Source organism: Actinoallomurus sp. NPDC050550, from assembly GCF_040655075.1.
GTDB lineage: Bacteria > Actinomycetota > Actinomycetes > Streptosporangiales > Streptosporangiaceae > Actinoallomurus.
In genome coordinates this window covers 56,119-111,752 of record NZ_JBFAJC010000031.1, presented here as the reverse complement: position 1 = coordinate 111,752, position 55,634 = coordinate 56,119, and the positions used below count along the sequence as shown (strand labels likewise).

58 protein-coding genes (2 of these 58 only partly in view) are annotated in these 55,634 nt (G+C 71.1%); 27 read left to right on the top strand and 31 right to left on the bottom strand.

Features of this window, described 5'->3' with window-relative positions; translation table 11 throughout:
• Positions 1-483, bottom strand: the start of a protein-coding gene (locus AB0I04_RS34460; protein WP_360894181.1) for a winged helix-turn-helix domain-containing protein. Its footprint begins 513 nt before the window's first position; only the first 483 of its 996 coding nucleotides appear in the window; the start codon lies at positions 481-483; the stop codon falls past the left edge of the window.
• Between the two features lie 56 nt (positions 484-539).
• On the opposite strand from AB0I04_RS34460, the gene AB0I04_RS34455 reads away from it, so the two are divergent.
• From AB0I04_RS34455 to AB0I04_RS34440, 4 genes are all read left to right on the top strand, one after another.
• The gene (locus AB0I04_RS34455) at positions 540-1,850 is read left to right on the top strand and encodes an MFS transporter (RefSeq protein WP_360894178.1); all 1,311 of its coding nucleotides are present in this window, start codon (positions 540-542) and stop codon (positions 1,848-1,850) included.
• Positions 1,851-2,410: 560 nt separating this feature from the next.
• Positions 2,411-3,070, top strand: a complete 660-nt coding sequence (locus AB0I04_RS34450; RefSeq protein ID WP_360894175.1) for a M15 family metallopeptidase — start codon at positions 2,411-2,413, stop codon at positions 3,068-3,070.
• Positions 3,071-3,215: 145 nt separating this feature from the next.
• Positions 3,216-4,268, top strand: a complete 1,053-nt coding sequence (locus AB0I04_RS34445; protein ID WP_360894172.1) for a tyrosine-type recombinase/integrase — start codon at positions 3,216-3,218, stop codon at positions 4,266-4,268.
• Between the two features lie 545 nt (positions 4,269-4,813).
• Complete coding sequence (locus tag AB0I04_RS34440) at positions 4,814-5,068, top strand: hypothetical protein (protein ID WP_360894169.1); 255 nt, start codon at positions 4,814-4,816, stop codon at positions 5,066-5,068.
• Positions 5,069-5,169: 101 nt separating this feature from the next.
• Here AB0I04_RS34440 and AB0I04_RS34435 read toward each other — a convergent pair whose 3' ends face one another.
• The gene (locus AB0I04_RS34435) at positions 5,170-5,919 is read right to left on the bottom strand and encodes an ABC transporter permease (protein ID WP_360894166.1); all 750 of its coding nucleotides are present in this window, start codon (positions 5,917-5,919) and stop codon (positions 5,170-5,172) included.
• Positions 5,909-6,790 carry an ABC transporter ATP-binding protein gene (locus tag AB0I04_RS34430; protein WP_360894163.1) on the bottom strand — a complete coding sequence of 294 codons (882 nt, stop codon included), beginning with the start codon at positions 6,788-6,790 and terminating at the stop codon, positions 5,909-5,911. The genes AB0I04_RS34435 and AB0I04_RS34430 overlap by 11 nt, the downstream gene beginning before the upstream one ends.
• A 62-nt stretch (positions 6,791-6,852) precedes the next feature.
• Between AB0I04_RS34430 and AB0I04_RS34425 the strand changes: the two genes are divergently transcribed.
• A complete protein-coding gene (locus tag AB0I04_RS34425) occupies positions 6,853-7,383 on the top strand; it encodes a TetR/AcrR family transcriptional regulator (protein ID WP_360894160.1) in 531 nt (176 codons plus the stop codon).
• 191 nt (positions 7,384-7,574) lie between these two features.
• Here AB0I04_RS34425 and AB0I04_RS34420 read toward each other — a convergent pair whose 3' ends face one another.
• The 7 genes from AB0I04_RS34420 to AB0I04_RS34390 form a co-directional block, all read right to left on the bottom strand.
• Positions 7,575-9,020 carry a PLP-dependent aminotransferase family protein gene (locus AB0I04_RS34420; RefSeq protein ID WP_360894157.1) on the bottom strand — a complete coding sequence of 482 codons (1,446 nt, stop codon included), beginning with the start codon at positions 9,018-9,020 and terminating at the stop codon, positions 7,575-7,577.
• A gap of 228 nt (positions 9,021-9,248) precedes the next feature.
• Positions 9,249-9,536 (bottom strand): hypothetical protein, encoded by a 288-nt coding sequence (locus AB0I04_RS34415; RefSeq protein WP_360894154.1) that lies wholly within the window; start codon positions 9,534-9,536, stop codon positions 9,249-9,251.
• A 329-nt stretch (positions 9,537-9,865) separates the two neighbouring features.
• The gene (ugpC, locus tag AB0I04_RS34410; RefSeq protein WP_360894151.1) at positions 9,866-10,987 is read right to left on the bottom strand and encodes a sn-glycerol-3-phosphate ABC transporter ATP-binding protein UgpC; all 1,122 of its coding nucleotides are present in this window, start codon (positions 10,985-10,987) and stop codon (positions 9,866-9,868) included.
• Positions 10,988-11,048: 61 nt separating this feature from the next.
• Positions 11,049-12,077 carry an NAD(P)-dependent alcohol dehydrogenase gene (locus AB0I04_RS34405; RefSeq protein ID WP_360894148.1) on the bottom strand — a complete coding sequence of 343 codons (1,029 nt, stop codon included), beginning with the start codon at positions 12,075-12,077 and terminating at the stop codon, positions 11,049-11,051.
• 12 nt (positions 12,078-12,089) lie between these two features.
• The gene (locus tag AB0I04_RS34400; protein WP_360894145.1) at positions 12,090-13,034 is read right to left on the bottom strand and encodes a carbohydrate ABC transporter permease; all 945 of its coding nucleotides are present in this window, start codon (positions 13,032-13,034) and stop codon (positions 12,090-12,092) included.
• Positions 13,031-13,963 carry a sugar ABC transporter permease gene (locus AB0I04_RS34395; protein WP_360894142.1) on the bottom strand — a complete coding sequence of 311 codons (933 nt, stop codon included), beginning with the start codon at positions 13,961-13,963 and terminating at the stop codon, positions 13,031-13,033. The genes AB0I04_RS34400 and AB0I04_RS34395 overlap by 4 nt, the downstream gene beginning before the upstream one ends.
• Positions 13,964-15,427, bottom strand: coding sequence for an extracellular solute-binding protein (locus tag AB0I04_RS34390; protein WP_360894139.1), 1,464 nt, complete (start codon positions 15,425-15,427; stop codon positions 13,964-13,966).
• Between the two features lie 176 nt (positions 15,428-15,603).
• Between AB0I04_RS34390 and AB0I04_RS34385 the strand changes: the two genes are divergently transcribed.
• Complete coding sequence (locus AB0I04_RS34385; protein ID WP_360894137.1) at positions 15,604-16,605, top strand: zinc-dependent alcohol dehydrogenase family protein; 1,002 nt, start codon at positions 15,604-15,606, stop codon at positions 16,603-16,605.
• Positions 16,606-16,630: 25 nt separating this feature from the next.
• On the opposite strand, the gene AB0I04_RS34380 is transcribed toward AB0I04_RS34385, so the two are convergent.
• The 3 genes from AB0I04_RS34380 to AB0I04_RS34370 form a co-directional block, all read right to left on the bottom strand.
• On the bottom strand, positions 16,631-16,966 hold the full coding sequence (locus AB0I04_RS34380) for a hypothetical protein (RefSeq protein ID WP_360894134.1): 336 nt from the start codon (positions 16,964-16,966) through the stop codon (positions 16,631-16,633).
• A 127-nt stretch (positions 16,967-17,093) separates the two neighbouring features.
• Positions 17,094-17,840 carry a GAF and ANTAR domain-containing protein gene (locus tag AB0I04_RS34375; RefSeq protein ID WP_360894131.1) on the bottom strand — a complete coding sequence of 249 codons (747 nt, stop codon included), beginning with the start codon at positions 17,838-17,840 and terminating at the stop codon, positions 17,094-17,096.
• Positions 17,837-18,634 carry a GAF and ANTAR domain-containing protein gene (locus AB0I04_RS34370; protein ID WP_360894128.1) on the bottom strand — a complete coding sequence of 266 codons (798 nt, stop codon included), beginning with the start codon at positions 18,632-18,634 and terminating at the stop codon, positions 17,837-17,839. The genes AB0I04_RS34375 and AB0I04_RS34370 overlap by 4 nt, the downstream gene beginning before the upstream one ends.
• A gap of 534 nt (positions 18,635-19,168) precedes the next feature.
• On the opposite strand from AB0I04_RS34370, the gene hemE reads away from it, so the two are divergent.
• Positions 19,169-20,299 (top strand): uroporphyrinogen decarboxylase, encoded by a 1,131-nt coding sequence (gene hemE / locus AB0I04_RS34365; protein ID WP_360894125.1) that lies wholly within the window; start codon positions 19,169-19,171, stop codon positions 20,297-20,299.
• A gap of 134 nt (positions 20,300-20,433) precedes the next feature.
• Here hemE and AB0I04_RS34360 read toward each other — a convergent pair whose 3' ends face one another.
• Positions 20,434-21,060, bottom strand: coding sequence for a LysE family translocator (locus tag AB0I04_RS34360; RefSeq protein WP_360894123.1), 627 nt, complete (start codon positions 21,058-21,060; stop codon positions 20,434-20,436).
• Between the two features lie 66 nt (positions 21,061-21,126).
• Positions 21,127-21,918, bottom strand: coding sequence for a hypothetical protein (locus AB0I04_RS34355; RefSeq protein WP_360894120.1), 792 nt, complete (start codon positions 21,916-21,918; stop codon positions 21,127-21,129).
• Between the two features lie 127 nt (positions 21,919-22,045).
• Here AB0I04_RS34355 and AB0I04_RS34350 point away from each other — a divergent pair, with 127 nt between their 5' ends.
• The 4 genes from AB0I04_RS34350 (at position 22,046) to AB0I04_RS34335 (ending at position 26,662) form a co-directional block, all read left to right on the top strand.
• Positions 22,046-23,050, top strand: a complete 1,005-nt coding sequence (locus tag AB0I04_RS34350; protein ID WP_360894118.1) for a MoxR family ATPase — start codon at positions 22,046-22,048, stop codon at positions 23,048-23,050.
• The gene (locus AB0I04_RS34345; RefSeq protein ID WP_360894115.1) at positions 23,047-24,003 is read left to right on the top strand and encodes a DUF58 domain-containing protein; all 957 of its coding nucleotides are present in this window, start codon (positions 23,047-23,049) and stop codon (positions 24,001-24,003) included. The genes AB0I04_RS34350 and AB0I04_RS34345 overlap by 4 nt, the downstream gene beginning before the upstream one ends.
• Positions 24,000-24,947, top strand: coding sequence for a VWA domain-containing protein (locus tag AB0I04_RS34340; protein WP_360894112.1), 948 nt, complete (start codon positions 24,000-24,002; stop codon positions 24,945-24,947). Before AB0I04_RS34345 ends, AB0I04_RS34340 begins: the two co-directional genes overlap by 4 nt.
• Positions 24,948-25,243: 296 nt before the next feature.
• Positions 25,244-26,662, top strand: coding sequence for an amidase (locus AB0I04_RS34335; RefSeq protein WP_360894109.1), 1,419 nt, complete (start codon positions 25,244-25,246; stop codon positions 26,660-26,662).
• A 38-nt stretch (positions 26,663-26,700) separates the two neighbouring features.
• On the opposite strand, the gene AB0I04_RS34330 is transcribed toward AB0I04_RS34335, so the two are convergent.
• Positions 26,701-27,153 carry a hypothetical protein gene (locus AB0I04_RS34330; protein WP_360894106.1) on the bottom strand — a complete coding sequence of 151 codons (453 nt, stop codon included), beginning with the start codon at positions 27,151-27,153 and terminating at the stop codon, positions 26,701-26,703.
• Between the two features lie 100 nt (positions 27,154-27,253).
• Here AB0I04_RS34330 and AB0I04_RS34325 point away from each other — a divergent pair, with 100 nt between their 5' ends.
• Entirely contained in the window at positions 27,254-27,859 is a 606-nt protein-coding gene (locus AB0I04_RS34325) for a methyltransferase (protein ID WP_360894103.1), read from the top strand.
• Complete coding sequence (locus AB0I04_RS34320) at positions 27,856-28,395, top strand: TrmH family RNA methyltransferase (protein WP_360894100.1); 540 nt, start codon at positions 27,856-27,858, stop codon at positions 28,393-28,395. The genes AB0I04_RS34325 and AB0I04_RS34320 overlap by 4 nt, the downstream gene beginning before the upstream one ends.
• A gap of 16 nt (positions 28,396-28,411) precedes the next feature.
• Here AB0I04_RS34320 and AB0I04_RS34315 read toward each other — a convergent pair whose 3' ends face one another.
• Positions 28,412-29,341 carry a DMT family transporter gene (locus AB0I04_RS34315; protein ID WP_360894097.1) on the bottom strand — a complete coding sequence of 310 codons (930 nt, stop codon included), beginning with the start codon at positions 29,339-29,341 and terminating at the stop codon, positions 28,412-28,414.
• Positions 29,342-29,413: 72 nt separating this feature from the next.
• Here AB0I04_RS34315 and AB0I04_RS34310 point away from each other — a divergent pair, with 72 nt between their 5' ends.
• Positions 29,414-29,986: a helix-turn-helix domain-containing protein gene (locus tag AB0I04_RS34310; protein ID WP_360894094.1), complete on the top strand. Its 573-nt coding sequence runs from the start codon at positions 29,414-29,416 to the stop codon at positions 29,984-29,986.
• A gap of 90 nt (positions 29,987-30,076) precedes the next feature.
• On the opposite strand, the gene AB0I04_RS34305 is transcribed toward AB0I04_RS34310, so the two are convergent.
• Positions 30,077-30,346 carry an EF-hand domain-containing protein gene (locus AB0I04_RS34305; RefSeq protein ID WP_360894091.1) on the bottom strand — a complete coding sequence of 90 codons (270 nt, stop codon included), beginning with the start codon at positions 30,344-30,346 and terminating at the stop codon, positions 30,077-30,079.
• 177 nt (positions 30,347-30,523) lie between these two features.
• Between AB0I04_RS34305 and AB0I04_RS34300 the strand changes: the two genes are divergently transcribed.
• Together AB0I04_RS34300 and AB0I04_RS34295 are read left to right on the top strand one after the other, a co-directional pair.
• Positions 30,524-31,315, top strand: a complete 792-nt coding sequence (locus AB0I04_RS34300; protein ID WP_360894088.1) for a glycerophosphodiester phosphodiesterase — start codon at positions 30,524-30,526, stop codon at positions 31,313-31,315.
• A 32-nt stretch (positions 31,316-31,347) separates the two neighbouring features.
• Positions 31,348-32,709 carry an MFS transporter gene (locus tag AB0I04_RS34295; protein ID WP_360894085.1) on the top strand — a complete coding sequence of 454 codons (1,362 nt, stop codon included), beginning with the start codon at positions 31,348-31,350 and terminating at the stop codon, positions 32,707-32,709.
• A gap of 66 nt (positions 32,710-32,775) precedes the next feature.
• Here AB0I04_RS34295 and AB0I04_RS34290 read toward each other — a convergent pair whose 3' ends face one another.
• From AB0I04_RS34290 to AB0I04_RS34260, 7 genes are read right to left on the bottom strand one after another with little or no spacing between them, the layout of a single operon-like run.
• Complete coding sequence (locus tag AB0I04_RS34290; RefSeq protein ID WP_360894082.1) at positions 32,776-33,906, bottom strand: Gfo/Idh/MocA family oxidoreductase; 1,131 nt, start codon at positions 33,904-33,906, stop codon at positions 32,776-32,778.
• Positions 33,903-34,805 (bottom strand): sugar phosphate isomerase/epimerase, encoded by a 903-nt coding sequence (locus tag AB0I04_RS34285; protein WP_360894079.1) that lies wholly within the window; start codon positions 34,803-34,805, stop codon positions 33,903-33,905. The genes AB0I04_RS34290 and AB0I04_RS34285 overlap by 4 nt, the downstream gene beginning before the upstream one ends.
• Entirely contained in the window at positions 34,802-37,702 is a 2,901-nt protein-coding gene (locus tag AB0I04_RS34280) for a glycoside hydrolase family 2 TIM barrel-domain containing protein (RefSeq protein WP_360894076.1), read from the bottom strand. The genes AB0I04_RS34285 and AB0I04_RS34280 overlap by 4 nt, the downstream gene beginning before the upstream one ends.
• Positions 37,695-38,600 (bottom strand): carbohydrate ABC transporter permease, encoded by a 906-nt coding sequence (locus AB0I04_RS34275; protein ID WP_360894073.1) that lies wholly within the window; start codon positions 38,598-38,600, stop codon positions 37,695-37,697. The genes AB0I04_RS34280 and AB0I04_RS34275 overlap by 8 nt, the downstream gene beginning before the upstream one ends.
• Positions 38,597-39,532 carry a sugar ABC transporter permease gene (locus tag AB0I04_RS34270; protein WP_360894070.1) on the bottom strand — a complete coding sequence of 312 codons (936 nt, stop codon included), beginning with the start codon at positions 39,530-39,532 and terminating at the stop codon, positions 38,597-38,599. The genes AB0I04_RS34275 and AB0I04_RS34270 overlap by 4 nt, the downstream gene beginning before the upstream one ends.
• Positions 39,533-40,822, bottom strand: coding sequence for an extracellular solute-binding protein (locus AB0I04_RS34265; RefSeq protein WP_360894067.1), 1,290 nt, complete (start codon positions 40,820-40,822; stop codon positions 39,533-39,535).
• Between the two features lie 2 nt (positions 40,823-40,824).
• Positions 40,825-41,847 (bottom strand): PfkB family carbohydrate kinase, encoded by a 1,023-nt coding sequence (locus AB0I04_RS34260; protein WP_360894064.1) that lies wholly within the window; start codon positions 41,845-41,847, stop codon positions 40,825-40,827.
• 125 nt (positions 41,848-41,972) lie between these two features.
• Between AB0I04_RS34260 and AB0I04_RS34255 the strand changes: the two genes are divergently transcribed.
• Genes AB0I04_RS34255 through AB0I04_RS34240 form a run of 4 tightly spaced genes read left to right on the top strand, consistent with a single transcriptional unit; the run spans position 41,973 to position 48,351 of the window.
• Entirely contained in the window at positions 41,973-42,725 is a 753-nt protein-coding gene (locus AB0I04_RS34255; RefSeq protein ID WP_360894060.1) for a DeoR/GlpR family DNA-binding transcription regulator, read from the top strand.
• Entirely contained in the window at positions 42,722-44,077 is a 1,356-nt protein-coding gene (locus AB0I04_RS34250; protein WP_360894058.1) for a 6-phospho-beta-glucosidase, read from the top strand. Before AB0I04_RS34255 ends, AB0I04_RS34250 begins: the two co-directional genes overlap by 4 nt.
• Positions 44,077-47,226 carry an alpha-mannosidase gene (locus tag AB0I04_RS34245; RefSeq protein ID WP_360894055.1) on the top strand — a complete coding sequence of 1,050 codons (3,150 nt, stop codon included), beginning with the start codon at positions 44,077-44,079 and terminating at the stop codon, positions 47,224-47,226. The genes AB0I04_RS34250 and AB0I04_RS34245 overlap by 1 nt, the downstream gene beginning before the upstream one ends.
• Positions 47,227-47,229: 3 nt before the next feature.
• Positions 47,230-48,351: a glycoside hydrolase family 76 protein gene (locus tag AB0I04_RS34240; protein ID WP_360894052.1), complete on the top strand. Its 1,122-nt coding sequence runs from the start codon at positions 47,230-47,232 to the stop codon at positions 48,349-48,351.
• A gap of 64 nt (positions 48,352-48,415) precedes the next feature.
• Here the strand turns inward: AB0I04_RS34240 and AB0I04_RS34235 are convergent, their stop codons facing one another.
• Positions 48,416-48,709: a hypothetical protein gene (locus AB0I04_RS34235; protein ID WP_360894049.1), complete on the bottom strand. Its 294-nt coding sequence runs from the start codon at positions 48,707-48,709 to the stop codon at positions 48,416-48,418.
• On the opposite strand from AB0I04_RS34235, the gene AB0I04_RS34230 reads away from it, so the two are divergent.
• Positions 48,684-48,830, top strand: a complete 147-nt coding sequence (locus AB0I04_RS34230) for a hypothetical protein (RefSeq protein WP_360894046.1) — start codon at positions 48,684-48,686, stop codon at positions 48,828-48,830. The two genes, AB0I04_RS34235 and AB0I04_RS34230, sit on opposite strands and share 26 nt — an antisense overlap.
• 104 nt (positions 48,831-48,934) lie before the next feature.
• On the opposite strand, the gene AB0I04_RS34225 is transcribed toward AB0I04_RS34230, so the two are convergent.
• Together AB0I04_RS34225 and AB0I04_RS34220 are read right to left on the bottom strand one after the other, a co-directional pair.
• Complete coding sequence (locus AB0I04_RS34225; RefSeq protein WP_360894043.1) at positions 48,935-49,273, bottom strand: nuclear transport factor 2 family protein; 339 nt, start codon at positions 49,271-49,273, stop codon at positions 48,935-48,937.
• On the bottom strand, positions 49,270-49,704 hold the full coding sequence (locus AB0I04_RS34220; protein ID WP_360894040.1) for a MarR family winged helix-turn-helix transcriptional regulator: 435 nt from the start codon (positions 49,702-49,704) through the stop codon (positions 49,270-49,272). The genes AB0I04_RS34225 and AB0I04_RS34220 overlap by 4 nt, the downstream gene beginning before the upstream one ends.
• A gap of 203 nt (positions 49,705-49,907) precedes the next feature.
• Here AB0I04_RS34220 and AB0I04_RS34215 point away from each other — a divergent pair, with 203 nt between their 5' ends.
• The 3 genes from AB0I04_RS34215 to AB0I04_RS34205 all read left to right on the top strand — a co-directional run bounded on the left by AB0I04_RS34215 (position 49,908) and on the right by AB0I04_RS34205 (position 51,589).
• Positions 49,908-50,300, top strand: a complete 393-nt coding sequence (locus tag AB0I04_RS34215; protein WP_360894037.1) for a hypothetical protein — start codon at positions 49,908-49,910, stop codon at positions 50,298-50,300.
• A gap of 328 nt (positions 50,301-50,628) precedes the next feature.
• Entirely contained in the window at positions 50,629-50,889 is a 261-nt protein-coding gene (locus AB0I04_RS34210) for a hypothetical protein (protein ID WP_360894035.1), read from the top strand.
• Positions 50,890-51,211: 322 nt separating this feature from the next.
• Positions 51,212-51,589 (top strand): DUF6220 domain-containing protein, encoded by a 378-nt coding sequence (locus tag AB0I04_RS34205; protein WP_360894032.1) that lies wholly within the window; start codon positions 51,212-51,214, stop codon positions 51,587-51,589.
• Between the two features lie 140 nt (positions 51,590-51,729).
• Here the strand turns inward: AB0I04_RS34205 and AB0I04_RS34200 are convergent, their stop codons facing one another.
• From AB0I04_RS34200 to AB0I04_RS34190, 3 genes are all read right to left on the bottom strand, one after another.
• Positions 51,730-51,921, bottom strand: coding sequence for a hypothetical protein (locus tag AB0I04_RS34200; protein WP_360894030.1), 192 nt, complete (start codon positions 51,919-51,921; stop codon positions 51,730-51,732).
• Positions 51,922-52,429: 508 nt separating this feature from the next.
• A complete protein-coding gene (locus AB0I04_RS34195) occupies positions 52,430-52,690 on the bottom strand; it encodes a hypothetical protein (RefSeq protein WP_360894027.1) in 261 nt (86 codons plus the stop codon).
• 90 nt (positions 52,691-52,780) lie between these two features.
• The gene (locus AB0I04_RS34190) at positions 52,781-53,419 is read right to left on the bottom strand and encodes a hypothetical protein (RefSeq protein ID WP_360894024.1); all 639 of its coding nucleotides are present in this window, start codon (positions 53,417-53,419) and stop codon (positions 52,781-52,783) included.
• Positions 53,420-53,570: 151 nt separating this feature from the next.
• On the opposite strand from AB0I04_RS34190, the gene AB0I04_RS34185 reads away from it, so the two are divergent.
• The 3 genes in view from AB0I04_RS34185 to AB0I04_RS34175 are tightly spaced (at most 37 nt apart) and all read left to right on the top strand, a layout consistent with a single transcriptional unit that may run on beyond the window.
• Positions 53,571-54,218 (top strand): hemerythrin domain-containing protein, encoded by a 648-nt coding sequence (locus AB0I04_RS34185; RefSeq protein WP_360894021.1) that lies wholly within the window; start codon positions 53,571-53,573, stop codon positions 54,216-54,218.
• Between the two features lie 36 nt (positions 54,219-54,254).
• Complete coding sequence (locus AB0I04_RS34180; RefSeq protein ID WP_360894018.1) at positions 54,255-55,109, top strand: NAD(P)H-binding protein; 855 nt, start codon at positions 54,255-54,257, stop codon at positions 55,107-55,109.
• 37 nt (positions 55,110-55,146) lie between these two features.
• On the top strand, positions 55,147-55,634 hold the 5' end (the start) of the coding sequence (locus tag AB0I04_RS34175; protein ID WP_360894015.1) for a haloalkane dehalogenase. Its footprint extends 502 nt past the window's final position; the window shows 488 of its 990 coding nt (coding positions 1-488); it begins with the start codon at positions 55,147-55,149; the stop codon falls past the right edge of the window.

Genomic DNA, 55,634 nt, shown 5'->3' with positions numbered 1-55,634 from the left:
CATGTCGGCCTCCAGCAGCAGGCGCATCCGCGGCCACGCCGGTTCGATCGCCAGACCCCAGTACCGCCGCAACAGATCACAGATCGCATCCCGCAGCCGGACGACGGCCTCATCATCGCCGGCGGTCGCATCCCGCAGGACGCGGGGGAGCGGGCCGGGAACGTGCGCCGCCAGCAGATCACGGCGCACCACGCCCGGGGCGGTCCGGCGGACGACGGCCAGTTCCTCCTCGAAGGCCCCGGCGAAGCCCGCGGGCCGCGGGGTCAGGAAGTCCGGAAGAGTGAGCCGGTCCCCGACCAGGGACATCAGCAGACCGGCGTCCAGCGCGCCGAGCCCGCCGAGGACGGACCTGCGCCACGGCAGGTGCAACACCGACAGGCCCGGATCGCGCAGCACCCGCAGGCTCAACACCGTCTCGGTCACGGGGGAGAGGGCGAAACGCGTGTCGGCGAGGTCCTCGACGCCGAGCACGAAACCGATCATTAAGCCCCACGCTACATCCATCGACGTCCGGGCACCGCTGCCGTGGACTCGGATCCATGACACCCGCAGCCCACCGGAGGCCCGCACCCCGCACGGAGCCGGCCCCGGAACCGTCATCGGCCGGCCTGGGGAGCGCGATCGGCCCCCGGATGGTCCTGATCCTGGCCGTCACCTGCGGCGTCGCCGTCGGCACCGTCTACTTCCCACAGTCGATCAGCCCGCTGATCGCCAGCGGACTGCACGTGCCACCCGACGCGGCCGCCCTTTCGGTGACCGCCGTCCAGGCCGGCTACACGGCCGGGATCTTCCTGCTCGTCCCGCTCGGCGACCGGCTCCCGCCCCGGCCCTTCCTCGCCACCCTGCTCGCCCTCACCGCCCTGAGCCTGCTCGCCGCCGGCTGCGCACCCACCCTGCCGACCCTGATCGCCGCCAGCGCCCTCACCGGCGTCACCACCGTCGCCGCACCGATCATCGCCCCGCTCGCCGCCGGGCTCGTGCCCGCCGACCGCCGCGGAGCGGTGACCGGCACCCTGCTCAGCGGATCGATCGGCGGAATGCTGCTGGCCCGCACCTTCAGCGGAACGCTCGGCGAACGGCTGGGCTGGCGCGCCCCCTACCTGGTGGCCGCGGTCCTGACAATGCTCCTCGCGACCGTCCTGGCCCTCACCCTGCCGGCCACCGCCTCGCCCACGCGCCGCCCGTACCCGGCGCTCCTCGCCGAATCGCTCCGCCTGCTGCGCACCGAACCCGACCTGCGCCGCTCCTGCCTCTACCAGGCGTGCGTCTTCGCCGGATTCTCCGCCGTCTGGACCTGCCTGGCGCTCCTGCTCACCGGCCCGTCCTACAGCCTGGACGCCCAGACGGCGGGCATGCTCGCCCTGGCCGGGGGAGCGACCATGCTCTGCACCCCGCTCGCCGGCCGCCTGGTGGACCGCCGGGGCCCCGACCCGGTGAACCTCGTCTGCCTGCTCGGCGTCCTCGCCGCGGCCGCCGTCCTGACCGCCGGCGCCTGCGGGGGCGCAGCGGGCCTGACCGCCCTGACCGCCGGCACGCTGCTCCTGGACGTCGCCATGCAGTCCGGCATGGTCGCCAACCAGGCCCGCATCTTCGCGCTGCGCCCCGACGCCCGCAGCAGACTCAACACCGCCTACATGACCTGCGCCTACCTGGGCGGCAGCGCGGGCTCATGGCTCGGGACCCGCGCCTACAGGCACGCCGGCTGGCCGGGAGTGTGCGCGCTCGTCGCCGCGCTCACCGCACTCGCCCTGGCCCACCACCTCCGGTCACCGTCGAACCGAAGATTTCCCTCGTTCACGTTCGGCCGCCGCCGAAAGGAGCCGGCCGGGCGAGCGAGGGACAGGGCCTGATGCGTCACCAGACCCTCTACTTGACATAATGTCCATTATCGAGCATCGAGGAGAGGCTCCCGGAGAGGGGTCAGGAGCGGCTCGAGCATCGCCGCCGCGACGTCAACGCTGTTCGTGAACGACCCGCTCGATGGGTTCCGCCGACGGCGGCGGGAAAGGTCTGCTCGCCCGGCGGCGAGCCGCCGGGCCGTCGCCGGCGGAACCAGCCCGGCGAAGCCTCGGGATCGTACTGACGCCAGAACGGTTCGAAGACGGCCGGCCCGGCGGCAGCTTGTCCGGCGGCCTAGGCGGCGTGAGATTGGCCCGCGGCCTCCGCGCGCGCCCGGGCCGTCGAACACCCCGGGCCACCAGCGCCGCCTGCCCGGCTCAGCGTGACCGGCGTTTCCTCGCGCCCTTCCCCGTACCGACTCGGACCCACAAGAAGATGATCTACACCAGACAGAATCCAGCTTCTGTCTGGTTTATCCTGTTTGTCCCACTTTGTGGCTATCGAGGTCGATGGCCTTGGCGCTGGACGTCCTGCGGAACACCGCCGTCCCGCCCGCTGAAATGATCGGTTCATGAGCGAGATCATCTTGATGTCGGATGCGAGGGTCGCCGCCGTGCCGGTACGCGAGTGCGGTGAGAGCCTCGTGGACGTCCGCCGTGCCCCCTCGCTGCTGACCGCCGTGCGCCCGGAGGACGAGCCGGCGGCCTATTTCGTACGGGAGGGAGTCCTCGAGCGGCTGGTCAAGGCCCAGGCTTCGCTGCCCGGGGGCGTCCGGCTGCTGCTCGTCGAGGGATACCGGCCGTTGTCGCTGCAACGGCGCTATTTCGAGGGGTACGCCGATCAGCTGCGGACCGAGAATCCCGGCTGGCCCGATGAACGGGTCGTCACCGCCGCGAGCCGTTTCGTCTCGCCGCCGGAGATCGCGCCGCACAGCGCCGGGGCGGCCGTCGACCTCACGCTCGCCGACGCGGACGGCCGTGAGCTCGACCTGGGCACTCCGATCGACGCGAGCCCCGAGGAGAGCGTGGGCGCCTGCTATACCGCCGCGGGCAACATCGGTGATGAGGCGCGCGGCAACCGGGAGATCCTGGCGGAGGTCCTGACGGCCGCGGGGCTGGTGAACTATCCGACGGAATGGTGGCACTGGTCCTATGGCGACCGGTACTGGGCGCTGGCCGGCGGAACGGCCGCCGCCCTCTACGGGCCCTGCGCGTTGCCGGCGGCCACGTGACCGTATCCTGAACCGTCGCCGGGACGGTCGGAAGCCTCTGGAACCGGGCACGGCGGCGGGCCCCGCCGGACATCGCTCGGCGCGCGGATCCCGGGGATCTGGGCGGGCCCGGGTTCTGTCGGAGGGGGCCGGTAGGGTCCGGCGGGTGCGTCCTGCCGAGGTTCAACGGATCACCGTGGAAGAAGCCGCCGACCGGTACGCGGAGATGGTCCGGGCCAAGACGGTCACCGGCGCGCTCGCGCCCAGCACGGCGGAGATCTACACGCGTGACGTGCACACGTTCGCCGTCCTGGCCGGCGCGGAGCGTCTGCTGGACGATCTGACCGGTGAAGACGTCGACGAGGTGCTGCTGCGGTTCGCCCGTAAGCCGGACGGGCGGCGCAGGGCACCGGCGCCCGCGGGTGAGGCCGCTCCCCTGCAGAGCGGCCACTCCCAGGCCCGGTTCCGCCGGTCGGTGTCGGCGTTCTTCCGGCACGCCGCGGTGGCCGGATGGGTGCAGCTGAACCCGATGCGGGCGGTGACGGTCACCGCGCGGCAGCGGGGCGGTCTGCGCCCGGAGCGGCGTGCCCTGACCCGCGAGCAGGCGGAGGGGCTGCTGGGCACCGCGCGGGTGCTGGCATCGGCCGAGCCGGACGAGCGTAAACGCGCCGATCAGCGCACCGAGCTGCGCGACGCGCTGATCGTGCTGCTGCTGGCGACGGTGGGCCCCCGAGTGTCGGAGCTGACCCGCGCGGACGTGGACCATTTCTTCACCAATGACGGGGTGCGTTACTGGCGGATCTTCGGCAAGGGGGGTCGTACCCGTGACGTGCCTCTCCCCCGTGGTGTCGCGCAGGTGCTCGACGCGTATCTGGCGCAGCGGCGTGCCCGTGCGGTGGAGACCCCGGCGCTGCTGTTGTCGTGGCGGGGGCGGCGGCTGGCGCGTGGCGACGTCCAGGGGGTGATCGACCGGGTGCTGGCGCGGGTCGATCCGGATCGGCGGCGTTCGGTGACTCCGCACGGGCTGCGGCATACGACCGCGACGCATCTGCTGGCCGCGGCGACCGACATGGACGCGGTGCGGCGGGTGCTGGGTCATTCGGACCTGTCGACGCTGGGCCGGTACCGCGACGAGCTGCCCGGGGAGTTGGAGGCGGCCATGCGCGTGCATCCGCTGCTGGGGCCGGAGGAGTCCGGTCCCGGGGATCGCGTCCGCTAGGCGCGCGACGGCCTCGCCGCGGGAGGCGCTCCCCCGCTTCACCGAGGCCGTGTCACCGGCCGGCCTCGGTGAAGCGGGTCGCGTTGGCGGGTGAATTGGCCGTCCGTTGAAGTTGCGTCAGACTGCGAGTGTCATTGTGGCTCTGTATACGGGTCTCGTGTCGCGTTCGATTCAGTCGGGTTCCTTACGCGGGTCCTGGACGACCCGGCGTTCCGCGATGGAGTGGACACCATGTCGCTGGTCTTCTGGCTCCTGGCGAGCTGACCGCCGTAGGTCGTTGGGTGGTAGTGGTTGTGATGCTCGTTAAACGAGCATCACAACCCGGGGTCTTTACACAGTAAGTTTCGACCCGGCGAATCGAGATGCATAAGGTGGCCGCGCCAGTGGGCGCAGCCCCCTCCCGTACGGCGGGTCAGGCTGGCAGATGAAGACGCGGAGTCCTCGCCTGGCCAGTCGCCGGGTCACGAGGCCGATCCCGCTGGTGGCGCCGGTGATCAGCGCCACCAGCGGGCCGTCTGTGCTACTCATCGGCCTCTCCCCCGTCGGTGCTTCCGCATGCGCAGGGCGCCCGCAAGGCCGTCCAGGAGCTCGCCGAACAGGGAATCCAGCGCCGGCGCTGGCTGGGCGTTCCGGCGGTGGCCGAACGCGGCGACGGCGCCGTCGCCGCCCGCGCCTACGCGCTGATCGTGAGCACGCCGCGCGGTGGTCAGGCGGCCGTTCACCTCAGCAGTACCTGCGAGGACGGCCGGCTCGTGGTCCGCCACCGCGAGGTCAGCCGCGACGATCTTCCGCCGCGGTGAGCAGGGCCCGCTTCCGGTGGTGAGGGGATGCCGAGGCCGTCGGCTCAGGCGCTCTGTCGCCGGCCTTCGACCGGGCTCGCGCCGGCCCGGCGCGCCGGTGGCTATGCGGTGCGGTGAGTACGGCGCAGGGCCCCCAGGGCCGCCAGGGCGCCGGCGATGACCGTGATGGCGGTGATGGCCAGCACGGCGCGGGTGTAGGTGCCGGCGGGACGCCCGCCGAGGGCGGCCTGGAAACCGCGGACCGCCCAGTAGGCGGGCAGGGCGGGTGCCAGGTCGCCGATCCAGCGGGGCAGGCCGGTGAGGGGGACGAGGGCGCCGCTGAGCCCGGTCGTGATCATCGCGGTGATGTCGGCGATCGCGCCGAGCCGTCCGCGGCTGTTCAGCCAGGCGCCGAGGGCCAGGCCGAGGGCGGTGGCGCAGGACGCCCAGGCCAGCCACAGCAGGGGCAGCCGCCAGGTGCCGGCGGTCAGGTCGAGTCCGTACCACCAGCCGGCCTCGGCGAACAGCAGGGCTTGCAGGGCGAGGAAGACGGTGATGAGCGGCAGGGCCTTGCCGGTCAGGACGGAGACGGGGCGGGCGGGGGTGGCGCGGAGCCGGTCCCAGGTGTGCCAGTCGCGTTCGGCGAGGATCTGTTCGCCGGCGACGTCGAGGGCCAGGAGGGTGAACATGACGGCGGTGCCGGCGGCGGCGCTGGTGGCGCCGGAGACGCCGGGGCCGGCCATCCGCTGGTAGACGGGGTGCAGGACGGCCATGAGGGTGGAGGACATGACCGCGTAGGCGATGAGGGTGCCCGGGTCGCGTGCCAGCAGGACGCAGGTGTGGCGGGCGATGACGGCGATGTCACGCGGCATGGGGGGCCTCCGGTGCGGCGAGGTGGCGGTACAGGTCGTCGAGGGTGGGCGGGGTGATGTCGATGCCCCGCAGCCGTACGGCGTCGGGGCCCAGGTCGGTGAGGGCGCGGGCGGCGGCCTCGGCGGGCCGGGGTGAGGTGATGACGAGGGTGTCCTGGTCGGGGTGGTCGGGTGCGGGCCCGTCGAAGCGCAGGCGGGCGGTGCCGGGCAGGCCGTCGAGGAGGGACTGGCGGGGGCCGCGGGCGATGACGCGGCCGCGGGCGGCGACGGCGAGAGTGGCGTCCAGGTCGACGAGTTCGGGCAGGTAGTGGGTGGTGTAGCAGATGGCTGCGCCGTCGTCGGCGCGGGCGCGTACGGCGGTCAGGAGCGCCTGGCGGGTGGCGGGGTCGGCGCCGACGGTGGGTTCGTCGAGCAGCAGGACCTTGGGGCGGTGCAGGAGCGCGGTGGCGGTCTGGACGCGGCGCTGCTGGCCGCCGGAGAGCCGGCCGATGGGCTGGTCGAGCAGGTCGTGCAGTGCCATGGCGGTGGTGACCTGGTCGATCTCGGTGCGCAGGCGGCGGCGGTGGAGTCCGGCCAGGCCGCCGTAGAGGCGCAGGTTGTCGCGGACGGTGGCGGTCGGGTACAGGGCGGGTTCCTGCGGCGCCCAGCCGGTGAGGCGGCGGGCGGTGCGGTGGGCCGGGTCGGCGCCGGCGATGCGGACGTGGCCGGAGTCGGGCCGGTCCAGGCCGCAGGCGATGCGGGCGAAGGTGGTCTTGCCGGCGCCGTTGTGGCCGATGAGTCCGCAGATCTCCCCCGCCGCGACGGTGAGGTCGAAGCCGTCGAGGGCGGTGGCCGGGCCGAATCGTCTGCGCAGCCGTGTGGCGTGAAGCATGGGCACTCCCAACGAAGTATACGGCGTATATATACACTGTATACCGAGGAGGTGGGTGGTCGATGGCCCGAAGAGGACTGACGCGCGGCGAGATCATCGACGCGACGTGGGACCTGGCGGCGCAACGGGGGCTCGCGGCGGTGACGATGCGCGCGGTCGCCGAGCAACTGGGGGTGACGCCGATGGCGCTGTACCGGCATGTCGGCGACAAGCAGGGCCTGCTCGACGGCCTGGTGGAACGCCTGCTCGGGGAGATCCCCGAGCCGGACCCGGAGCTGCCGTGGCGGGAGCGGCTGCGCGAGCTGGCCGCCGGGATCCGGGCGGTGGCCCGGGCGCACCCGGATCTGTTCCCGCTGCTGTTCCACCGCCCGGCGGTGACCGCGGCGGCGCGCCGCCCCCGGGACGCGGCCTACGCCGCGTTGCGCGAGGCCGGTCTGGCCGGGGACGACGTCGTACGGGCGGAGCGGCTGCTGTCGACGTTCATCCTGGGATTCGCGGCCTCGGAGGCGGGCGGCCGGTTCGCTCACCTGAACGCCGAGGCGGAGTTCGGTTTCGCCGCCGACGCCATCGTGCGCATGCTCGAGAAGGACTGACGGGCGGCGCGGCAGCGGGCGGACCTTCCCCTGTCCGGCGGGGACTCCCCCGCTCCACGGCGATCGCGGTACGGCCTGACCGCGCCGGGCTGGGAAGGCGGGGCGGCCGACCGGGGCGATCGCGGACCGGCCTCTGGAGCACGCCCGGCGGAGCCCGCGAGGAGCGGGCCGCGGCCCGTCAGCCGAGAGCGTCAGGGCCCTTCGGCGGCAAGCGGGTCGCCGAACGCACGATGCAGGTGCCGCAGGCCGTCGCCGATCCGCTCGGCCGGGATGCGGCCGTAGCCGAGCACCAGGCCCGCCTGCGGCCGCCCGGCGCAGTAGCCGTCGAGGGTCTCGACCGCGACGCCGAACCGGCGGGCCCGGTCGCGTACCGCCCCGAGGTCGGCCTCGACGCCCGGGCGCAGCCGCGCGCACAGGTGCAGGCCCGCGGTGGAGGGCACGATCGTGAGCCGGTCGGCGAAGTCCTCCGCCAGCGCCGTGGCGAGGCGTTCGCGGCGCGCCGCGTAGATTCGGGCGGCCTTGCGGACGTGACGGGCCAGCTCCCCGGAGTCGATGAGGCGGGCGAGGGCGGCTTGGGCGGCGGGGTCGCCGTGGGAGTCGGCGAGCTGCCTGGCGGCGCGCAGCGCCGGCCGCAGCGCGGCGGAGGCGATCAGGAACCCGGCGCGCAGCATCGGTGACAGGGTCTTGGAGAAGGTGCCGACGTAGACGACCCGCCCGGTGCGGTCGAGGCTCTGCAGGGGCTGCAGCGGGCGGGCGGAGAACCGGAACTCGCTGTCGTAGTCGTCTTCGACGATCACGGCGCCGTGGCGGGCCGCCCAGGCGAGCAGTGCCGTGCGCCGGCCGGCCGACATCGGCGTGCCGAGCGGGAACTGGTGGGAGGGCGTGACGTACACCAGGCGGGCGTCGGCCGGGAGCGCGGTGACGTCGATGCCCTCCTCGTCGACGGGCACGCCGGTGACCCGGGCGCCGGCGGCGGTGAAAAGCCGCCGCGCGGGAGGGTAGCCGGGTTCTTCGACGGCGACGCGGTCGCCGGGCACCAGCAGGACGCGGCCGATGAGGTCGAGGGCCTGCTGGGCGCCCTGGGTGACCAGGACGTCGTCGGCGTCGGCACGTACCGAGCGGGACACCCCGATGTAGCGGGCGATGGCCGCGCGCAGGCCGGCGTGCCCGGCGGGGTCGCCGTAGCCGGCGGCGCGGACGGCCGAGGCACTCAGTTCGCCGGCGAGGAGACGGCGCCATGCGGCGAGGGGGAACAGGTCGCCGTCGGGCAGGCCGACCCCGAAGTCGTAGGCGGCCGGGGGTCCGGTGGCGTGCGGCGCGGGGGTGAGGGCGTCCCAGGGCGGGCGGGGCCGTACCGCGCCGCCGGAGGGAGCGGACCGGGGGCGCGTGCCGGGGGCCTGCCCGGCCGCGACGAAGGTGCCGGCGCCGACGCGGGCGGCCACGAAGCCCTCCGCGGTCAGGCGTTCGTAGGCGACGCACACGGTGTTGCGGGAGACCTGGAGGCGGCGGGCGAGGTCGCGGGTGGGCGGCAGGCGTTCCCCCGGGCGCAGCCGGCCGTCCAGGATCGTCTCCAGCAGCCCGCGGTAGATGCGGGAGGCCAGGTCGCCGGGGCCGTCCAGGCTGATGTGCGGGTCCACGGCCCGAACCTATATTGGCCCATTCGAAGCGGCGGATACCGGACCTTCTTCGCGCCGATGAGGCGCGGTGGTGCTCCCTGGGTGCCGCCGGGGGGCGGCCGACCGCCCCCCGGCGGACGGGGCCCGGAGGGACCGCGTCGTACGGCCGGCGTCGGTGGACCGCATCGGGGCGCGGAGTGGTCCGCGCCCCGATGCGATCAGTTGCTGGAACCGCCGCGATCGTCCGCCTCAGTCCCAGCCCTCGCCTCCGGTGTCGACATTGGTGTCCCGGACGTTGCCGCTGTTGGATACACGGCTGTTCCGGACACCGCCGACGTTCCTCTCGCCGCCGGTGACGTTGCCGACGCCACCAACACTGGTGGTGTCGTCATCGCCGTCCTGCCTCGGGATGAACAGGCGCCCGGACAGGGGGCCACTGAGGTTTCCACTGTGCCTGATATCGCTGCCGGAGACACCGCGCGCGGCTGCGGCGTTCTGGGCGAACGCGGGCGAAGTGATCATCAGTGCGCTCGCCACTGCCGCAGCGACCAGGCCGGAAGCGGCACAAGCCTTCCTCATCACGTTGAGTCCCCCTTTACGAAAATGGCATTGGCTCCTTAATGCGACGCCCTCTATTGAATGTTCCGAGAGTCATCACAATCGCCATTATTGCTGGGTCGTCTGGAAAAAACACAATAGGTAGGCAAGGCGCGGACAAATTGGTTATGTTATAGGAATTCCCTATCATGCTTCCGTGGTGTGCGGGACGCCGAGGGCTCAGCTCACCGCCGCCGGCCGGAGGGGGTGAGGTCGTCACGGCGGCCAGGGCCTCTCGGCGGGGGGCCGCCGGTTCGTCGAGCCGGCGGTCAGGCGGGCAGGCGGTCGCCGGTGACGGCGGAGAACACCCGTTCCTTGCCCTGCGCGATCCGCAGCCGGACCCGCTCGCCCTTGGCCGGTGGCGCGTTCGGGTCGACCCGGGCGATGACGGTGCTCTCGGCCAGTGCAGGGTCGGTCGTGTCGGCGTACCGGCCGTACAGGAAGGCGTCCGAGCCGAGCTCCTCGACGACGGAGACGGTGACGGGGAACGTCATGGAGTCCGCGCCGCCCTCGCCTTCGCCGACCACGTCGACGGCCTCGGGCCGGAAGCCCACGACGACCCGGTCGTCGCCCTCGTCGGTGAGCGCCTTGAGGGTCGCCTGGGACAGCCGGATCCGCAGCCCGGCCAGGACCGCGTCCTCCCCCTCGACGCGGTACTCCGCCAGGTTCATCGACGGGGAGCCGATGAACCCGGCGACGAAGACGTTCGCCGGATGCTGGTACAGGGTCAGCGGCGTGGCGACCTGCTGCAGGAGCCCGTCCTTGAGGACGGCGACCCGGTCGCCCATCGTCATCGCCTCGACCTGGTCGTGGGTCACGTACACGGTCGTGACGCCCAGCCGGCGCTGCAGGCCGGCGATCTGGGCGCGGGTCTGCACGCGCAGCTTGGCGTCCAGGTTCGACAGCGGCTCGTCCAGCAGGTACACCTTCGGCTCGCGCACGATCGCCCGGCCCATGGCCACGCGCTGCCGCTGCCCGCCGGACAGCGCCTTGGGCTTGCGGTCCAGGAACTCCTCCAGGTCCAGCAGGCGGGCCGCCTCAAGGACCCGGCGGTCGCGTTCGTCCTTGGGGACCTTCATGACGCGCAGCGCGAATCCCATGTTGTCGGCCACGGACATGTGCGGGTAGAGCGCGTAGTTCTGGAACACCATCGCGATGTCCCGGTCGCGCGGCGGCAGGTGGGTGACGTCGCGGTCCCCGATCGAGATCCGCCCCTGGTCGACCCGTTCCAGGCCGGCGAGCATCCGCAGGGAGGTGGACTTGCCGCAGCCGGAGGGCCCGACGAGGACGAGGAACTCCCCGTCGGAGATGTCGAGGTCGAGGGCGTCCACCGCGGGCCGGTCGGACCCGGGGTAGACGCGGGTCGCGTCTTGGTAAACGACCTGGGCCATTGTTTCCTCCTTGCGACTTGCGACTTGCGACTTGCGACGGGCTTACGGCGTTGGCCGCCGGTCAGTCCTGCGGCCGCACCACCGCCTTGACGAGCGTGGGGTCGCGGGCCCCGGCGGTGAGCGCCTGCTCGACGTCGGCCAGGCCGTAGTGGCCGCTGACCAGGGCGTCCAGCTGGACGCGTCCCGAGGCGGCCAGCGCGATGGCCGCCGGCCAGGTGCCGGCGTAGCGGAAGGTGCCGGTCACCTGGATCTCGCGGGTCTGCACGTGGGACAGCGGCAGCGGGATCTGCTCCCCGCCCATGCCGACCAGGACGACCCGCCCGGCGCGCCCGACGGCGCGGACGGCCTCGGCGATGGCGGGGGGATGACCGGAGCATTCGAGGAGCACGTCGGGTTCGAACGCGGCCTCTGGGAGGGGGGTGTGGCGGACGTCGAGGGCGGTGGTCGCGCCGAGGTCGCGGGCGAGCGCGAGCCGGGCCGGATTGATGTCGGTGACCATGACGTCGGTGGCGCCGAAGGCCCGTGCGGCCTGCAGGCACAGCAGCCCGACCGGGCCCGCGCCGGTGACCAGGACGCGTGCGCCCGGTGCGACCCGCGCCTTGCGGCAGGCCCACACTCCCACCGACAGCGGCTCGATCAGGGCGGCCGCGTCGTCGGACAGGCCGTCGGGGACGGGATGGGCGAACTCCTCGTGCAGGGTGACGTACTCGCAGAAGGCGCCGTCGATGGGGGGCGTGCCGAAGAACCGCATCTTCGGGCAGAGGTTGTAGCGGCCGGCGCGGCACTGCGGGCAGGTGAAGTCGGGCACGCCCGGTTCGAGCGAGACGCGCTGCCCGGGGCGGTGCCGGCGGGCGTCGGGCCCGGCGGCGGTCACGGTCCCGGCGGGTTCGTGGCCGAGAATCAGCGGGGATTCCACGACGAAGTCGCCGATCCTGCCGTGTTCGTAGTAGTGCACGTCGGAGCCGCACGTGCCGACCGAGGCGACCCGGACGAGGACATCACGGGGGCCGGGTTCGGGCCGGGGCCGCTCCTCGATCGTGATCTTGCCGATGTCGTGGAGGACGGCGGCGCGCATGGTGTGCTCGGCCATGGCCCCACTCCCCTATTCTCCGGTGACGGCGCCGAGGGTCAGCCCGGTGACCAGCCAGCGGCGCACGGCCAGCCCGGCGAGCATCATCGGCACGACGACGATCGTTCCGATGGCGGTCAGCTGACCCCAGTCGATGCCGGTCTGGGTGACCAGCTGGGAGGCCGCGATCGGCAGCGTCTGGGAGTTCGGCCCGGAGAAGACGACCGCGAAGGCGTAGTCGTTCCAGGCGAAGACCAGGCACAGCACGAACGTGGTGACCAGCCCCGACTTGGTCAGCGGCAGGACGACCGTGCGGAAGGCCTGCCAGCGGGTGCAGCCGGACACCAGCGCGGACTCCTCCAGGGACGGGGGCACGTCGGCGAAGAACGCGCTCATCAGCCAGATCGCGAACGGCAGGTTGAACGTCAGGTAGGCCAGCACCAGACCGGGGATCGAGTCGATCAGCCCGAGCCCGCGGAAGATCAGGAACAGCGGGACGACGACCGCCGCGATCGGCGCCATCCGAGTCGAGATGATCCAGAAGGCCAGGTGCCGTTTGCCGTGCATCTGGGTGCGGGCCAGGCCGTACCCGGCGAGCGCGCCCAGGCCGACCGCGAGGACCGCCGAGATCCCGGCGGCGAGCACGCTGTGCCAGATGTAGGGCGTGAGGTTGTTCGAGCCGGTGAACAGGTTGCGGTAGTTCTGCAGGGTCGGGGAGAACACGACCTGCGGGGTGCCCGCGGTGACGTCCTTGCGGTTCTTGAACGACGACATCAGCATCCACACCAGCGGCACCAGCGTCCACAGCAACGCCACCACGATGACGAGCGCGACACCCCACCGGGAACGCCGGCTCGCGGCCTCCAGCGGGGACTGCGGCATCCCGGGCGGGGCGGCCGGAACCTCACGCCGCTCCTTCAGCGCGACCTGCCTGGCGCCGCCCGGCCGGGGCGGCGGCGGGGTCGTGGGAGTGCTCATCGCGTCAGCCCCCTGGTGTCCAGTAGCCGCACGAACATCCGGGCGATGAAGATCGAGAAGGCCAGCATCGCCAGGCCGATGGCGGCGGCGTAGCCCAGATCGAAGAACCGGAACGCGGTCTCGTACAACCGGATCGGGACGATCTTGGTGGCGTCCGCCGGTCCCCCGTTGGTGGTGACCCAGATGATGTCGAAGTAGCGGATCGCGTCCATCGAGCGGATCAGCAGGGCCACCAGCAGCACGTTGGAGATCGACGGGAGGATGATGAACCGCAGCGTCATCCAGAACGAGGCGCCGTCGACGGCGGCGGCCTCCCGGACCGTCTGCGGCACGCTCGCCAGCCCGGCGAGGGTGATCAGGGCGATCAGCGGCGTCCACTCCCACACGTCCATCAGCACGACGGCCGCGAAGGCGCTGGTGGGATTGCCGAGGATGTCGCCGCTGAACCCGAGGGAGCGCAGCACGTACGCGTACAGCCCGAACGTGGAGTCGGTCAGGTAGCGGCCCAGCAGCCCGACGATCGAGGGCGCGGCGAACATCGGCAGCAGCACCAGGCTGAGCAGCAGGTTACGGCCGCGCAGCACCCGGTGCAGGCACAGGGCGAGCGCCAGCCCGAACAGCATCTCCAGCCCGACGGTGAGCACGAAGAACACGACGGTCCGCAGCCACGACATCCACATGTCTGCGTCGGTGAAGAACCGCGCCCAGTTCCGGACGCCGACCGGTTCGAGACGTATCCCACCGAGCAGCCGGACCCGGGAGAAGCTCATCGAGATCAGGGCCAGGAACGGGACGATCGACAGGGCGGCCAGCAGGATGAGGCCGGGCGCCATCATCGAGCCCTCGAAGCCGATCCGCCGGTGCCGGGCGGCGGCCTCGGGGCGGGTGGGCCGGTGCAGGACCGGCGAGGAGTCCGCGACGTGCGCCATCTACGCCTCCCACCCTCGCGCGACGATCCGGTCGATGCGTTTCTTCGTCGCGCGCATGGCCTCCTCCGGTGACGCATCGCCGGTGAGCATCCGCGACAGCTGCGTGTAGATCGCGGTGTCGCACTCGTTCCACATCGGGATCTTCGGGCGCAGTCCGATCCGGTCGGGCTTCCAGGCCTGCATCACCGCCGACGCCGTCAGCATGTTCGGCATCGACGACGGCCGCCTCTCCGCGGCGCGTACCTCCGGCAGCTGGTAGACGGAGGTACGGGTGGGGGTGCCGCCGCCGGCCTTGCTCTTCAGGTCGGCGAGCTGGGTCGCCGGCGCGGTGGCCCACACGATGAACAGCCAGGCCGCGCCGCGCTCGTTCGGGCGGGTGTTGGCGTTGATGGCCACGCCCGTGCCGCCGTACATGTTGGCGGTGCCGGCCGGGCCCTTCGGCAGCGGCGCGTAGTCGACCTTGCCGGGGATGACCTGCTCGTTGGTGGCCGCGTACTCGTGCCAGTTCGGGCACATCGCCAGACGGCCGGCCCGCATCGCGGCGCCCAGCCCGTCCCAGTCCCACGTACGCGAGGCCGGGTCGGCGATGGCGAGCAGGCGGTCGTAGAACCGCGCGGCGGCGATCGCGTTGGCCGAGTCGAGCCGGCACGGGCCGGGATCCACCGTGCCGAGGCGGCCGACCTGCTTTCCGTTGTCGAAGTAGTCCCCTCCGTAGGACCACAGCACGTTGCTGAAGTCATTCATCAGGGAGTCGTGCTGGCGCGCCTGATGCCCGGTGCCGTACGCGACGTCCGATCTGGCGTTCTTGTTGAACCACTCGGCGATCTTGAAGTACTCCTCCCACGTGCGGTCGCCGCCCGGCGTGGGGTCGAAGCCGAGGTCGTGCGCCATGCGGGCGTGGTACTTGTCGAACAGGTCACGCCGGTAGTGCCAGATCATCGTCGGCGCGTCGTAGGGCAGCGTGAAGATCGCGTGAGGGTCGACGAACCGGCCGGCGGCGTCCAGCTGGGTGGGGATGAAGTCCCCGACTCCCCCGGGCACCTTCGGCAGGCTCGGGTCGGCCTGCAGCGTGCGCAGGTCCACCAGGCCTTTCCGATACGGCGCCAGGATCTGGTACGGGTCGGCGTAGATCACCTGGTACTCCGCGCCGCCCGAGGCCAGGTCCAGGGCGACCCGCTGGGTCACCGCGTTCAGCTCCAGCGTCACGATCTTGACGTTGATGCCGGTCAGGTCGGTGAAGGGGCGGACGTTCGCGGCGATCGCCGCGGTCGGGGCGGTGTTCTCGGAGATGAAGTTCAACGTGGCGCCCTGGAACTGCCGCCACTGGTCACCGCTCCTGACACGGCGGACGTCGCCCTGCGCGCCGCAGGACCCCAGGCCACCGGCCACGGTCAGCGCGGCTCCGGCGGCGAGGGCTTCGCGAAGGACCTCACGGCGGCTCGGCCGGGATGAATAGTGATCCACTGCTCCTCCCGACGGTGCAGAAAAAAGCAGATGGAATATCACCATTAAACGTTGCAATAAACGGGACAGCGGTATGTTCTAGCGAAATCTACGCAGTTTTGGTTTTTGTATTGCCCGGTTGTTCCCGCAGGTCAGGGTGGGTTAGCGTGGAAGCCTGTCGCTTGTAGGAGCCCCTCATGCGCGCGGCCGTCATTTCCACACCGGGGTCGCTGTCCGTGCAGACCGTGGCGGATCCGGCGCCGGGGCCCGGCGAGGTCCTGATCGCCCCGCGGGCCGTCGGAGTCTGCGGCACCGATCTGCACATCCTGGACGGAGAGTTCCCGCCCACCCCGTACCCGATCATCCCGGGCCACGAGTTCGCCGGTGAGGTCGTGGCCCTCGGCTCCGGCGTGACCGGCGTCGCGCCCGGCGACCGGGTGGCCGTCGACCCGTCCCTGTTCTGCGGGCACTGCGTCTACTGCAAGCGGCAGCGCGGCAACCTGTGCCTGAACTGGAACGCGATCGGTGACACCGTCGACGGCGCGTTCGCCGAGTACGTCGCGGTCCCGGCCGCCAACGTCTACGCGCTCCCGGAGGGTATGCCGTACGGGGCGGGCGCGCTCGTCGAACCGCTGGCCTGCGTGGTCCACGGCCTGCGCCGGCTCGCGATCCCCCCGGGCGGCGAGGTGCTCATCATCGGCGCCGGCACCATCGGCCTGCTGCTCGCCCAGGCCGCCGGCCGCAGCGGCGCCGCCCGGGTCAGCATGGTCGACACCGACCCGGCCCGGCTGGCCAGGGCCGCCGAACTCGGCGCGGACGTCGTGGCCACCAGCGTCGCGGAGCTGCTGGCCGGCCGGGACGTCGGCTTCGAGCATGTCATCGACGCGACCGGCGTGCCCGCCGCGACCCAGGCGGCCCTGCCGGCGCTGTGCCGGGGCGGCACCCTGCTGATCTTCGGGGTGAGCCCGGCCGAGGCGCGGCTGCCGATCTCACCGTTCCAGGTCTACAACGACGAGATCAGCGTGATCGGCTCGATGGCGGTGCTGAACACCTTCGAACCGGCGCTGCGGCTCATGGGCTCCGGCGCCATCACCGCCGAAGACCTGATCACGCACCAGGTACCCCTGGAACGCGCCGCCGAGGCCTTCACCGCCGTCCGCGAACGCGCCGGACTCAAGGCGCAGGTCACCGCCGCCTGAGCGAGCACGACGGTCCCTGCCGCCGCTACCCGCGCGGGTCCTCCGTGGCCAGTTGCTCCGGCGGCCGTGCGACCTCACCATTACCCGAGGAACCGTCGACCGCGGCTTCGAGCACCGTCCGGTGGAGTTCCACGAGAGAGGCGCGAATCTCACCCATCGCCCGCCGGATCCGCCTGGCGGCCTGGTCCCGCCGCCGCGATTGCAGCGCCAGCTCCAGGTCCAGGTCGACGGCCAGCAGCCGGGAGATGACCATCGCGCAAGAGTCCGCGACCGCGGACTCCGTGACCACGGTCTCGAACCGGAGGGCCGGCCGGTGCCCGTCGGATACGCCGAGCCGGGACGGGTCGTATCGTTCTGTCATCGCCGTTCTTCTTCCTGGGTCCATCACTCCGTGGATGTCGCCAGGGTCTGGAGCGGCACTACCACCCGCATACAGCGTGTCTTCGGTTGTGTCTTCAGGTCGGGCATCCGAGCGCCCGGTGATCCCCCTACTTCTCCTTGTTCCGAACCCGTTCCCGGGACGGCAGCGAGAGCCTTCCGGCGATGACGGCCTCCGCCACGTCCAGCAGCTTCCGGTTGTTCGTCCGCGCGTGCTCCCGCAGGACGTCGAACGCCTCATCGACCGAGACGCCCTGGCGCTCGGCGACGAACCCCTTCGCCTGTTCGATGAGGATCCTGCTGTTGAGGGCGCCCTGGAGTTGCTCGGCCACCATCTCGCGATGGTGAAGGGCCCGCTGGTGCAGAATGCCGATCGTCGCCGCGTTCGCCAGTGACTGGCCGAGCTCGATCGTCGCGCCGTCCGGCGGATCCTGGCCTGCGCTGAACAGGTTCATCGCGCCGATCACGTCCGTGCGCAGCCGCATCGGCAGCGCGTGCACGCTCGTGAACCCCGCCGCGGCGGCGGCAGCGGCGAAACGCGGCCACCGGACGGTGGCCTCCGCACCGGCCAGGTCGAGGCAGTGCACCGCCCGTCCACCGTGGTAGGTCTCCAGGCATGGGCCCTGGGAACCCTGCAACTGAAGCAGTTCCAGCAGCCGCGCCTGCTCGGTCGAGGCGGCCAGCAGATTGAGCTTGCCACGGTGATCGACCAGGAGCAGGCCGCAGGCCGCGACACCGAGCAGTTCCACACATCGAGCCGCCAGCCGGTCCAGGAAATCGATGATGTCGAAGTCGTCCACCAGGGTGTCGGTCAGTTCCACGAAGACGTCACGCACCCGCCGGTCCGATATGGTCATTCGATCTCACCTCCTTTCTCCCCCGCAGGTCCGTCTCGGGGACCGGTGGTCCGGCCGTCGTCGGGCGGGCCACCATCAGAGCGGCCGTTCGGCCTGAACCGCAGCCGCCGGGCCAGCACCGCCGCGACCACGTCACCCAACCGCTGATCCTGCGCATAGGCGTACGCGCGCAGCCGCGCGAGCGCGTCCACGATGCTCGCGCCGATCTGCGCCGCGACCATCCCGGCCGCCTGATGCACCTCCGCCCGGCGCTCGGCGAAGTCGCCGGCGAACAGATCGTCCAGGCCGGTGTCGCCATCACCATGTTCCAGCGCCAGCATCAGGATCGCGTCGGCGAAGGTCAAAACCTCGGCCAGTTCCTCGCGGGTCAGCAGCCCGCCTCGCGTGCGGTACAGGTCCATGACGCCCAGGCGGGCCGCGCCTGCGGCGAGCGGAATGGCGAAGACGGCGACGATGCCGCGCTCCGCGATGGCCGGCGCGAACATCGGCCACCGTCGTTCGGCCCACGCCGAGGCCACGTCCGGGACCAGCACGGGCCGGTCTCCCGCGTTGGCGTCCATGCACGGCCCTTCACCCAGAGTGAACTGCAGTTCTTCGAGTTCCTGGCTGAGCGGATCGGTGGCGTACACCGGCTCGTGGAGTCTTCCATCGCGCGTCATCGACAGCCCCGCGCCGGCAGCCGTGATCGACCGCGAGCAGGCGACACAGGCGTGCCGAACCGACACGCGCGCGCCTTCTTCCTGGGCGACGGCGTTGATCGACGCCCACACCCGGGCATTGCGGTCGTCATTCACGGGGCACACCTGGGACGGGCGGCTCGGCCGACCGGGTCACCCGCATCTCCCTGACCTGTCGCTTATGTACACGACGCTAGGTCGCATCGGCAGGCCGTGGCCGGGACCAACGTCACACCGTCACGGGCCCTTCGGCCCGGAGCAGCCGCGCGGCTCGCGCGGGACCGACACCGGAGAACTATGGGGCTACTACCGGCGGCCGGTAAAGCACTATCCGGAGCCCACGAAGGTGGTGAGAATCACCTTCATCTAGAGCCGAGATGCCGGGGCGATGTACGTCACCGTCCGAGGTCTCGACTGATTTCCCTCGGGAAGCGGAAACGAAGGCCAGCCGGGAATCCCTGCCGCCCAAAGATCTGGCATCTCCTCGACCCCGGCCCGTACGAAAAATCCCCCCGGTACGTCCACCCCTGGAAGATCCAAACGAATGCCCAAGTATTGGGCGCTGCTACGATAACAACGCCCCTTACAGGGGCTGGAATCTACTACTTGAGTCCCGTCGATACCCGGGGCAATTCAACAGGATGGAACAGCGTGGACCTCGGTACCCGGAAAGAAGTCAGTCCGAAGCCGGTGTCCGGCAGCGTCCAGTCCAAGAAGCTGCTCCTGCGCGCGCTCGCGGGAGAGCGGACCGAGCGGCCGCCGATATGGCTGATGCGGCAGGCGGGACGGTACCTGCCCGAGTATCACCGGGTCCGTGAGGCTGCCGGGGGCATGGTGGGGCTCTGTAATTCGCCCGAGCACGCCGTCGAGGTCACCCTGCAGCCGATCCGCCGCTTCCCGCTCGACGCCGCCATCGTCTTCGCGGACCTTCCGCAGGTCGCCGCCGCACTGGGCCAGACCCTGGACTACCGGCCCGGCGACGGGCCGGTTCTGACGCCCCCTGTCCGCTCGGTAGCGGACATAGCCGGCTTCCTGAGCGTCTCCCGCCTCCACCAGGAACTGGCCCCGGTCTATGAGACGGTCAGGCAGCTGACCCGCGCTCTGCCCCCCGAAGTGGCCCTGATCGGCTATGCCGGCGCACCGTGGACCATCGCCACCTACATGGTCGAAGGACGCGGCGGCGGCACGTCGGAGCACTCCGTCGTCAAGCAGTGGGCGCTGAGCGACCCCGATGGCTTCCAGCCCCTGATCGACCTGCTCACGACCGCTATCATCCAGTTCCTCGGCCGCCAGATCGAGGCGGGCGCCGAAGCAGTCCAGTTGTTCGACACCTGGGCCGGGATACTCCCGGACGCCTTCTTCGAGCGCTGGTGCGTCAAGCCGGTCGCGACCATCATCGCGGCGCTGAAGGCCAAGCACCCGGACGTTCCCGTCATCGCCTTCCCCCGGGGCGCCGGGCTCGCCTACGACGGCTTCGCCGAGGCGACCGGCGCGGACTGTGTCGGCCTGGACGCCACGGTTCCCCTCGAATGGGCCGCGCAGAACCTACAGCGCGGCCTGGGGCGCTGCGTGCAGGGCAACCTCGATCCCCAGCTCCTGGTCGCCGGCGGTCCTGCGCTCTACGCCGAGACAGAGCGCATCCTGCGCGCCCTGAGCGGGGGGCCGTTCGTGTTCAACCTGGGACACGGCATCGTCAAGACCACGCCCCCGGAGCATGTCACTGCCCTGGCCGAGCAGGTGCGCGCATGGACCACGCCCGCGCCACCAAACCGGCTGGAATAGTCACACGGAAACACCGGCCGCTCAGCGAGCGCACGGTTTTCCTGTGGATAACCGTCGGCCGCCTCCCCCAACAAAAAACGCATCCCGGGATGTTCGACACCCGATCCTGTGGATAACTCTGTGGACAACCGCCGCTACCGCGTGTCCGTCACCAGCCGCACTCCCAGGCCGACGAGCACCACACCGGACACCTGCTCCATCCGCCGCCGCACCCGTGGGCTGCGCAGCACCCGGCCCGCGCGTCCCGCCAGCCAGATCACCCCGAGATACCACGCCACATCGACCAGCGCCCACACCACCGCCAGGAGCGCCAGCATGGGCAGCACCGGCGCCCCGTGCGGCACGAACTGCGGCAGGAACGACACCGCGAACACCCCCGCCTTCGGGTTGGCGGCGTTGGTCAACAGCCCCAGCCGGAACAACCGACGATGCGACACGGCCGCCCCCGGAGCCTCCTCCTCAGCCTCCGCGCGACCCCGGCGCGCCTGCCACAGCGCCCGGACCCCCATCACGATCAGGAACACCGCGCCGGCGATCCGCATCACGTCATAGGCGATCCGCGAGGCCAGCAGCAGCGCCGACAGGCCGAACACCGCCGCCATCCCCCACAGCAGCACCCCGGCCTCATTGCCCAGCATCACCGCCACGCCCGCGCGACGCCCCGACCGCACTGACTCCCGCACGATCACCGCCGTGCTGGGCCCGGGCACCATCGCCACCACGAACGCCGCCCCGACGAACAAGATCAGACTCTGCAGCATGACGTCATCCTCGCCCCCACGGCCGGGACGGGCAATCTCTTTTCCCTGCTTACCCGCCCAAACAGGTCAGCCGCGCGGGCCCCGGCCACCCAGCGGACCGGCCGGGTTCGCGGTGTCCTGCCCACCGCCGCTCGGCGTCGGCCGCGGCGTCCGCGGCGTGGACCGGCCCGGCGACGGCGAAGGCCGCGGCGTCGCCGTCGACCGCGAAGGCGACGGCTCCGGACTGGCCGGCGTCGACGAGGGCGTCTCGGTCGGCTGCGGCGGGGTCGGCTGCGACGGCTCACACGAGAACAGCAAGAACACCAGCAGCGCCAGCAACGCCAGCAGCGCCGCCAGCGACAGCACCGCCGTCGCCAGGCCCTTCGAATCCGCCAGCGCCGCCGCCCCACCGGAGACCGGCGGCCCCTCCACACCCACCGCCGGGCCCGCCGGACCCGACATCCAATACGCCTGGAACTGCGGACCGCGCCGCGCCCGGCCCGTCCACCCCCGCCGCAGCAGCACCGGTTCCAAGAACCGCTCCGCGCCCTGACGGCCCTCCTCGTACGTCGTGGCGACCCACGGCGCCCCGCCCTCGGTCAGCGCCGCCACCACCGGAGCCGGCTCACCCGGCCCGGGCTCCGGCAGAACCCGCGGCACCGGATCCGGCGGCGGCGTCTCCCGCGCGATCGCCGCGCGGAACCGGTCACGCGCCGCCGCGTCCCCGGCCGCGGCCGTCGTCAGCAACGCCACCGTCACCAGGCGGCCCGACGGATCGGACCCCAGGTAGACGATGCCGGCCGCCGACTCGTGCAACCGGGACTCCAGCCGGAACGGCCCCAGCTCACCCGGGTCGCCGGCCTGCAGCGGCTTGGGCATCCACACCCCTCCCCCCGGCTACAGCCTGTCGCGCGCGACACCCTAACAGGAAGGGGATCAGACGCCTTTTCCCCTGAATCGCATAGGGTCGTGCACGTCGGAGCACGACCCTGACCCGAGGGACCAGATGACGATCGCCGTAGGAGACATCGAAGAGGCGGCAGCCCTGCTGCAGCAGAGCGTGGCGGAGGTCAAGAAAGTCATCGTCGGCCAAGAGCACATGGTCGAACGCATGGTCATCGCGCTGCTCGCCCGCGGCCACTGCCTCCTCGAAGGAGTGCCCGGCGTCGCCAAGACCCTCGCCGTCGGCACCCTGGCCACCGTCACCGGCGGAGCCTTCGCACGCCTGCAGTTCACCCCCGACCTCGTCCCCTCCGACATCGTCGGAACCCGCATCTATCACCCCTCCACCGAGCAGTTCGACGTCGAACTCGGGCCCGTCTTCGTCAACTTCGTCCTCGCCGACGAGATCAACCGCGCCCCCGCCAAGGTCCAGTCCGCCCTCCTGGAGGTCATGGCCGAACGCCAGGTCTCCCTCGGCGGCAAGACCCACCCCCTGCCCAACCCGTTCATCGTCATCGCCACCCAGAACCCCATCGAGTCCGAAGGCGTCTACCCCCTCCCCGAAGCCCAGCGCGACCGGTTCCTCATGAAGGTCAACGTCGCCTACCCCGGCGCCAGCGAGGAGATGCAGATCCTGCAGCGCATGAGCGTCGACCCGCCCGACGCCGCCCCGATCCTCGAACCCGACGGCCTCATCGCCCTGCAGCACGCCGCCGACGAGGTCGCCGTCCACGAGCTCGTCGCCGACTACATCGTCCGGCTCGTCATGGCCACCCGCGAACCCGAGCAGTACCGCCTGCCCGACCTCAAAGGCGTCATCGAGATCGGCGCCAGCCCCCGCGCCACCCTCGGCCTCGTCGCCTCCGCCCGCGCCCTGGCCCTCCTGCGCGGTCGCGACTACGTCCTGCCCGACGACGTCCGCGCCGTCGCCGTCGACGTCATGTCCCACCGCATCCTGCTGTCCTTCGACGCCGTCGCCGACGGAGTCGACCCCGCCGCCATCGTCGAACGGATCCTGGCCACCGTCCCGCCCCCGCGGGTCGTCTGGAACCACCAGCACGTGTCATGACCCGCTCGCAGAAACTCACCCGGCTCGTCCCCGAGCGATCGCTCAAACGACTGGAGCTGAAGGTCACCCGCCGCCTCGACGGGCTTCTGCACGGCGAGCACCTCGGCCTGCTGCCCGGCCCCGGCAGCGACCTGGCCGAAGCCCGCCTGTACCAGCCCGGCGAGGACGACGTCCGCCACATGGACTGGTCCGTCACCGCCCGCACCACCACCCCGCACGTCCGCGACCTGATCGCCGACCACGAGCTGGAGACCTGGGCGCTGGTCGACCTGTCCCCCAGCATGGACTTCGGCACCGCCCGCATGGAGAAACGCGACCTCGCCGTCGCCGCCCTGGCCGCCATCGGATTCCTCACCGCCCGCCTCGGCGACCGTCTCGGCGCCCACATCGTGCACGGCGGGCAGATCCGCCGCTGGCCCGCCCGCACCGGCCGCGTCGCCACCTACACCCTCCTGCAGGCACTGCTGGACGCCCCCCGCGGCACCGCCGGCCCCGGCGGGCCCCGGCTCGGCGACGCCATCTCCGGCCTGGCCCGAAGCCAGGTCAAACGGGGCCTGCGCGTCGTCATCTCCGACTTCCTCGACCGGCAGGAGACCTCCGGCGGGGAACTGTCCTGGGAACGCCCCATGCGCCAGCTCGCCGTCCGCAACCAGGTCATCGCCGTCGAGATCGTCGACCCTCGCGAACTCGACCTGCCGGACGTCGGACCGGTCATGATGACCGACCCGGAGACCGGCGACACCCGCGAGATCATCCTGTCGGCGAAGGTCCGCGCGGCCTACGCCGCCGCCGCGACCGCCCAGCGAGCCCGCATCCGCGATGCGCTCCGCGGCTGCGGCGCCGGCCACCTGACGCTGCGCACCGACCGTGACTGGATCAACGACGTCGCCCGCTTCGCGCTGCAGCAGCGCCGCGTCGCCGGGCGCCCGCAGCCGCGAGGAGGCCGCTCATGACCTTCCTTTCCCCCGGCCGCCTGTGGCTGCTGGCCCTCGTCCCGCTGCTGATCGGCGCGTACCTGCTCATGCAGGCCCGCCGGCGGCAGGCCGCCGTCCGCTTCACCAACCTGACGCTGCTGTCCCAGGTCGCGCCCCGCCGCCCCGGATGGCGCCGCCACGTGGCCGCCACCCTGTTCCTGCTGTCGATCATCTTGATGACCGTCGGGTTCGCCCGGCCCGCCAAACCCGTCAAAGTACCGCGTGAACGCGCCACCATCATCGTGGCCATCGACGTGTCCCTGTCGATGAAGTCCACCGACGTGTCCCCCACCCGCCTCGACGCCGCCAAGAGCGCGGCCAAGAAGTTCGTGCAGGACCTGCCGATCCGCTTCAACGTCGGCCTCGTCAGCTTCTCCGGCAGCGCCTCCGCCATCGTCGCCCCCACCTTCGACCGCGACGCGGTCGGCCACGCCATCGACGGGCTGCAACTGGGCAAGGGCACCGCGATCGGGGAGGCGGTGTTCACCTCCCTGCAGTCGATCCGCTCCTTCGACGCCCGCGCCAACCAGGACCCGCCGCCCTCGCACATCGTCCTGCTGTCCGACGGCGACAACCAGAGCGGCCGGTCCGTCACCGAGGCCTCCGCCGCGGCCCGCGCCGCCAAGGTGCCCGTCTCCACGATCGCGTTCGGCACCCCGTACGGCACCGTCGACATCGACGGCGAGACCGTGCCGGTGCAGGTCAACAAGACCACCCTGAAGAACCTCGCGAACGACACCTCCGGCAAGGCCTACGAGGCACAGGCCGGCGGCGAACTTTCAGACGTCTACAAGCACATCGGCAGTTCCCTCGGGTACCGCATCGAACGCCAGGAGGCGGCCTCCCAGTACATCTTCATCGCGCTGCTGCTCGCCCTGGCCGCCGGCGGCCTGTCCCTGCTCTGGTTCCAGCGACTGCCCTGACCCGCAAGGCCCAGGTCAGACGCCACCGTCTGCGGCGCGCCCAATTTCGGTTGACGGTGGGAACCGCCTCTGTGACCCTGATCGTGATGTACCGAGCGTAGAAGCACCTCGATCACTGGCAGGGGATGGTCCCGGAGCCAACGGCCCGGTTGAGACCGTCGCCCTGCCGATGCCGCCTGTCCCGGCAGCGGCTCGATTCGCCCGACGCTGCCGACCCATGAGAGCGACGAGGGTTCCGGCAATACGGAACCCTTCTGTGATCGATGCGGGCGTCGAGGACGCCAGAAGGACTGACCGTGAAACTTCACGAGTACGCGCGGTACGACGCGATCGGGCTTCGGAATCTGATCAGGTCGGGAGAGGTCACCGCCGCAGAGGTGGAAACCGTGGCGCGCGAGGCCCTGGCCGTGGCGAACGCCGAGGTGAACGGCCTGGCGCTGCCATTGTTCACCCCGGCGCTCGACCATGCCGAGACCGGGCCCTTCTCCGGGGTCCCGTTCCTCATCAAGGACCACGGGCCGATGGCTCAGGGGATCCCGTTCACCATCGGGAGCCGGGCCCTGCAGGGCGTCGTCGCTGGGCATGACAGCGATCTGATGGCCCGCTTCCGGGCCGCCGGCCTGGTCACCCTCGGCCTCACCACCGCGCCGGAGATGGCGATCAGCTTCTCCACCGAATCGGTCAGGTACGGACCGACACGCAATCCGTGGGATCCGGAACGAGGCGTCGGCGGGTCGAGCGGCGGTGCGGCGGCTCTTGTCGCGGCCGGTGCCGTTCCTGTCGCCCATGGCGGCGACGGAGCCGGATCCATCCGCATTCCGGCCGCCTGCTGCGGTCTCGTCGGCCTCAAACCAAGCCGAGGCCGCGTCCCGTGCGGGCCCGACATGGGAGAGCCGATGCTCGGGATGGCCTATGAGTTCGCCTTGACGCGGACCGTCCGTGACGCCGCTCACCTGCTGGACGCCGTTCAGGGACCGGGCGTCGGCGACAAGTACACCGCGCCGCCGCCACGGGGCAGGTACGCCGACGACCTGGGAGCCGGGCCAGGACCGTTGCGGGTGGCGGTGACCACGGCGGCGTGGTCGGGAGCGAGGGTGGATCCTCACGTGGCGGCGACGACGGTCCGGGTGGGCCGGACTCTGGAGCAGATGGGGCACAACGTCACCGAGGCCCGCCCGGTCCTCGACTGGGACGACGTCATGCAATGCACGACGGCGACAGCCGTCGCGATCGCCTCCACACTGCTCCTGGCCCCCAGACGACCCGACCCGGCCAAGCTGGAAGCGGTCTCCAGGCGGCTTCTGGGAGCCGCGAAGGACTACAGCGCGCTGGACATGATGGCCGCCTTCGGCGCGCAGAACCGCGTGACCCGGTCAGTGGGCGCGTTCTTCACCGAATACGACCTGCTCATCACACCCACCCTGGGCCGGCTCCCGGCTCCTCACGGCACCCTGCGCTACGACGACCCCGACCACACCCTGACGAGCTGGCTACGGTCGATCTTCGACTACGGCCCGTTCACCATGGTCTTCAACATCTCCGGTCAACCGGCGATCAGTCTGCCGCTCGGCCAGAGCGACGGCGCACTGCCGATCGGAGTGCAGATCATCGCACCCTACGGCCGCGAAGACCTGCTGTTCCAAATCGCGGACCAGCTGGAACAGGCGATGCCCTGGAATCATCGAACCCCTCCATTCGCCATCGGAAGGCGCTGAAAGGCCGTCGGCCGTGGGACCGTCCGGCCTCCCGGCGCTCAGCCGCGCCGGGAGGCCGGGCGTACGCCGCGCGCGACGTACCCGATGACCCCGAGCAGGACCAGGACGCCGAGCCCGTCCGACAGTCCCTCCCAGAGGCTGCCGAACAGCCCCTGCGCCGACAGGAACAGGTAGGTCGCGAACACCGTGACCGCCGTGCCGACGGCCGGGACCGCGGCGTACGACCACGGGTGCTGCTGCGCCCACGCCCGCGCGCGGTCATGGCCGCGGCGCAGTAGCGCGCCGCCGGCGCCGATCAGGAAGAACACCGAGAGGCCCAGGGCCAGCGGGCCGGCCAGGGTCGGATGCCAGCCCAGCAGGTGCAGGGCGAAGTCGGCCAGGCCCACCGCCGTTCCCCCCGCCAGCGCGGCCACCCAGGGGCCCTCGGAGGCCGCCGACATGGCGATCCAGGTCGACTCCGAGCGGCGCGGTACATCCGGTTCATACGTCATATCGTGATGATGCGCTCCAGTGGCGGCGAAAGCCATCAGGGATTCCCCCGAGCCGTCCCTGAGGCCGCCCCCACCCCGGACGCTGGTACGGTCAGCCGACGTGGGGGAGCACTATTTCGCGCGACAGCCGCAGACCGAGAGCAGACCGGGCACCGTCGACCTCGTCCTGCCCGACCTTCACCTGCGGCTCGCCACCGACCGGGGGATGTTCTCCCCCGACCGCGTCGACCCGGGGACCCGCGTCCTGTTGGAGACCGTCCCGCCTCCCCCGCCCCGCGGTGACCTGCTCGACCTCGGATGCGGATACGGCCCGATCGCGCTGACCCTGGCCAGCCGATCGCCGCAGGCGATGGTCTGGGGCGTTGACGTGAACGAGCGCGCCCTGACCGTCGCGGAGCGGAACGCTCACGCCGCCGGCCTTGACAATGTAAGGTTCGGCTTGGCCGATCGGATCGACCCCGCGCTCCAGTTCGCCGCGATCTGGTCGAACCCGCCGATCCGCATCGGCAAGCAGGCCCTGCACGCATTGCTGCAGACCTGGCTGGCGCGGCTCGCCCCCGGCGGCCGCGCCCACCTGGTCGTGCAGAAGAACCTCGGCTCCGACTCCCTCCAGCGCTGGCTGACCGATCAGGGCCACCCCACCGAACGCATCGCCTCCCGCGCCGGGTACCGCGTCCTGGCCGTCGACCCGAAGGACCCAACGTGAACACCGACGCGCGCCGGCAGCTGCGCCCCACCGACGTCAAGCGCCTCAACCGCACGTGGCGGCGGCGCACCGAGGACCGCCTCGGGCTGCTCGTCGAGTCGGTGACCCAGCCGTTCAACATCGGCTCGATCACGCGGTCCGCGGCGGCGTTCGGCGTGGACCACGTGTGGCTGGCCGGCAACGCCACTCCCCCGACCCACCCCAACGCCCGCAAGACCGCGCTCGGCACCGAACGCCTCATCACCTGGGAGCCGCCCGTCCCGGTCGCCGACGCCGCGCGCGCCGCCCACAAGGCCGGCTACCGGATCGTCGCGATCGAGCTGACCGGTGACGCGGTGCCCCTGCACGAGGCGCCCCTCGGCGGCGACGTGTGCCTGGCCGTCGGCGGCGAGGACCACGGCTGCTCCCCTGCCCTGCTAGCCGCCGCCGACGCGGTCGCCTACATCCCCCAGATCGGCCGGGTCGGATCCCTCAACGTCGCCGTCGCCACCGCCATCGCCCTGGCCGAGGCCCGCCGCCGCGAATGGGCCCGCTGACCCGTACGCCATGGCCTTACGCCCGCCCCCGCTCGGCGGGCGAGGGCCGCACCGACCGGGCCGTGACACAGCGGGGTGCGGCGGCACGCGTCCGTTCGGCGCGGACGACGACGACCGCGGCCAGGGCGGTCGCCAGGCCGATCGCGGTCCGCACGCCGAACGGCTCACCGAACATCAGAGCGCCCCACACGGCCGTGACCGGCGCGATCAGGAACATCAGCGTGTTGACCTCCGTCACGCCCGAGCGCCGCAGCATGACCCAGTACAGACCGTAGCCGCCGAACGTCGGCAGGGCGACCAGCCAGGCGACCGCACCCCAGAACTCCGGCGCGGCCGGGGGAACGACGGCCCCGGTGCTCAGGGCGAGGGTCGTGAAGAGCAGGGCGCTGACGGTGCAGTGGACGGTCAGGGAGACCTCCGGGGGGACCTCCGCCCGGGAACGGCCCTGGACGAACGTCGCCGTCACCAGGGACAGCATGCCGGCGAACGGCACCAGGTAGGCCCACCACACCACGCCGGTACGGGCGGCGGCGTCGGCCGCGGTGACGATGGCGACGCCGGTCACGCCGAGGCACAGGCCGAGCCACTGCCGCCGCGCGACGGGGCGGCCGAGCAGCGGACCGGAGAGCACCGCGACGATCAGCGGCTGGGTGCCGTCGATCAGCGCCGTGGTGCCGCTGGAGACCCCGAGCCGGATCGCCTCGTAGACGGTGAGGAGGTACCCGCTCTGGGACAGGGCGCCGATCAGTGCCTGGCGGGCCAGCTCGTGGGCCGTCAGGCCGCGCCAGGCACGGCGCGCGGCGGCGACGGCGAGCAGGACCACGGCCAGAGGGATGAAACGCCAGGTGAGGATCGTGACCGCCGAGGCGGTCCCGGTGCCGAGCTTGGCGCCGATGAACCCCGAACTCCAGCACAGCACGAATCCGGCCGACAGGAGGATGTTCACGGCAGGCCTCCGGTATACAGATCGGTTTACCGCACACCGCGTCACTATACCGATCTGTGTACTCTGGGCAATATGCGCACGACACCGGAGCGGATCACGATGACACCCGGAGCGCGCCGGCTCCTGGAGGCCGCCGCCCGACTGTTCTACGAGCGCGGCATCCACGCCGTCGGGGTCGATCTGATCGCCGCCGAGGCGGGAGTGACGAAGAAGACGCTCTATGACCGGTTCGGGTCCAAGGATCAGATCGTCGTGGAGTACCTCGCCGATCGCGACGAGCGCTGGCGGGCCTTCCTCGGCGACCGTCTTGGCGCGACCCGGCCTGCCGGTCGTCTCACGGCGGTGTTCGACGCCTCGAAGGAGTGGATGGAGGACACCAGCCCCCGGGGATGCAGCATGGTCAACGCCCATGCCGAGATCACCGACCCGGCCCATCCGGCGTCGGCCGTCATCGCGGGGCAGAAACAGTGGATGCTGGAGCTGTTCACCGGCCTGGCCCGGGAGGCGGGCGCGGACGACCCCGATCGGACCGGCCGTACGCTCATGCTGCTGCACGAAGGCGCACTCGTCGCCCACGGCCTGAGCGTCTTCCCCGACCCCATCACGCACGCCCGGGATCAGGCCCTCGCCCTGCTACCCGCCTGACATCGCGGCGGGCCCGTTACGGGCGCTCCGCTCGCGAGCGGAGCGCCGGGAACCGTGAAGGGCCCGCCGAGCGGGCGGGCCCGGCCACGGTCAGCCCTGCGACATGTAGGCGGCGAACTCCTCGAGGGAGATCTCGCCGTCGCCGTCGGAGTCCATCCGGCGGACGACCTCGGCGGCCGCCTCATCGGTGATCTCCTCCCCCAGGGCCTTCATCAGCAGCTTCAGCTCCGGCGCGGAGACGCGCCCATCCTTGTTCACATCGACGATCTCGAAGGTCGCCGCGTAGGCGCTGGTGTCCGGCACGATCACGAGCCTTCCCGGGTCGGAGGTACGGCGGCTCCCCTGAGCCACGCCGGACACACAACTTAGTGGAAGAGATGCCCGGCTTGCGGCGAATCGCCGGTCGGCGGTGTTCACGTCGGTGGATTCGGCCCGTAACCAGGCGGAGAGATCATTGGTTGATCGAGCGCCCGCCTTTACGTAGTAAGGTAACTACGGTGGAAGGTGGCCTCACCGCGACGATCCGACAGGTGCTCCGTGTACGAATATCTCGACCACCCCGGCCCGATCCCGTTCGCCCACCGCGGCGGCTCCCCCGACGGCCGGGAGAACTCCATGGCGGCGTTCGAGCGCGCGATCGGCCTGGGCTACCGCTACCTCGAGACGGACGTGCGCGCCACCGCCGACGGCGTCCTGGTCGCGTTCCACGACGCCACCCTCGACCGGGTGACCGACCGCACCGGCCCGATCGCCCGGCGCGGCTTCTCCGAGGTCGCCAAGGCGCGGATCGCCGGCCGCGAGCCGATCCCCCGCCTGGAGGAGATCCTCACCGCCTGGCCCGCCGCCCGCCTCAACATCGACGTCAAGGCCGAGGACGCCATCGGCCCGCTCACCGAGGTCCTGCATCGCGCCCGCGCCTGGGACCGGGTGTGCGTCACCTCCTTCTCCTACCGGCGGCTCCGGCACACCCGCGCCCGCATGCGCCTGCTGTCCGGCCGCGACGTGTGCACGGCCCTGAGCCCGCTGGGCGTGGCGACGCTGCGCGCCCGGTCCGTGAGCGGGCCGCTGGGCCGGCTGGTGCGCCTGGCCGAGCTCGGCGTGCCGTGCGCCCAGGTCCCCCAGCGCGTCGGGCGCACCCCGCTGGTCACCGAGGCGTTCCTCGCGACCGCGCACTCGCTCGGCCTGCAGGTGCACGTCTGGACGGTCAACGACCCCGCCGAGATGGAACGCCTCCTCGACCTCGGCGTTGATGGCATCATCACCGATGAGATCAAGGCCCTCCGCGACGTCATGACCGCCCGCGCGCAGTGGGCCACGGCCACCGCGTAGGGCCGGAGACCGCGGGCGGCCGAGGAGGAAGCGTGGGCCTGGCCCCCGTCGGCGCCCCCGCCGACACCATCGCCCGGGACCGGCGGCGCGAGCAGCGCGGCTGGTACTTCTACGACTGGGCCAACTCCGCCTTCTACACCACCGTCGTGTCGGTCTTCCTCGGGCCGTACCTCAGCGACGTGGCCAAGGCGGCCGCCGACGCCGGCGGGTTCGTCCATCCTCTGGGCGCCGACATCCGGGCCAAGGCGGTCTATCCCCTCGCCGTCACCCTGTCGGTGATCCTCCAGGTCCTCGTCCTGCCCCTGGCCGGCGCGCTGGCCGACCACACGGGACGCAAACGCGAGCTGCTGGGCGCGTTCGCCTACGTCGGCGCGTTCGCCACCATGGGCCTGTACTTCGTGAGCGGCGGCCGGTATCTCCTCGGCGCGGTGCTGTTCGTCGTGGCCAACCTCGCGCTGGGCGCCTCGAGTGTCGTCTACAACTCCTTCCTGCCCGACATCGCCGAACCCGACGAACGCGACGCGGTGTCCTCGCGCGGCTGGGGCCTGGGTTACCTCGGCGGCGGGCTGCTGCTCGTGCTCAACCTCGTGCTGTTCCTGCTGCACGACGACTTCGGGCTGTCCAAGTCGGCAGCGGTGCGCATCAGCATGGCCTCGGCCGGTGTCTGGTGGGCGGCGTTCACCCTCATCCCGCTGCGCACGCTGCACAACCGGCGCCGCGTGCGCTCGGCCGAGTCGCTGCCCGCCGCCGTACGCGCCGGGTTCACCCAGCTGGCCACCACCCTGCGCGACGTGCGCAACCGGCCCGTCACCCTGCTGTTCCTGCTCGCCTTCCTGGTCTACAACGACGGCGTGCAGACGGTCATCACGATGTCGGCGACATTCGCGACGGAGGAGCTGAAACTGGGCCAGACGAACGTGATCGCGGCGGTGCTCCTCGTCCAGTTCGTCGCGTTCGGCGGGGCGCTGCTGCTGGGCCGCCTCGCCCAGCGGTACGGCACCAAGCGGGTCGTGCTGGCCTCCCTCCTCGTCTGGGTGGTCGTCGTGCTGGCGAGCTACGCGCTGCAGCGCCGGTCGCCGGCGGAGTTCCTCGCCCTGGCCGCCGCCATCGGGATCGTCCTGGGCGGCACGCAGGCGCTGTCGCGGTCGCTGTTCTCCCATCTGCTGCCCCGCGACCGTGAGGCGGAGTACTTCGGCTTCTACGAGATCAGCGACAAGGGCACGAGCTGGCTGGGGCCGCTGGTGTTCGCCGCCGCCCTGCAGTGGACCGACAGCTACCGCAACGCCATCGCCTCACTGATCGTCTTCTTCATCGTCGGCTTCGGGCTGCTGCTGACCGTGAACGTCCCGCGCGGCGTCCGCGAGGCCGGCAACCCCCTCCCCCGCCGCCTCTGAGGGCCGGCCCCGGTGTTCGCGGATCCTCGGTCCTCGGGACGTCGGACCCGCAGTCGCCAGGAAGGATCATCGCGGCGAGCGCGGCTCCGCGGCCTCGCCGCCCGTGGCGGTCCCCGCCAGGTGACGTACGGCCAGCTGTGCCGTGACGATGTCCTCGGTCGCCCCGGCCACACCGGTGAGCGGCGGTACGCCCTCGGTGACCATGGCGTGGAAGGCGAGCAGTTCGTTCTCGAACGACGGTGTCACATCGGTGTACTCCGCGCGCCGTTCGGCCCCGCCGTCGCCCTCGACGATGGTGAGCCGTGTCGGTGCGCCGAGCAGGTACGGCGTCGGGAAGACCAGCTCGGCCGATCCGGTGGCGTGGTGGATCGCCACCGTCTCCCGGTAGGCCGGGTAGTCCGCCAGGAAGTGCCAGTGGATCGTGTACCGGCCGCCCGTGCCCAGCGTCCCGGCCAGCTCGATGGACCGCCCGGCGGCGGCCGGTCGTTCGCGGTGGTCGGGCCAGAGCGCGACGTGGTCGATGGTGGCGACCCCGCCGGCCAGCAGGCGCAGGAGCGACAAGTCGTGGCTGATGCTGTTCAGCGTCGTCGTGTAGAGCCTGCGCGCCGCCGCCGGAACGTCGCCGACGGCGGCCCGTAGCAGGTCGTCGTCGGCGGTTCGCAGGGCGGCGAGCGTGTCCGCGGGCACGTCCTGCGGCGGTGCGGGCAGCCGGGCGAACGCCAGCTGCGCGCCGTCGCTCGGATGCAGCACGGTCACCTGGATCGCCTGCGCACCGGCGGCGGCGTTCGCCGCGACGACACGCGCGACCGCCGGATCGTACTGCTTCATGTAGCCGACCATCAGCTTCGGCGCCGGCCCGCTGTCGAGCGCGGCGAGCTCCGCGGCCTCGGCCCGGGTGTAGGCCAGTGGCTTCTCGCACAGCACGAAGTAGCCGTGCCGGAGCGCGGAGGCGGCGGCCGGGCCGTGCGAGCCGGAGGTGAGCAGCGCGACCGCGTCGAACCCGCCCGCCGCCAGCATCGTCTCGATGTCGGTGTACCGGCCGGGCACACCGTACCGGTCGGCCGTCCGTTCGGTGAGCGAGGGCGACAGGTCGCAGACCGCGGTCAGTTCGAACCGGTCGCGGAGCCGCTCCAGCAGCGGCAGGTGCACGGTCTGCGCGATGACGCCGAGACCCGCGACGGCGATCCTGACCCTCACAGCCCGGCCTTCCGCAGCAGCTCCCGGTTGGCCCGCTGGTCGGCGAGGATGGTGTCCAGGTCCTGGCCGGTGGCGGGCGCGTCCTGTTCGATGACGACCCAGCCGGTGTACCCGGCGTCCTTGAGGGCACGGACGAACGCGGGCACGTCGAGGTCGCCCTCGCCCAGCGCGCAGAAGCCGCCGCGGCGCACCAGCTCCGTCAGGTCCGCCTCATCCTCGCGGGCCTGCTCGTGCAGGTCGTGGCGGGCGTCCTTGACGTGCACCTGGGTGATCCGGCCCGCCCACGCGTGCAGCGCCTGGAACGGGTCCCCGCCGGCCAGCATGAGGTGGCCGGTGTCGAGGCAGATCCCCACGTCGGTGAGCTCGAGCAGGCGCTCGACCTCCTCGTAGGTCTCCACATCGGTGCCGAGGTGCTGGTGGAAGGCGGGCTCGAGGCCGGCGGCCCGGCAGGCGTCGGCGGCGCGCTGCACACGTGCCGCGAACGCCGGCCACATCGCGTCGGGCACGCCGGGCCGTACGGGGGTGCCGGGGTGGGCGAACCGCTCCGGGTTACTCGGGCAGGCCAGCGTCGGGCGCGGCGCGAACCACGGGTCGTCCACCGGCGCGGAACGGAACCACTCCAGGGCGTGGCGGAGCTTGCCGAGGTCCTCGTCGAAGCCGTCGGCGTCGCCGTACCGCAGGTCGACCCAGCCGCCGGCCAGCGCGAGCCCGTGCCGGGCGAGCCGGTCGCCCAGCCCCGGCCCGGCGCCGAGGTAGCCGATCGGGCCGGAGTCGGTGCCGTCGTAGCCGTGGTCGGCCATGCTCGCCAGGAGTTCTTCCGGGCCGAGGGTGGTGTTCGACCGGTAGATGCCGAAGTTCACGGGGGCGCTGGCCACCCGGATGGTTCGGTTCGCCGTCACGTCGTCTCCAGAGTCCAGGACCATCGGTGGGTGCCCGGTCCCACCAGGAAGGCGGGCAGGGTGTCGGGACCGCAGGACGCCGTGCCGAGGCCGCGGTGCGCGGCGTCGACGTGCACGACGCACTCCGGCCGTGGCACGAGCTCGTCGTGGTGGGAGGCCGCCGCGAGGTCGGCCGCGCGGTACCGGGTGAGACTCACCTGACGTGGCCCGTCGAGCCGTACCCGCAGCGTGTGCGCCGGTCCGGTGAGCTCGAACCGGCGGACTCCGTGCCGGCCGCCGCTCTCCTGCGGCCGCAGGTACGGAGTGAACAGGTCGTCGATCGCGGCCTGATGGGAGCCGACCGGGCCGCCGGCGCACCGGTCAGGGTAGGTCTCCCAGGGCCCCTGCCCGTACCACGAGACGCGCTCGAACCCGGCGACGGTCTCGAAGACCGTGCCGACCCGCGCGACGTCGGTCAGCGCGTCGCCGAGCACGGCGGTCTCCTCGACCAGGATCCCGTCCGCGATCGGCGTGAACGACTGCTCGTGGACGACCAGTCCGCCGAGGTAGCGCGCGTGAACGGTGACCCGGTCGCCGTCACGTACCACGTCGACCGGCACCCGGACGGGTTCCGGCAGCCCCTGATCCGCCCAGCGGGCGCCGAGCCCGGCGAGCCGGTCGTTGTCCGTGGGCGCCCGCCACAGGCTGAGCGTCGGTGGCGCGGCGAGCAGCGGGTGGACCAGCAGCCCGTCGTGGTCGACCTCGATCGGAGGGCCGCCCACCCTGCCGCTCGCCCGAAGCGGCAGGTCCCGCCGTTCGGTGCGCAGACGAATCTGCGGCAGGCACATCGTGGTGCCGGCCGCCGCCCACGGCTGGTCGTCGCGCACCGTCACCCGCAGGGTGAGCCAGAGTTCGCCGTCACCGGGCAGGTGGCCGATGAGCGCTGCGGGCGGCGTGAGGAGCGCCGATCCGCCGGGCCGGATGTCCGGCAGCTCGGCGGGCGCCGTCCGGACGGCCGCTCCGTCGGCGTCGAGGAGCCACTCGGCGGTCAGCCAGGACAGGTCGCGGAAATGCTGGCGATTGTGCACCCGGATCACGCCGGCGTCGTCCGTCAGGCGGACCGGGGCGGCGAGCTCGCGGTGCTCGTACATCGCCGGTTTCGGTGTGCGGTCGGGGAAGACGACGCCGTCGGCGCAGAAGTTCCCGTCGTTCGGCTCGTCGCCGAAGTCACCGCCGTACGCCCACCGGTACCCCGGCCCGGCGACACCCGCGGCGTACGTCCCCTCCGGGGCGGGCAGGCCGTCGTCGAGGCGCTGCAGCAGGCCGTGGTCCCAGAACTCCCAGATGAAGCCGCCCTGCAGGCCGGGCGTGGACTCGATGGCCGCCCAGTAGTCGGCGAGGGTGCCGTTGCTGTTGCCCATCGCGTGGGAGTACTCGCACAGGATCAGCGGCCGGTCCTGCCGTCCGGAGCGGGCGTAGGCGGTGATCTCCTCGATGGAGGCGTACATCGGGCAGACGATGTCGCTGATCGGGCCGCCGTCGAAGTCGTACTTGATGGCGCCCTCGTACTGGACGGGCCGCGTCGGGTCGAAGGCCCGCAGCCAGCCGGCGGCGGCGTCGTGGTTGACGCCGTAGTCGCTCTCGTTGCCGAGCGACCAGATGATGACGCTGGGGTGGTTCACGTCCCGCCGTGCCATCCGCGACACGCGGTCGACGAACGCGGACAGGTAGGCCGGGTCGTCGCAGATCTCCCGCGCGTACGCGTGGCTCTCGACGTTCGCCTCGTCCACCACGTACAGGCCGAGCTCGTCGGCGAGGTCGAGCAGCACCGGGTCGTTCGGGTAGTGCGAGGTGCGGATCGCGTTGAACCCGAAGCGCTTCATGGTCATCAGGTCGGCGCGCATGTCCTCCGGGGACACCACGCGGCCGGTCCGCGGGTGGAAGTCGTGCCGGTTGACGCCGCGGATGTAGACGCGTTCGCCGTTGACGAGCAGGTCACGGCCGCTGACCTCGACGTCGCGGAAGCCGACGCGCAGCGTGGTCTCGTCGGTGACGGTCCCGTCCGCGTCGTGCACCCGCACGACCAGGTCGTACAGCGTGGGAAGCTCGGCCGACCAGGGGCGGACGCCCGGGATGGTCCTGCGCAACCGGACCCGTCCCTCCCAGGCGGAGATCTGGTCGCGCTCGGCGAGCAGGGCGCCGTACGCCGTGTCCACGCCCAGGTCGATCCCGCCCAGGGTCGCGGAGACCCGCCATCCACCGGGCAGCCGGCCGTGCATCGACCGTACGTCGGCGTCCACCCGCAGGTGCCCGCCGCGGTGGGCGGTGACCCGCACGTCGGCGAGGTACAGCGGGTCGGTGGAGTAGAGGAGGACCGGGCGGGTGATGCCGCCGTGCCACCACTGGTCCTGGTCCTCGATGAAGGTCGCGTCGGACCACTTCACGACGGTGAGCCGGACGGTGGTGGTCTCCCCCGGCCGGACCAGGTCGGTGACGTCGAACTCGGTTGCCAGGTGCGAGTCCTTGCCGATCCCGGCGGTGACCCCGCCGATCTGGGCGATGAGGACGCTCTCGGCCGCTCCGACGTGCAGGATGATCCGTCGCCCGGCCCAGTCGGCGGGAACGGCGACCTCGCGTTCGTACACGCCGGTCGGGTTGGCCGCCGGCGGGTGTGGTGGCAGGTCCGGCCACGGCATCCGGAAGTTGGTGTACTGCGGCAGGTCGCCGCTGTCCTGCATCGTCCAGCAGCCCGGGACGTCGGCCTCCTCCCAGGCGGCCGTCACCTCCGCCTCGGGCGAGGGCAGCAGCTGAAACCGCCAGCGCCCGTCCAGCGGTACGGCGGCGGGCCTCCGCAGGGAGTGCATCGGCAGCCGCCGCCATCCGGTGAGTTCCGGTGAGGCCCAGGGGCGCTCAACCACGCAGGGCCCCCTTCATGACATCGCGGATGAACTGCCGGGCGAACAGGATGAACACCACGACGAGCGGCAGGACTGCGAGGAACGTCCCGGCCATCACCATGCTGTAGTCGGTGTGGTGGGCGGTGTTGAGCTGGGCGAGTGCCACCTGCAGCGTGACCTTCTTCGGATTGATCATCGCGATCAGCGGCCAGGCGTAGTCGTTCCAGGCCTGGATGAACGTGTAGATGCCGAGGAAGGCCAGGGCGGGCCGGACGGCGGGCAGCGCGACGTGCCAGTACTGCCGCAGGAACCCGCAGCCGTCGAGGCGGGCGGCCTGGAGCAGCTCGTCCGGTACGGCGCTCTGGATGTACTGGCGCATCCAGAAAATGCCGAAGGCGTTGGCCACCCCAGGGAAGATCAGCGAGTTCAGCGTCCCCGCCCAGTGCAGCTGCACCATGAGCACGAAGCGCGGGATGAGGGAGAGCTGGGCCGGCAGCATGAGCGTCAGCAGCAGGAGCCGAAACAGTATCCGGTTCCCCGGGAACTCGAACTTCGCGAACGTGAACGCCGCCAGCGAGTCGATAAAGAGCACCAGAGCGGTCGTCGCGACGGCCACGATGACCGTGTTGAGCAGCGAGCCGAAGAAGTCGATTGTCTGGAAGACCCGCTGGATGTTGTGCCACAGGTGCGTCCCGGGGACCAGCGCCGGCGGGTTGCGGTACATGTCCTCCGTGGTGTTGGTGGCCATCACCGCCGTCCAGTAGAACGGGAACATCGACACCAGCACGCCGACGATCAGCATCAGGTGCAGGGCGGCTCTCTTGACCCGCCGTGCCGCCCCGGCCCGCTGGTTCGCCCGGCGTGCCAGGTCCGAGGTCCCGACCACGGGGACGCTCTTGTCTCTCACGGCATGGCTCACGGTGTTCTCCTTCGGGCCACCACGCGCCAGTTGATCGCGGTGAACAGCAGGATGACGAGGAACAGCGCCCAGGCGATCGCGGCACCGTACCCGTACTGGTTGAAGTCGAACGCCTCGCGGTACAGGTACAGAACCGTGGTCAGGCCGGCGTGGCCGGGACCGCCGGTGTCGGGGTTGGTCGCGTCGGTGCTGCCGAACAGCACCTGCGGCTCGGTGAAGGTCTGCATGCTGCCGATGGCCGACATGATGACCGTGAACAGGATGATCGGCCGCAGCTGCGGGATGGTGATGCGCCGGAAGCACTGCACCGCGCCGGCGCCGTCGATGCGGGCGGCCTCGTACAGCTCGGAGTCGATCGCCTGCATGCCGGCCAGATAGATGATCGCGTTGTAGCCCGTCCACTGCCAGGTGATCAGCGACGCGATGACCAGCTTGATCGTGAAGCTGCCGGTCAGCCAGCCGACGGGCGAGATGTGCAGCCATCGGAGGACGTCGTTGATCAGGCCGACCTGGTTGGCGAACACGGAGCCAAAGAAGATCGCGACGGCCACGAGCGAGGTCACGTTGGGAATGAAGTACGCGATCCGGTAGAAGCCGCCGAGCCGCACCGCCGAGTTCAGCATGGCCGCGAGGATCAGCGCCAGTATCAGCATCGGTACGGTCGACAGGAACCAGATGGCGAACGTGTTGGTCAGCGACTGCCAGAAGAGGCTGTCCTTGACCAGGAACCGGAAGTTCTGCAGCCCGACGAACTGCATGGGCCCCAGGCCGTTCCACTTCTGGAACGCCAGGTAGAGCGAGAACAGCACGGGGCCCAGCATGAACACGGCGAACAGCACGTAGAACGGCGAGATCGCGAGGTACTGCGGCCAGAAGGTCCGCAGCGCCCCCTTCTTCCCCGGTCCCTTGGTGACGGCCCGCGTAGCGGCCATCTAGTTCACGCCCTGGCGCTGGGCGACCTGCTTCGCGGTACTCACCGCGTCCGACCAGGCCTTCTCCGGGTCCTTGTGCTTGGCCCAGACGTTCTTCAGCTCGGACTGGAACGGGTCGGAGACCGCGGCGTCGGACGGCGCCTCATACTGGGCCTGGATCTTCTGTGCGGCTGGCGCGAAGATCTCGATCGCCTTCTGGCCGCCGAAGAACGGGACGGGCGCGGTCATCGTGGGCAGCGTGTAGCTTCCCGTGTTGGCCGGGAAGTTGCCGTTGTCGACCCAGGTCTGCGCCTCGTTCTGCGGGTTGAGCAGCCAGGTGATGACCTCGAAGGCCAGCTTGTGGTCGCCGCCCTGCGCGGGGATGGTCAGGAACGAACCGCCGAAGTTGGCCGGCCCGCCCGGCATGCTCGCCACCCGCCACTTGCCCGAGGTCTTGGGAGCGGCCTGCACCAGGTCGAGGTAGTGCCAGGCGGCGCCGACCGAGCTGGCGGCCGTACCGTTGTTGTAGGCCGCGTTCGAGTCGGTGCTGCCCGGATCGGCGAAGGGCTGCACGATGCCGAGCTGCATGGCCTTGATCGACCGGTCCCAGGCCGTGCGGATATGGTCCTGGTCGCCGATGAAGTGGTTGTTCTCGTCGATGAACCGCTTCGTGCCCTGCTGGACCGTGTAGGTGAACGGCGAGGTGCCGTCGTCGATCATGAAGGACTTCGGGTTGGCCTTCTTGAGCTTCACCCCGAGCGCGAAGTAGTCGTCCCAGGTGGACGCGGCGGCGAACACGTCCTTGGGGTCGGTCGGCAGCCCCGCCTTGGCGAAGACGTCCTGCCGGTAGAACAGGGCGCAGGGGCCGATGTCGATGGGCAGGCCGAGCAGCTTGCCGTCCTTGGTCGTGGCCTGCTTCAGCTTCCACCCCACGTACTGCGAGGTGACCTTGCCGGCGCCGAGGGTGTTGAGGTCGACGAACTGGTCGGCGTAGTTGCCCTTGAACGACGCGATGTCCTCGCCCTTGACCCCGGTGATCGACGGCAGGAACGCGCGGCTGGTCATCGTGGTGACCAGCTTCTGCTTGAAATCCCCTCCGATGACGGACGGGGTCACCTTGGTCTGGGTGAAGTGGGCGACGGCCTGCTTGAGGACGTTCGGGCTGATGCAGCCGTCCCAGACCCAGACGGCCATCTTCTTGCCGGCCAGGCTGGCCGAGCCGGCACCGGAGCCGCTGCCACAGGCGCTCGCGGCGAGTCCCGCGCCGGTGAGCAGGCCGGCCTGGAGCAGTCTTCTGCGTGTCAGTTCCATCTTCATGGCCCTTCGAGGGGTGGGATGACGTCGGAGAGGAACGCGTAGTCACGGAGGATCCGCGGGTCGCCGGACGAGGAGCGGACGGAACGCCACCAGGCGGCGATGCCGGTCCAGCCGGGCGCGGACAGGGAGCCGCCGGGCCGCCGGAGCGACAGCGCGGCGGACAGGTTGGCGAAACGCAGCCGGTCGGCGAGCGGCCAGCCGGCGAGCGTGGCGGCGACGAGGCTCGCGCCGAACACGTCGCCGGCCCCGGTCGGGTCCACCGCGTCGACGGGGAGCCCGGTCACCGACGCGGTCTCGCCCGTGGACCCGTCGATGGCGATCACACCGTCGGCGCCGCGGGTGACGACGGCGAGCGGGACGAACTCGGCCAGCCGTACGACGGCGGCCTCGGGGTTGTCGGTGCGGGTGTAGGCCATCGCCTCCCATTCGTTGGGCAGGAAGGCGTGGTAGCGGGCGAGCCGGACCAGGACGTCGGGGGCCCACTGCCCGGACGGGTCCCAGCCGAGGTCGGCGAAGACCAGCCCCAGGTCGGCGCCGTCGAGCCAGGGGATCGGCTCGGGCCCGACGTGCAGTACGGTCGCGCGGGCCGGCGGCGGGGCGACCGGCAGGTCCGGCGGTGTCGTGCCGTGGCTGACGAGAGCGCGATCGCCGTCGTAGGCGAGCGAGACCGTCACGGGCGTGGTCCAGTCGGCGAATCGCCGGGACCAGGACAGGTCGACCCCTTCGGCCTCGAGGGTCTCCCAGCAGTCCCGGCCGTACCGGTCGTCGCCGAACGCCGCCGCCATCCCGACGCGCAGGCCGAGACGAGCGAGCGTGACCGCGAAGTTGGCGATGCCGCCGGGGCCCGTGCCCATGCCGGTGGTCCACGTCTCCGTGCCCGGCTTGGGCGGCCGGTCCAGGCCGGTCAGCACCAGGTCGTGGAACAGCAGCCCGGAGACGAAGACGTCGACACCGTCCGCGGGGAGGGCGGTGTTCGTTTGCGCGGCACGATCCGTTCGCGCGATGCCGGAGTCACCCATCGAAATGACCTTGAGGTGGGGGTACGGGGTTGCGAATACGCAGCATCGTGGCGAACTGCGCACAAACGCGCAAGAGTTTGAATGAAAATTTTCACTTTTGCGCGAGTACGCACTACAGTGCTCTCATGCTTAGGGATCAACGGCACGAGCTGATCCTGCGCATCCTGCGCACAGACGGCGCCGCCACCGTCGAGGATCTCGCCGCCCGGCTGGATACCAGCCAGGCCACCATCCGCCGTGACCTGGTCCAACTGGACGAGGACGGCCTGCTGAGGCGTGTCCACGGCGGCGCGGTGCCCACCGACGACCGCGACGATCCGTTCCTCGACGTGGCCGCCGTTCACGCCGGAGAGAAGGACGCGGTCGCGAGACGCTGCGCAGAACTGATCAAGGACGGTGAGACCGTCCTGATCGACATCGGCACCACCGCGCACCGGGTCGCCCGTCAGCTGCGCGGCCGGTCCCTCACCGTCATCACCAGCAGCCTCGCCGTCGCCGAAGAGCTGGAGGACGAGCCGGACATCCAGCTGATGCTGCTCGGCGGCATGCTCCGGCGGGAGTACCGGTCGCTGGTGGGATTCATGACCGAGGACAACATCCGGCAACTCCATGCCGACCGGCTCATCCTGGGCGCCAGCGGCGTACGCCCGACCGGTCACGTCATGGACACCACCGTGATCGAGGTCCCGGTGAAGCGCGCCATGCTCTCGGTGAGCGATCAGGTCATCCTGGTCGCCGACGTCGGCAAGTTCCCCGGCAAGGGCATGGCCAAGGTCTGCGGACCCGCGGACCTCGACATCGTGGTGACGAACGCCCCCGCCGATCCGGCGACGGCCGCCGTCCTGCGCGAAGCCGACGTTGAGGTGATCGAAATATGAGACTGACCATTCTCGGCGGCGGCGGGTTCCGCGTGCCGCTGGTCTACCGGGCGCTGCTGGCCGATGAGGGGAAGGGACGCGTCACCGACGTCGTCCTGCACGACCTCGACCCGTCGCGCACCGCGGTGATCGGCCGGGTGCTCGCCGAACAGGCCGCCGGCTTCTCCGACCCGCCGCGCGTCACCGCCACCACCGACCTCGACGAGGCCCTGACCGGTGCGGACTTCGTGTTCTCCGCCATCCGCGTCGGCGGGCTCTCGGGCCGGGCCGCCGACGAACGGCTGGCGCTCGAGGAGGGCGTGCTCGGCCAGGAGACCGTCGGCGCGGGCGGCATCGCGTACGGCCTGCGCACGATTCCGGTCGCGGTCGACATCGCCCGCCGCGTCGCCGAACGCGCACCCGACGCCTGGGTCATCAACTTCACCAACCCGGCCGGCACCGTCACCGAGGCGATGTCCCGCCACCTCGGCGACCGCGTCATCGGCATCTGCGACTCACCGGTCGGGCTCGGCCGCCGCGTCGCCGCCGCGCTCGGCGTCGAGCCGGAGAGCGTCTGGTTCGACTACGCGGGCCTGAACCACCTGGGCTGGCTGCGCGCGGTCCGCGTCGGCGGCCGCGACGTGCTCCCGAGTCTCCTGGCCGACGACGCCGCGCTGGCCTCCTTCGAGGAGGGGCGGCTGTTCGGCGGGGAGTGGCTGCGCGCGATCGGCGCCGTCCCCAACGAGTACCTGCACTATTACTACTTCGACCGGGACGCCGTCGCCGCGGCCCGCGAGGCGCCCAAGACCCGTGGCGCCCTCGTCCTGCACCAGCAGCGCGACTTCTACGCCCGCACCGCGGACACCCCCGGCTCCGCGCTGGAGGCCTGGGAGACCACCCGGATGGCCCGCGAGACCACCTACATGGCCGAGAACCGCGAGGCGGCGGGCGCGGGCGAGCGCGAGTCGTGCGACCTGGAGTCCGGCGGGTACGAGAACGTCGCGCTCGCGCTGATGCGCGCCATCGCGCAGGACGAGCGCACCACGCTCATCCTCAACGTCCGTGGTCGCGGGGCCCTCCCCGGCCTCGACGACGACGCCGTGGTCGAGGTGCCCTGCCTCGTCGACGCCAACGGCGCCCGCCCCGTCGCCTGCGCGCCCCTCGCCGACCACCAGCTCGGCCTGGTCACCTCGGTGAAGGCGGTCGAACGCGCGATGCTGGAGGCCGCGACCACCGGGTCGCGCTCGGCCGCGCTGCGCGCCCTGGCGACCCACCCGCTCGTCGACTCCGTCGCCGTCGCCCGCCGGCTGCTGGAGCGCTACGAAGCCCACTTCCCGCAACTCGCCTACCTGCGCTCGACGGGAGCCCGCTGATGCACGACGACCGCCGGCAGGTCGAGGACCGGATCGACCGCGTCCTCCGCGAACGCATCGTCCCCGCCACGTACGCCGCCCGGCTGCCGATGACGCTGGAGATCTGGCACGTCCCGGACGAGCCGGTGCCGGTCGCCGAGGCCCTCACCGCGACGTACGCTCCGTTCCAGGCCGGCACCCGGTGGGGCCGGCCCTGGTCCACCAGCTGGCTGCGCGCCACCGGCACCGTGCCGCCCGAATGGGCGGGGCGCCGCGTGGAGGCGGTCTTCGACCTCGGGTTCGTCGGCGACTGGCCCGGCAACCAGGCCGAGGCGCTGGTGTACGACCTGACGGGCCGGCCGATCAAGGGCCTCGAGCCGATGAACCAGTACGTCCCGGTCGCCGCCTCGGCGTCCGACGGCGAGCAGGCCGGTCTCCTGCTGGAGATGGCCGCCAACCCCGACATCCTGGCGAACGGCTTCACCCCCACGCCGCTGGGCGACAAGGCCACCGCCGGGACCGATCCGCTCTACCGGTTCACCGCCGCCGACCTGGCCGTCCTCGACGAGGACGTCTGGCACCTGCGGATCGACACCGAGGTCCTGGCCGGGCTCATGCGCGAACTGTCCACCGACGACCCGCGCCGCCACGAGATCCTGCGCGCCCTCGAGCGGATGCTGGACGAACTCGACATCCACGACGTCGCCGGCACGGCGGCCCGCGCCCGTACCCACCTGGCGGACGCGCTGGCCCGGCCCGCGCACGCGAGCGCGCACACCGTCTCGGGGACCGGGCACGCGCACATCGACAGCGCGTGGCTGTGGCCGATCCGGGAGACCCGGCGCAAGACCGGCCGGACCTTCGCCAACGTCACCGCGCTGGCGCGTGACTACCCGGAGTTCGTGTTCTCCTGCTCCCAGGCCCAGCAGTACGCCTGGGTCAAGGAGCACCACCCGGAGGTCTTCCAGCGCATCCGGGAGGCGATCAAGGCCGGCCAGTGGGTGCCGGTCGGCGGCATGTGGGTCGAGGCCGACGGCAATCTGCCCGGCGGTGAGGCCCTGGCCCGCCAGCTGATCCACGGCAAGCGGTTCTTCCTCGAGGAGTTCGGCGTGGAGACCCGGGGCGTGTGGCTGCCCGACTCGTTCGGCTACACCGCGGCGTACCCGCAGCTGTCCGTGCTCGCCGGCAACGAGTGGTTCCTCACCCAGAAGATCTCCTGGAACCAGACCAACAAGTTCCCGCACCACACGTTCTGGTGGGAGGGCATCGACGGCACCCGGATCTTCACCCACTTCCCGCCCGCCGATACGTACAACGGCACGTTCGAGGCCAAGGAGCTGGCGCACGCCGTGCGCAACTACGCCGACAAGGGCGGCGGCACGCGGTCGCTGCTGCCCTTCGGGCACGGCGACGGCGGGGGCGGCCCGACCCGGGAGATGCTGGAGAAGGCCAGGCGGCTGCGCGACCTCGAAGGCTCTCCGAAGGTCGTGATCGAGGACCCGAACGACTTCTTCGCCGCCGCCCGCGCCGAGTACCCCGACGCGCCCGTCTGGTCCGGCGAGCTGTACCTGGAACTGCACCGCGCCACGTACACCAGCCAGGCCCGGACCAAGGCCGGCAACCGGCGCAGCGAGCACCTGCTCCGGGAGGCGGAGCTGTGGTCGGCGACCGCCGCGATCATCGCCGGGTCGCCCTACCCGTACGACGAGCTCGACCGGCTGTGGAAGATCGTGCTGCTGAACCAGTTCCACGACATCCTGCCGGGCAGCTCGATCGCCTGGGTGCACCGCGAGGCGGAGGCCACGTACGCGCGGGTCCGCGCCGACCTCGAAACGATCATCCAGGACGCCGTGGCAGCCGTGGCCAGAGAGGAACCGTCCGACGGCGAGTTGGGCGGATGGGTGTTCAACACGAGCCCGCGCGACCGCGCCGAGGTGGTGACCGTTCCGGCCGCCCTCGCCACCGGCCCGGACGCGCAGGTCCTGGCCGATGGGTCGGCGGCCGTCTTCACCGCGGTCCCGGCCTCGGGCATCGCGCGGGTCGGCGCCGTATCGGCGCCCGCGCCGGTCACGGTGTCCGCCTCCGGCGGCGGGCACGTGCTCGACAACGGCCTGATCAGGGTGGCGATCGACGAGGACGGCCTGCTCACCTCGGTGTACGACCTGACGGCCGACCGCGAGGTGCTCGCTCCCGGCGCCCGCGGCAACCTGCTGCAACTGCACACCGACCTGCCGAACCACTGGGACGCCTGGGACATCGACCGCCACTACCGGCGGCGGCACACCGACCTGACCGGCGCGGACGCCGTCATGGTCGTGGAGCGGGGACCACTGGTCGCCGCCGTACGGGTCACGCGGAGCTTCGGCACGTCGGCGGTGACGCAGACCGTCACCGTCACCGCGGGAAGCCCTGACGTGCGGATCGACACCGAGATCGACTGGCACGAGCGGGAGAAGATCCTCAAGGCGGCGTTCCCGCTCGACGTGCACGCGGACCGCTCCGCCGCCGAGATCCAGTTCGGGCACGTGTTCCGGCCCACGCACACCAACACCAGCTGGGACGCCGCACGGTTCGAGGTCGCCGGGCACCGCTGGCTCCACGTCGCCGAATCCGGGTACGGCGTCGCGTTGCTGAACGACTCCACGTACGGACACGACGTCACCCGCGCCACCCGGCCCGACGGCGGCACGACCACGACCGCCCGGCTCAGCCTCGTCCGCGCGCCGCGCTGCCCCGACCCCGACGCCGACCAGGGACGGCACCGGATGACGTACACGCTGCTGCCCGGCGCGACCGTGGCCGACGCCGTGAGCGGCGGGTACGCCCTGAACCTGCCGCTGCGCGTCACCACCGGCACCGGCGCTCCCCCGGAGCCGCTCGTGCGGGTCGACGGGGACGCCGTCGCGGTCGAGGCGGTCAAGCTCGCCGACGACCGGTCCGGCGACGTGGTCGTCCGGCTGTACGAGTCGCTGGGCGGCCGGGCGAGCACTCACCTGCGCGCGTCGTTCCCGGTCGCCGGCGTGGCGGTCACCGACCTGCTGGAGCGGCCGCTCCCCGGCTCGGTCACGACCGCCGAGGACGGCGCGATTCCGCTCACGCTCCGCCCGTTCCAGGTGCTCACCCTGCGGCTGCGCAGGCCGGTGGGCCCGGCCCCCTCCCTTGGAGAGTGAAAGATGACCGAACGCAGGCGTAACGCGAGCAGGGGTCTGATCTGCCTCGTCGCGGCCGTCGTCATGGCGCTGACCGTGACCCTGCCCGCCCGGGCCTCGACGGGCGGAACGTCGACGGCGCGCTCCCGGGCCACCGCGGCCGTGTCCGCGATGATGGGCTTCTACGACGCGTCCACCGGCCGCTGGGACTCCGACGCGCCGTGGTGGCAGTCGGGCAACGCGCTGCAGGCGCTTCTCGACTACATGGTGAAGACGCGCTCGACGCAGTACATGCCGCAGGTGCTGAACACCGTCGAACTCCAGCGCAAGCCCCTGCCCTGGTGGCCTCAGGGCGGCGGGGAGTTCCGCGCGGACTCCACCGACGACACCGGCTGGTGGGCGCTGGCCATGGTCCGCATGTACGACCTCACCCACGACCGACGGTACCTCGACATCGCCAAGACCGATGAGGCGTACATGCGCCAGTACTGGGACGGCACCTGCGGCGGCGGCATCTGGTGGGACCTTCCCGGCAAGACCTACAAGAACGCCATCAGCAACGAGCTGTACCTCCAGCTCACCGCGTCCCTGCACAACCGCATCCCCGGCGACCGGACCTACCTGTCCCACGCGCTCCAGGAATGGCGCTGGTTCGCCCAGACCGGGATGATCAACAGCGGGCACCTCGTCAACGACGGCCTGCAGACCCAGAGCGGGAGCTGCGCCAGTAACGGCGGCACCACCTGGACGTACAACCAGGGCGTCGTCCTCGGCGGTCTCACCGAGCTGTACCGCGCCACCCATGACGCGAACCTGCTCACCGCCGCCGGCCGGATCGCCCACGCCGTCATCACCAGCCCCGACCTGTCCCCGGGCGGCATCCTGACGGAGCCCTGCGAGCCGGCCGGCACCTGCAACTCCGACCAGTCCGCGTTCAAGGGCGTCTTCGCCCGCGACCTCGCCGAACTCAACAAGGTCACGCCGGCCCACCCCTACCGCGGCTACCTGCTCACCCAGGCCCGGTCGGCGTACGACCACGACCGGAACGGCTCCGAACAGTACGGGCTGTACTGGGCCGGGCCGTTCGACCAGGCGAGCATCGCCCGTCAGGAGTCGGCCGTGAGCCTGCTCACCGCCGTCCTGTAAGACGACTCTGCCCGGAGGCGGATCCGGCTGATCACGGTCGGGGCGCCCACGGCCCGCGGAGTGCCTATCGGATGAGCGGCGCGTGGGTGAACTCGCGGATGGTCTGTGCGAGTCTCGCCGGCTGGTCGAGGGGGATGAGGGTGTAGCCGTCCGCCACCTCGACCAGCCGTCCCCGAGGGAGGACTCCGGCGAGGCGGCGGCCGTGCTCGGACGGCATCACACGGTCCTCGCTCGCCCAGACCACCAGGGCAGGGCGAGCGAAGTCCGGCAGCCGGTCGGCCGCGGCGAGCAGGAATCCGGTATCCGCCGCGGCCGCCCGCAGGACCCGAACGGTGTCGCGACACGCCGGGCTCGTCACCCGCCGCACCTTCTCCGGCCCGCCCCTGTCCAGCTCCTATGAGGTAACCCCGGCCGGACAACTGGTCGGCGCCCACCTGAACGGCATGCTCGATGCGATCCTCGCCGACCTGCACAGGTAACAGCCGACCGGCGAACGAACCGGCCCCGTGCTCCGGAGGACCGAACGAGATCGCACTAACCCCAGCCCAACGAGAATGAGGATCTGCGACCAGGGAACTGAACTTCAGGTCCGCTGCAGCGAGGAGAGACCCCACAGTTCCGCGATGCGCCCGTTGCGCATCCGGAACATCTCCAGCATGGTCGGCTCCTGTCCGGGAACGCCGCGCACGCTCGTGCGGACGGCGACCGTGTCGCCCTCGACGACCATGTCCTCGACGACGACCTGGGCGTCGGGGAACGCCTCGTGGAACCGTTGCCACGACCGGGTGACGCTTTCCGGCCCGGTGATGCCTAGGGGGTGGCTGTAGAAGTCCGCCGTGAAGATGTCTTTCGTTGCACCGTGGTCATAGGCGTTGAACGCCGCATACAAACGCCTGACTGTGGCGCGCACGTCATCCGTCATGGTCTCTCCTGTTCGGTCACGTTCGCGCGGACACGTCGTAGGACACGTCGCACGATCTCTTGCTCGTGTGCGGTGACACCGTCGAGCAGCCGTTCCTGGTACGCCTGGTGCAATCGCTCCAAGTCGCCCGCGACCCGCTCGCCGGCGGGGGTCAGCGCGGCCAGGGTGTAACGGTTGTCCGCGGGGTCGAGGCGACGGCCGGCCAGCCCTTCGGCCTCCAGCTCCTTGACCAGCCGGGTGACGCTCGCACCGTCGATCCCCAGCACCTGACGCAGGTCGCTGTGGCTGGTCTCACCTGCACGCCACAGCCGGACGAGCATCTGCACCCGGTGGGCGCTCATTCCCACATGCCGCGCGAACGCCTGCCGCAGCTCGGCGCAGGCGCCACCAAGCTCACGGAAGAACCTGTCCTCGGCCGTCTCCTCACGCACGGTTCACTTTATATCCTCAACTCTTGATGACTTCAAGAGATTCGAGGATGGCCGCGTGATGGCCCGAATTCCGGTGGGTGTGCGCCTCTGGCGGAGGATCGCCGTCGGCGCCACGCTGTTGGGCCTCGGGTGCGCGCTCGTGTCGCTGTTTCTCCCATGGGCGTACGCGCAGGCCGCCCTCGGTTCGCCGTTCGAGGGGGGGCATGACTCTCGAGAGGCAATCCGACGAGCTCTCCCGGCTGGGCGACTCGGTGCTGATCTACGTCGCCTTCGGCGTCCTGGTCGCCCTGGGCCTCGTGATGGTCACGCGCCGACCGCGGCTGTGGTATGCCGCCGGGATCGCGGCGCTGGTGGCAGGCGTTTTCGGCGTGGTCGCGTCGCTGTACGCCGCCAGAACGGTGGTGCTCAAAGACATGGAGACGAACCACCCGTTCCACGCCGGGGACGGCCTGTCGATCACGTACGCGTCCGGCGTCTGGGGGGTGACGGCGATGCTGCTGCTCTCCGCCGGCGTCGTCGCCCTGGGATGCGTCGACCGGGCTCCGGTCAGGCTGGAGGACGACGCGTCCCGGCTCTCTCGCGTCTCCGGCTATTGAGGTTGACGGTCTCTCCCCCGGTGCCGGCGCGCCGGCTCAGCCGAGGTGGCCGGCTGCTCCACGCTGCGGAACACCGATAACGGCGCCGCGCCCTCCAACGGACGGCACTGGCGTTGCCCAGCCACCCGCAGGCACCACTCCCGGGATCCGCTCGGCCCACTCAGCCTCGCTGATCGGCGGGCCGCCCGGGAGCCGAGGTTCCGGTGAGCCCTGCTAGAGCACGTCCGTGGCGAGGGCAACGATCGGATGACATCGAGCCTTCTCGTTCACTTATAATCTGAGATCCATATGATATGTTTCTCGTGCGTCATGGCAGAAGGGAACGCAGATGCGCCTACGCGCAGCAGTTGTCAGTGTCGGGATCGCCGCCGGTGCGGCTGTCGGGATGAGCGCGCCGGCCCATGCGGCCATTCCGCAGAGGGGCGCGGCCGCACAGGTCTCATGGACCTACGTCGAGTACTGGGATCGCCAATCGGACTGCATCGACGCCGGCCAGGAATATGAGCGGGAGGGCTGGAGGTACAAGTGCACGTACGAGTACAACGGTCACGTCGATGCCTTCGGCTACGACCTTTACATCCTCGAGTAGCCTGGCCGCGCAGGAGGCCTCCAAGGAGGTGACCGGCAGTGACGTGTCGACCGGTGATATCCGCTATCTGAGGCGCTACGAAAGGGTGTAGCTCGTTTTCAGGGGTGCGCAGAGCCGAGGCGGTCGCCGATTAGATGGCGGCAGGCGCCTTCGATGATGCCGGTGCGATCGGCCATCCGTTGTTCAGAGCCCGGGCCGGCTGCTCCGAGCCTTCCCCCGGAACCCGGCGCATTACCTCTTTGGAGACACAATGACACAGAACGATCAGGCACTGGAAGCTCATGCACCAGTCGCGTCACATGCCGTTCGAGTCATCGGACAGGTGACGCTCCTCGCTATCTTCGTCCAGTTCATCCTGGCAGGGCTCGGTACCTTTGACACCGCCCATGGCGGGACGTTCAAGGACTCGAACTTCACGCTGCACGATAGGTTCGCGCTGGTGATCGTCGCTTTGACGGTGCTCATGTTGATCGTCGCGCTGGTAACCCGGTCCGGTCGAATGGTCGTCGGGGAGTCGCTCCTGCTCGCCCTCCTCGTAGGGCCCGTCCAGCATGCGCTCGCCACGACGGGGACGGACCATGCCCCATGGGTGGGCTCGCTTCACGTGCTCACCGGTGTGCTGATCCTCATACTGGACGCCCACGTCGCCTTTCCCGGGCGGCGGCGCCGTCCGCAGGCGTCCAAGTCAGGCGCGATCTGACCGCGGCACAGGAGCAAGTCACCCGCCGTCCGCGTGAGAGCGCAGGCTAGCGCTCGACCGGTACGTTGAGGAACAGAACCCAGCGCCAGGAGAACCCTCGATGATGGCGCCGCCGAGGACGAGCCCGGCCGAGAAGACGCTCATCGCACGGTTCCGCTCGCGGCTCTCTGGGGGAAATTGGTGGCGATGAGAGCCAGTCCGCTCGGCGCGCCGAGGGCGGCGCCCGTACCCTGCACGGCACCGGCTGCCAGCAACGAGGCAGCCGAGATCGCGCATCCGCCGAGCAGCGAGCCGAGGATGAACAGCGCGATGCCCCTATGAAGGTGCGGCATCGTCTGATGAGGTCGTCGAACTCAACACGGCCGACGCGGTGGCGCGACGGATGAGAGCGGTCGCGCGTCGGATTTCCGCACCGGGCCGCGATGGCGTGACGCATAGCCGAGTCAACGGGAATACCGGTCCGTGCGCGAGCGTCCCGCAATAAGAGATGAGGTGGCGCAGGAGCATCATCGCCACCTCATCTTCCGTCGGCGGGTCGTCTCACCTGCAACTCACCGCCGCCTTATCGGCACCCGATCACACGGGGAACCAGATCGCGGACTCACGCATACGACTCGCCCCCTCTCGCTATGAGATCCATAATTTATATATTCCATAGTATGTCGTCAAGTGCGCCCGTTCGACCTCGGATTTGCGAACACTCGGACTCGTCTTTCGACGGCTCTTCTCATTGTCTTTTCCGCCTTCGGCTTCCCGGCCGGTCGGTGCCTGCGATCTCAGCACCGTGACCATGCTCCGGGCGCACGTGTTCGCCGAGATCCCCGGCGCGGATTCGGCTGATCACGGTTGGCCCATGGCGCACATCCGGCCACGCCCCCGCGAGCCGAACACCGCCGCGCCGCCCCGACGGAGTACGAAGATCACCTCGACATCCCGGACCTGGCCGAGGATGCCTGCGGCTGCGTGACGTGGCTCCTTGGTCACCGCACCGCCCGCACCCATGATCACGCAGGCGCCGTTGGTTCCCGGATAGTGCCAGGCGGCGCACTCGACGCCGCCGCTGACGAAACGGGCCTTCTCCAACTGCGCTGAAACCCGCACCCCGACCGACGATGGACTGAGTTGCCGGACTTAAGTGAACCAAATGGTTCACATTGCGTCCACGGGCACCGGCGTCCGGGCGGGCCGCGGCTATCCGGCGGCCGCCTCTTCCCGTTCCAGCATGCGGATCAACGCCTCGAACCCCGCGGCGTCCCCGGTGGTCAACCGCTCCAGCAGGAAGCCGCGGAGCGTCGCGAGGATCATCTGGGAGACCTCTCGCCTGCGCCGATCGGGCCAGCGCTCCGGACAGAGCGACTCCAGCACGGGCAGATACTGCCGCGACGCTTCCCGGGCCAGTTCCGAGTGGCGGTCGGGGTCGTACATCGCCAGGCCGATGGCCTGATCGAGCACCCGCCGCAGGCGTGACTCCTCTTCCACCAGGGTGAGCCATACGGTCCGGATCCGGGCCGCCAGGGTCGCCTGGCCCGAGGCCTCGCGGGCCGCATCCATCGCGTTCTCGATTTGCCTCTCGCGCAACCTGAACACCGTCTGCCTGAGCAGGTCCTCGGCGCCTTCGAAGTGGTAGAGCAGCACCTTGTGCGTCGTGCCGGCCGCCCGTGCCGCGCGCCGCAGCGAGAAGTCCACGAGCCCGTTGACGGCGACGTCCTCGGTGACCCGGTCGAGCAGGTCCCGGCGTCTGGCCTCGCCGCGCGGCGACCCCGCCGACCGCCGATAGCCCGCCTTTCGTGAAGCCTCATCAGCAGCGAATCCCATGACCACAGCTTCCACCGGCCAGAAACTACGAGTTTCATATGATATGAAATCCATGTATGTTGGTCGTTGGGAAGCCGCGCCCGGCATACGCCGGAAGCACGGCCGAGGCGTGAGCACGTCGCGGCCGTGGCTGGACGACCCCCGCGAACAGGCACAAGGAGCTCCGATGACCAGTAACGACACCGGGCGTCGACGCCCACGGCAAGGCGAGGTCGATTTCACCTTCATGTACGCCGGCCACGACGCGTTCACCCGCGACCTGCGCCGTCTGTCCACTGCGATCCGGGCCGGCCGAGCCGGTGACCCGGCGGTGCGCACCGGGTGGGAGACCTTCAAGCACCAACTGCACATCCACCACACCGTCGAGGACGAGGCGCTCTGGCCGCCGCTGCGCGCCCGGGTGCGCCGGCCGGCCGAGGTCGAGTTGCTGGACGCGATGGAGGCGGAGCACGCCCTCATTGACCCGCTGCTCTCCCAGGTCGACGCCGCGCTGGCCGCCGATGAGCCGACGGCCGGCGCCGACGAGCTCGCCTCGACGCTGGCCGCGCACATGGAGCACGAGGAGGCCGAGGCCCTGCCGCTCGTCGAGACGTATCTCGGGGCCGAGGGCTGGCAGGCGTTCGGGGCCGCGATCAGGAAGCGGCAGGGCCTGAAAGGCGCCGCCGAGTTCCTCCCCTGGTTGCTCGACGACGCGTCGGCCGAGCTCACCCGGCGAGTACTCGGCGAACTTCCCATGCCCGCCCGGCTGCTCTACCGGGCGAGGTGGCGGCCGGTCTACGCCCGCACACCACGGTGGAACGCGGCGACGGCCTGACCTCCGACCCACGTCCTCTCACAGAAGGGTCCGATCATGATCCTGGTAACCGGAGCGACCGGCACCATCGGCCGCCCCCTGCTCGAGCTGCTCGCCGGCGCGGGCGCCAAGGTCCGCGCCGTCACCCGCGATCCGGAGGTCGCCGGTCTCCCCGCCGGCGTCGAGGTCGTCACGGGCGACCCGTCGCGGCCCGACACGATCGCCGCGTTCCTGGACGGCGTCACCGCCGTGTTCCTGCACCCGCGGGCCGCCGGGCAGACCGCCGGAGACCTGCTGGCGCTCGCCCGGGAGCGAGGCGTCGAACGGGTGGTGGCGCTCTCGGCCATCAACGTCGACGACGACCCGGCCGAACAGCCGTCCCGCTTCCAGGGTGACCGGAACAAGGAGGCCGAGGACGCAGCCGTCGCGAGCGGACTGGAGTGGGTCAGCCTGCGGCCCGCCTCCTTCGCCGTCAACACGCTCCGCACCTGGGCGCCTCAGATCCGCGCGGGCGACGTCGTCCGAGGCCCGTACGCGGGCTTCGCCGAACCGCTCATCCACGAACGGGACGTCGCGGCGGTCGGCGCCCGCGCGCTGCTGGACGGCGGCCTGGCGGGCCGGAGACTGCGGCTCACCGGCCCGCAGTCCCTGTCCCATGAGCAGCTCGTGACCGTCATCGGCGAGGTGATCGGCAGGCCGTTGCGCTACGAAGAGGTCCCCGCGGAGGCGTTCGCGCGGAACCTGTCCCAGCGCGGCCTCCCGAAACCCTTCGTCGAGGCGCTGATGGCCCGGTACGCCCGAGGCTCCGGGCCGACCGAGGTCGTCACCGACGAGGTGGAGAAGATCCTCGGCCGCCCCGCACGGACCTACGCCGAGTGGGTCGCCGACCATGCCGCCGCCTTCCGAGGCTGACGGCGCCCCGGCGACCGGAGATATGAAGGAGAACACGATGGCGGGCACCGACACTCACGACGGCGCGTCCACGCGCCCCGCCCCGGTCGAAGGCATGACCGTACTGCGTACCCCGGAGGAGCGGTTTCAGGACCTGTCCGACTACCCGTTCACGCCGCACTACGTCGAGATCGACGCCGGCGACGGCGCCGGTACCCGGCTACGCGTCCACTACATCGACGAACGGCCGGCCGACCCGGCGAAGGCGTCCGGTGAGACGGTCCTGCTGCTGCACGGCGAACCGTCGTGGAGCTACCTCTACCGGCACGTCATCCCGCCGCTGGTCGCGGCCGGGCACCGCTGCGTCGCCCCCGACCTCGTCGGATTCGGCAGGTCCGACAAGCCCGCCGACCGGTTCGCCTACACCTACCAGAGACACGTCGACTGGCTGCGGGAGACGGTGTTCGACCGCCTCGGCCTGCGCGACGTGACCATGGTCTGCCACGACTGGGGCGGCCTCCTGGGGCTGCGCCTACTGGCCACGAG

Excerpts from the sequence above, each read along its gene's own strand:
- AB0I04_RS34380 (WP_360894134.1), bottom strand. The coding sequence starts at position 16,966 with ATGACAGAACGATACGACCCGTCCCGGCTCGGCGTATCCGACGGGCAC.
- AB0I04_RS34345 (WP_360894115.1), top strand. The coding sequence starts at position 23,047 with ATGACCCGCTCGCAGAAACTCACCCGGCTCGTCCCCGAGCGATCGCTC.
- AB0I04_RS34200 (WP_360894030.1), bottom strand. The coding sequence starts at position 51,921 with ATGCCGCACCTTCATAGGGGCATCGCGCTGTTCATCCTCGGCTCGCTG.
- AB0I04_RS34215 (WP_360894037.1), top strand. The coding sequence starts at position 49,908 with ATGACTCTCGAGAGGCAATCCGACGAGCTCTCCCGGCTGGGCGACTCG.
- AB0I04_RS34430 (WP_360894163.1), bottom strand. The coding sequence starts at position 6,790 with ATGCTTCACGCCACACGGCTGCGCAGACGATTCGGCCCGGCCACCGCC.
- AB0I04_RS34340 (WP_360894112.1), top strand. The coding sequence starts at position 24,000 with ATGACCTTCCTTTCCCCCGGCCGCCTGTGGCTGCTGGCCCTCGTCCCG.
- ugpC (WP_360894151.1), bottom strand. The coding sequence starts at position 10,987 with ATGGCCCAGGTCGTTTACCAAGACGCGACCCGCGTCTACCCCGGGTCC.
- AB0I04_RS34385 (WP_360894137.1), top strand. The coding sequence starts at position 15,604 with ATGCGCGCGGCCGTCATTTCCACACCGGGGTCGCTGTCCGTGCAGACC.
- AB0I04_RS34425 (WP_360894160.1), top strand. The coding sequence starts at position 6,853 with ATGGCCCGAAGAGGACTGACGCGCGGCGAGATCATCGACGCGACGTGG.
- AB0I04_RS34405 (WP_360894148.1), bottom strand. The coding sequence starts at position 12,077 with ATGGCCGAGCACACCATGCGCGCCGCCGTCCTCCACGACATCGGCAAG.
- AB0I04_RS34245 (WP_360894055.1), top strand. The coding sequence starts at position 44,077 with ATGCACGACGACCGCCGGCAGGTCGAGGACCGGATCGACCGCGTCCTC.
- AB0I04_RS34310 (WP_360894094.1), top strand. The coding sequence starts at position 29,414 with ATGCGCACGACACCGGAGCGGATCACGATGACACCCGGAGCGCGCCGG.
- AB0I04_RS34180 (WP_360894018.1), top strand. The coding sequence starts at position 54,255 with ATGATCCTGGTAACCGGAGCGACCGGCACCATCGGCCGCCCCCTGCTC.
- AB0I04_RS34330 (WP_360894106.1), bottom strand. The coding sequence starts at position 27,153 with ATGACGTATGAACCGGATGTACCGCGCCGCTCGGAGTCGACCTGGATC.
- AB0I04_RS34270 (WP_360894070.1), bottom strand. The coding sequence starts at position 39,532 with ATGGCCGCTACGCGGGCCGTCACCAAGGGACCGGGGAAGAAGGGGGCG.
- AB0I04_RS34450 (WP_360894175.1), top strand. The coding sequence starts at position 2,411 with ATGAGCGAGATCATCTTGATGTCGGATGCGAGGGTCGCCGCCGTGCCG.
- AB0I04_RS34400 (WP_360894145.1), bottom strand. The coding sequence starts at position 13,034 with ATGAGCACTCCCACGACCCCGCCGCCGCCCCGGCCGGGCGGCGCCAGG.
- AB0I04_RS34360 (WP_360894123.1), bottom strand. The coding sequence starts at position 21,060 with ATGCTGCAGAGTCTGATCTTGTTCGTCGGGGCGGCGTTCGTGGTGGCG.
- AB0I04_RS34355 (WP_360894120.1), bottom strand. The coding sequence starts at position 21,918 with ATGCCCAAGCCGCTGCAGGCCGGCGACCCGGGTGAGCTGGGGCCGTTC.
- AB0I04_RS34185 (WP_360894021.1), top strand. The coding sequence starts at position 53,571 with ATGACCAGTAACGACACCGGGCGTCGACGCCCACGGCAAGGCGAGGTC.
- AB0I04_RS34260 (WP_360894064.1), bottom strand. The coding sequence starts at position 41,847 with ATGGGTGACTCCGGCATCGCGCGAACGGATCGTGCCGCGCAAACGAAC.
- AB0I04_RS34240 (WP_360894052.1), top strand. The coding sequence starts at position 47,230 with ATGACCGAACGCAGGCGTAACGCGAGCAGGGGTCTGATCTGCCTCGTC.
- AB0I04_RS34255 (WP_360894060.1), top strand. The coding sequence starts at position 41,973 with ATGCTTAGGGATCAACGGCACGAGCTGATCCTGCGCATCCTGCGCACA.
- AB0I04_RS34350 (WP_360894118.1), top strand. The coding sequence starts at position 22,046 with ATGACGATCGCCGTAGGAGACATCGAAGAGGCGGCAGCCCTGCTGCAG.
- AB0I04_RS34250 (WP_360894058.1), top strand. The coding sequence starts at position 42,722 with ATGAGACTGACCATTCTCGGCGGCGGCGGGTTCCGCGTGCCGCTGGTC.
- AB0I04_RS34265 (WP_360894067.1), bottom strand. The coding sequence starts at position 40,822 with ATGGAACTGACACGCAGAAGACTGCTCCAGGCCGGCCTGCTCACCGGC.
- AB0I04_RS34455 (WP_360894178.1), top strand. The coding sequence starts at position 540 with ATGACACCCGCAGCCCACCGGAGGCCCGCACCCCGCACGGAGCCGGCC.
- AB0I04_RS34210 (WP_360894035.1), top strand. The coding sequence starts at position 50,629 with ATGCGCCTACGCGCAGCAGTTGTCAGTGTCGGGATCGCCGCCGGTGCG.
- AB0I04_RS34435 (WP_360894166.1), bottom strand. The coding sequence starts at position 5,919 with ATGCCGCGTGACATCGCCGTCATCGCCCGCCACACCTGCGTCCTGCTG.
- AB0I04_RS34225 (WP_360894043.1), bottom strand. The coding sequence starts at position 49,273 with ATGACGGATGACGTGCGCGCCACAGTCAGGCGTTTGTATGCGGCGTTC.
- AB0I04_RS34375 (WP_360894131.1), bottom strand. The coding sequence starts at position 17,840 with ATGACCATATCGGACCGGCGGGTGCGTGACGTCTTCGTGGAACTGACC.
- AB0I04_RS34395 (WP_360894142.1), bottom strand. The coding sequence starts at position 13,963 with ATGGCGCACGTCGCGGACTCCTCGCCGGTCCTGCACCGGCCCACCCGC.